Raw genomic sequence first — 55,054 nt, 5'->3', positions numbered from 1 at the left:
CCCCGGTTCCAGCATCGCCAGGCTTTGCCCCTGCGGGTCCAGGATCTCGACGCGGCCCTCTTCCAGCGTGACCAGCATGCAGCCGCCGCAATCGCGCACCTCGAAGCGGGTGCCATGCACGCGCACCTCGTTCCCGCCCAGCCGGACCGAGAAGGGGCGCCCGTCCCGCTGGACATCGAAGAAGGCGGCGCCGGAGCGCAGGGTCACGCGGCGGGTGGCGGCGTCCTCGGCATAGTCCAGCGCCGAGCCGCCGTCGAGCAGGGTCCGGCTGCCGTCCGGCAACGCCAGATCCTGCGCCGCACCGGGCCGGGCGACGTGATCGGCCAGCAGCCGCAGCCGCAGGTCGGGCCGCGCCAGGTCCAGCCACAGCGCGGCCATGGCGCAGGCGCCAAGCGCCAGCCCGGCGGCAAGGGGGCGAAACCAGCCCCGGCCCGTCCCTGCCGGACGCTGGCCCGCCGGCCGGATGGGCTGCGTCCCGGCCATGACCGTGCCGCCGACCTCGCCGGCGATTTGCCAGGCCAGGCGCGCGTCGGCAAAGGCGCGTGCCCGGTCCTTGCCGCCCCCGAGCCAGCGGCGAAAGGCCGGGTCGTGTTCCAGCGCGGGATCGGCCACGATCCGCACCACCCAATCCGCAGCCTCTGCCCGGAGTCGTTCCTGCGGATCGGGTCGTGGCAGCAAGGGGGTGGCCCTCATTCGTTGCGAAGATCTTCCAGGGCCTGCGCGCAGCGGGCCACGGCCTTGGCCATGTGTTTTGCCACGTTCCGTTCGGACATGCCACAGATCGCGGCGATTTCCTGGAAGCTCAGCCCCTGGGCGCGGTTCATCAGGAAAAGCCGGCGGGTGGTCTCGGGCAGGTCGGCGATGGCCCTGCGCACCGCATCGCCCGATTGCTGCGCCGAAAGCGCGTCGAAGGCCGGATCCTGCGCCGGCAAGGGGGCCTCGGCCCCGGCCGCATGGGTGCAGCGCACCTTTTCGCGGCGCAGGTGGTCGATGGCGACATTGCGGGCCGAGCGGGTCACGAAGGCGGCGGGATTGCCGCGCAGCTCGCCCGCCCGTTCCCAGAAGCGCAGGAAGACGTCATGCACCAGATCCCGCGCGATGCTGCGGTTGCCGATGCGCCGCGCGATCTGGCGTTCCAGCCGCGCGCCCTCGTCGCGGTAAAGCCGGCCAACCTTGTCACTGTCGCAGGAAGACATCGCAGCAGCCAAACATCCGCATCGGGGTCCGCATCGGGGCAGGAAGAGCGTTCTGGCGAAATGCGCGCGGCGCATCGGCTGACCGGGGCGAGATTAGGCCGTGGCGGGACGGGCTGTCCACCCCTCTGGCCGGCGCCCGGCGGGCCGTTGTTGCAGATCCGATACAGTCGCGCCGAGAAAGCCGACAAAAAAACTCTGCGATCGGGTTCAGTGTCCGCCGCCCTGGTGCGTGAAGCCCTCGTAACAAGGCCGAACGCCGAACAGGAAAGAGGGACCGAACCGATGAGAGGATTGAAGAACACCACGGCCGATATGCTGGGCCGGCTGCCGTTGTGGCTGGCGGTGACGGGGGCGGCGGCCCTGCCCGCCGCGCCGGCGCTGGCACAGGCGACGGCCGAGGACGAGCAGGCGGTGGTGCAGCTCGATACCGTGGTCGTGACCGCGACCGGCCAGGCCCAGGCCCTGCCGGACGCCCCCGCGACGGTGACGGTGATCGACGGCGAGGAAATCAACTCGAAACCCTATGCCACCGTGGCCGATGTGCTGAAGAACGTGCCGGGCGTGATCGTCAGCGCGCCCTCGGGGCGGTCCGGGGCCGAGACCATCTCGATCCGCGGCCTGGGCGAGAGCTATGTGCTGACCCTGGTCGACGGCAAGCCCATCGGCAACTCGCAGGAGGCGACCTACAACGGTTTCGGCTCGGGGCTGGCGATGTCCTATCTGCCGCCGCCTTCGGCCATCGAGCGCATCGAGGTGATCCGCGGCCCGATGTCCTCGCTTTACGGCTCGGCCGCCTCGGGCGGGGTGATCAACATCATCACCAAGCCGATCTCGGATGTCTGGTCGGGCTCGCTGACGCTGGGCAGCAGCCATTACAAGCACGGCGGCGCCGGCGATGCCAACGAGGGGCGGTTCTATCTCAGCGGGCCGCTGGTCCAGGACCGGCTGGGGCTGGCGCTGTTCGGCTCGCGCCATGACCGCAGCAAGGACGAGATGGCCGTCGCGGGCCGCGGCGGCAGCGTCAGCTACCAGTCCCAGGACATCGAGCGCAAGTCGCTGGGCACCCGCCTGACCTGGAAGATCGACGAGACGCAGAACCTGGATTTCGAGACGGTCTATAGCGCGCAGGACACCATCTCGACCCCGCAGGGCGGCGGAACGCCCGGCGGCGTCAGCGTCAAGCGCATGAACTACGGCCTGTCGCACGAGATCACCTGGGGCGACGACTATCGCACCGACAGCTTCCTGACGCTGGAGGATGTCGATTTCGAGAACGGCTCGAACGTCTCGGGCTACGAGATGCTGAACCTGAACACCCGGACCAGCATGAGCCTGGGCCGCCACGACCTGACCTTTGGCGCCGACTGGCGGGACGAGACCACCCGGCACGACCCCGACCGGGTCAGCGTCGATCCCGAGATGACCCGCTGGCAATGGGCGCTGTTCGCCGAGGACAACTTCCACCTGCGCGACGACCTGACCCTGACGCTGGGCCTGCGCTACGACCATAACGAACGCTACGGCTCGCAGGTCACGCCGCGGGTCTATGCGGTCTGGCACGCCAACCCCTCGCTGACGCTGAAGGGCGGGGTCAGCGGCGGCTACAAGACGCCGACGCTGAAACAGGCCGACAGCAACATCTTCGAGCCCTCGGGCGGCGACGGCCGGGCGCGCGACCAGGGCAACACCGCCCTGAAGCCCGAGGAAAGCACCAACTATGAAATCGGCGCGATCTGGGAGACGGCGGGCGGCGTGCAACTGGGGCTGACCGCCTATCACACCCGGTTCAAGAACAAGATCACCACCGAGCAAATCTGCGCCCATGACACGCCGGTTCCGGGCCTGCCGACGGATTGCGGCATGAACAGCCCGACCGATCCGATCAAGTGGATCAACCAATACGTCAACCGCGATGCCGCCGAGCTGAACGGGGTCGAGGCCACGGTGGACTTCACCCTGCGCAACGTCGATGTCTCGTTCAACTATACCTATGCCGACAGCAAGATCACCAAGGGCGACGCCGTCGGCACCGCCTTCAACAACAGCCCGCTGCATGTGGCGAACCTTGGCCTCGACTGGCAGGCCACGGATGCGCTGTCCTTGTGGAGCAACGTCCAGTATCGCAGCGCCACCACCGATACCGGCAGCGGTTATATCCGCGAGCATGCGATCGTCGACCTGGGCGCCGACTATCACTTCAACGACCACGTGATGGGCAGCCTGGCCATCTACAACGTCGATGACAAGACCTTCGACAATACCGGCTACAACGACGGCCGCCGGTTCTACATGGGCCTGACCAGCACCTTCTGAACCACCGGAACCCCCTCCGGCCGCCGCAGCGGCGGCCGGATCATGCCAATCGCAACTTCAGGAGCCGACATGGCTTTTCCCCTTCGCAATGCAGGCCGGGCGCTGACCCTGGCCGCGTTTTTCGCCTCGGCCTCGGGGCTGAGCGCGGAAACCGCTTTCGACACGCCCGCGGATTTCGCCGGCCGCGTCATGTTCTCGGGCCCCGAGCGCGGCGCGATCCATGCCGGCGGCAAGGTCGAGGTCAGCGGCTCGGGCTTTGCCCCGCAGCAGCAGGTCAGCCTGCAACGCGGCAAGACGCTGCTGTCGCCGCAGGACATGCAGGCCGATGCCGAGGGCGGCTTCAGGTTTGCCTTCGACCTGCCCCAGGACGCGGCGGTCGGCCTGCATCCGGTCGTGGTCCAGACCGAAGGCCCGGACACCGCCGGCGTGGCCGAGCTGAAGGTCTCGCCCCAGGTGCCGCTTGCCGGGGCCGAGGGCTATGATATCCGCTCGGCCAAGGTGGGGCCCGGCGTCTACCAGGTCGCCCATAGCGCGCAGAACGGCACGGTTTTCGTGGCCTCCGCCGTGGGCCGGCCGCCCGAGGGCACGTCAAGCATCGCCAAGCTGGACGCCGGCACGCTGGAGGTTCTGGCCGAGGTCAATCCCGGCGATTTCGGCGCCTTCGGCATCGCCGTGGACGATGCGAACGGCACCCTCTGGGTCACGAACACCCGCCAGGACGCGGTCGCGGTCTATGCCCAGGACGACCTGTCGCTGGTCAGGCAGTTCGAGGCGGGCTCGGTCGAAAAGCCGCGCGACGTGGTGATCGACGCCGCGCGCGGCCGCGCCTATGTCAGCACCCATCGCAGCCGGATCGAGGCCTTCGACACCAAGACGCTGGAAAAGCTCGACGGGTTCGAGCTGCAATCCGCAGAGCGCGGCGGGCAGTTCGCCACCATGAGCCTGGCGCTGGATGAAAAGGCCGGCCGGCTTTACACCGTTTCGCTGCGCACGCCGGAACTGGCGCGCATCGACCTGGTCTCGGGCGAGGTGAAGATCCTGGCGCTGCCGGGCGCCAAGACCCCCTCGGGCGTGGATTTCGATCCGGCGACCGGGCGGGTCTTCGTGGCCTCGCAGGGCAGCGACAACGTGATCGCGATCGACGGCGAAAGCGGCGCGGTGCTGTTCGACACGCCGGTCGGCGCGGGCACGCTGAACGTCGCCTTCGACGCCGCAAGCGGGCGGCTGTTCGTGGCCAACCGCGCCTCGGACACGATCACGGTCCTCGATGCCGCCACGGGCGAGATCAAGGCCAACCTGGATGGCGGCTCCTTCCCCAACCACCTGGTCGTCGCGCCGGAAGGCACGGTGTTCTCGGTCAACAAGGCGCGCGGCAAGGACGATCCCGAAGGCGACCGCCTGACCCGCATCGCGCCCAAGGCGTGACCGCAAGGCGCGGTATCCCTGCCGCGCGCGGTCCCCGGTCTCTGCCCCGTCCCTCTGGGGGCAGAGACCGCCCCGTCCCGTCACCCAGTATCCCGGACCCCATCCATGCCCGCCAACGCCCAGCCCTTCGCCCGTTGCCAGCCCCCGTCCCGGCAGGGGTGCCATGCCTGAGCCCGTTTCCCGGCAGCGGCTCTCGGTCGCCTCGCGCAGCCTTGCCGCCATCCTGGGCGGCTACCTGGCCGCCAATCTCTTCGTGCCGGCCTTTGCCAGGCTGGTGCCGATGCCGCCGCGCGACGCCGCGCAGCTGGCGTTGATGCTGTCCTTCGTCGTCTTCGCCGCGGCCTCGGTCTGGGCCTTCGCCTGCCGCAGCGCCGCACGGGCCTGGGCGGGGATCCTGGGCGCCGCGGCGCTGTTTGCGCTGGTCGTCGCGACCCTGCCGGGGGGTGGCGCATGAAGAACGGTTTTCGCCAGTCGATGGCCTGGCTGCATACCTGGACCGGGCTGCTGCTGGGCTGGCTGCTCTTTGCGATCTTCCTGACCGGCACCATCGCCTATTTCCGCAGCGAGGTGACCTATTGGATGCGCCCCGAACTGCACGGCTCGGTCCAGGGCGCCGACCCGGCCGGGCTTGCCCTGGCCCGCCTGGCCGAGGTCGCGCCGCAGGCGGCAAGCTGGAACATCACCCTGCCAGACGAGCGCAGCCCGGTGCTGGCGCTGTCCTGGGCCAAGCCGGGCGAGCAGGCGGGACGGCGCGGCGGCGAGACCATGGTGATCGACGCCGCCACGGGCGCGACGCTTTCGCCGCGCCCGACGGCGGGGGGCGAGTTCCTCTATCGCTTTCATTTCGAGCTTTACGGCCTGCCGCGCAGCTTCGCGCGCTGGATCGTCGGCATCGCGACCATGGCGATGTTCGTCGCCATCATCAGCGGCGTCATCACCCATAAGAAGATCTTCAAGGAGTTCTTCACCTTCCGCCCCGGCAAGGGCCAGCGCTCCTGGCTGGACATCCACAACATGACCGCGGTGCTGGCGCTGCCCTATCATGTCATGATCACCTTTTCGGGGCTGGTGCTGTTCGCGGCGACGCTGATGCCCTTGGTGGTGGACCGCCCCGCGCCGCGCGGCCCGGCCCCGCAGGCATCCGCCGTTGCCGCGCCACCCCCGCAGCGGGTGCTGCCGCAACTGGTCCCGCTGGCGCCGCTGCTGGCGCGGGCCGAGGCGGCCTGGGCCATGCCGGTCGGCCGGATCGGCATCGAAAAGCTCGACGGCCCCCGGCCCGAGATCGTCCTGGTCCCGCAACGCAACTCGGTGCTGACGGTGCAGAGCGGCTCGGGCGCGAACGGGGTCGAGCGGATGCGCTTCGACGGGCTGAGCGGGGCGCTGATCGAACAGACCGGCCGGCCGGAGGCCTCGGCCACGGCAAAGGTGAACCACGCGCTCGGCGCGCTGCATCGCGCCCGCTTTGCCGATACCGCGCTGCGCTGGCTGTTCTTCGTCGCCGGCCTGGCCGGGACCGTCATGGTGGGCAGCGGGCTGGTGCTGTGGGTGTCGAAACGCGCCGCCAGGCATTCCCGTACCGAGCGCCAGCCCCGCGGGCTGTGGCTGGTCGAGCGGCTGAACATCGGCGGCATCGCCGGGCTCACGCTGGCCACGGCGGGCTATTTCTGGGCCAACCGGCTGATCCCGGCCGATGCGCCGGAACGCGCGCTGCTGGAGATCCGCGCCTTCTTCCTGATCTGGCTCGCCGCGGCGATCTGGCCATTCCTGCGCCCGCCCGCGAAAGCCTGGAGCGAGCAGCTTGGCCTTGCCGCCTTGCTGCTTCTGGCCCTGCCGCTGCTGAACGCGGCGACCGGCCCGTCCAGCCTGTTGCAGGCGATGGGGCAAGGGAACTGGGTGCTGGCCTCGGTCGATCTGATGGCGATCCTGTGCGGCCTTGCCTGCGCTCATGCCGCCTGGAGGGCCCGGCCCGGACGGGTGAAGGCACCGAAGCCACGCGCCCGCGTCCAGGCCAGCCAGGTTCCGGGAGAGTAGGATGCTGGTCTGGCTGTCCCTTGTCCTTTGCTACCTGGCGTTCCTTGCGCTGGCCCTAGCCATGCCGCGGCACCACGAGCAGCTGCGCGGCCGCAAGCCCGGCCGAGGGTTGGTCTGGCTGCTACGGATCACCGGCGCGGTGCTGTTGGGCCTGTCGGCCTGGCCCGCGCTGATCTGGTGGGGAAACCCCGCTGTCGCGGTTTCGTCCTGGCTGGGCATCCTGTCCGTGGCGGCCTTCGCGGTCGCGATGATGCTGACCTATGCCTCCGGCTGGTGGCGAACGACCCTGGCCGGGGCGGGGACCGCGGCAATCCTGCTGCTGGTCCTGCCGGTATTTTTGCATCCGTGACCTGCGTATCGGCATTCATGACCCGCGCGGTCGCCCGCCGCTCGGACCGCCCGTTTTGCTGGTAAGGCGGGGATAGAGCCGGGTTTCCTTGGCATTTCCCTGGTGGCCCGGCGCGCCATCCGCGCGGCTGCCGGCCCCGGCTCCTGCCCAGGCATCTGTCATCATTTGCACGCGGGCCCCACCCCAATAGCGGCAGTTTACATTAGCAGCTGTCTAGCAGGCTGCTGAAAAAATCCGTGCGACAGGAGAGCTTGGGCCGGGAACCGGGAAATCCGCCTCAATTCTGCCGGAAATGCCCGGTTTTCAGGCTGATCTTCGCCGAATCCAGAACGAATTCCGCCACGACGCCCTGTCAGGGCCCTTTCTCCGCAGTCTGCTAGCGGTGTTGCTGGCGGCCGGGCGTGTCATGACCTGCCGCCGCTTCCGCGGGCTCACGCCCCCCGGCGTTTCGAGGCGACCCGGACGTGCAGTTGCCTGGAACGCGGGCCCCGGCCGGCCTGATGAGCCTGGCTCAAGCCTGCCAGCGGGGTTCGCGCCCTCCGTCCTGACGAGGTAGCCGGGCGGTCAGGCGGTCGTTGTCGTGGCAGGGGCGGCGACAAGACCTGATGCTGCTATGCCTTGATGCCGGCGCGCCCGTCGTCCTATAGCCGATATGGCGGAACCGTGCCGTGGCTTGTGTGCGGATGATGGCCCGCACTTCGGTTTGCTTTACCGGGCGCCATCAAGGCGATCGTGAAGCAAGCCTTTTGTCGTGTCCGACGGCAAATATGGAAATACTGCGTTCCCCCGACGGCTATAGAATTTCGTTACCTCCGTGGAATCTCCTCCAATACCAAGGCGAACTGTCAGAACGTGTAAGTTTAAAGCAGCCTCCGGTCTGGCTTTGCCGCCGTGAAACTGCCGGTTCACGTTACAAGAAGCGGAAGAATCCATGCGGGTCGAATTGGTCCCCACGCCACCCGGCGTGCCGTTTTGCACTGCAAATCCGGCGGCCGGAATTGCGAGTAAAAGGTCATTTTCCTCGTATCCGTGGCATTTTTTGCTCAAGTCGCATGACATGGGTTTCACCGCCTAGCAGTTGCTGAATATCGATCGCGCAACATGTCTCCGGGAAAAGTGGGTGGTCCAGATACTTCGCCGACCTTTGCTGCGAGACAGGGCGACTCCCTGCGATGAAACGCTGTTCTGTAAACCGGATAGCTGATCGAAGCAAATCATTCCCGCAGGCCGCTGACCTGATCGACTCTTGCAGATCCGCCGCCTTTCAGGACCAGTTCGGCGCCGTTTTGGGTCAATTCGATCCCGGTCACGCGACTATAGGATTCGACATCGCGCAGGGTCACGCTGCCGTTGCTGCTCTCTTCCTCGATGCGGAAGGTGTAAAATCCCGCAGGGAGTGAAGTGCCATCCGCATATCGACCATGCCATTCAGTCTCCCCAGACATTGATCCTATGGTTTGTCGTAGCACCTCTTTGCCCTGTTCATTCAGCGTAACGAGCGTAGCACTTTCGCCATTCGCGCTTCTGTCCGCCGCCAGTATCAAGGAGGATCCGTCGAACCATACAGGAGCATTCGTTCTCACCTCCCGGCCTATCCAGGTCGAAAGCTGACCGATCTCCCCTCCATCGATATTGCCCAGGAGTTGCGTCAGAAGCAGGTTGGTCTGAACCTGCTGTTCAACCCCGGAAAATGTCGCAAGCTGCACGGCAAATTCCGTGTTCTCCATTGGATTAAGCGGATCCTGGTTCTTGATCTGCGTCGTCAGCATCTTCAGGAACATTTCGAACTGGTTCGTGGAGCTGGTTTCGCTGGATCCTTTTGAAGATTGGAGGCTTCTTGCATCAATTCCGTCAACCGCAGAAGTTGTATTGATAGTCACCATCTCTTTCCCCTAGATCCTGATATCAATTCCGGTGTTCATCAAAGTTGCAGCGGTTTTAACTGGGTCTGCATTTTCCAGATATTGTTGCGGCACTGATTCTAGGTCATGTTGACAAATGGCGGATCCATAGCCTGATGCAGGCGACGTCGATGAAGCCGAGAAAGCTTTCGGCGGTTTTGTCGTAGCGGGTTGCAAGCCGACGGCTGTTCTTCAGCTTGTTGAAGCAACGCTCGACCATGTTGCGCAGCGTGTAGATCGTCAGGTCTACAGCCTTGCGCACCTTGCGGTTCTTTCGCATCGGTATCATCGGCAGAGCATTGCGGCTCTCGATGTCTTCTCGAATTTTGTCAGAGTCATAGCCCCTGTCCGCGACCAGAACGGCTGGCTGCGGCAGATTGTCGGCCATCACCAGATCATAGCCGGTGTAGTCGGAATCCTGCCCCGGCGTGATCTCGGTCCTCATCGGGAGACCTGCGCCGTTAACGCGGAGGTGGATCTTGGTCGAGAACCCACCTCTCGAACGGCCAAGAGCCTCTTTTGGAGTCCCCCTTTTGCGCCCGCCGCATGATGATGGGCGCGGATCACAGTACTGTCGACCATCTGCAGCTTGTCCGGCGCAATACCCGCGTGGTTCAACGCATCCAGGATATCCTCCCACAGCCCCGCAAGGGTCCAGCGGCGGAACTGGCGGTAGACAGACGACCACTTTCCGAACTCTTCGGGCAGGTCACGCCATGGCGCACCAGTCCTTGCGATCCAGAAAATACCATCCAGAACAATACGATGATCCGCAGGCTTCCGCCCATTCGGGCGTCTGACGGCGCGAATGAAGCCCTCGAAGAAGGCCCACTCGTCGTCGGATATCAAATTGCGCGCCAAGCTCACCTCCCACGTGGAGATGAGTTTGAATCACAGGGCGCAGCTCAAGAGAACCCCTTTTGTCAACACGGCCTAGCAGAGAATCAGGCTCTCTTGCCGGAAAATTGTTTTGCGAACTCCATTCCTCCTCGCCATCGGAGAATGAGATATCTGCGCCCGAAACCCCCGCGTCACGAAGCTCCTTTGAGAGTAGATCTATGTTTCTCCTCAGCAAATCGAACGTCTCTGGCCGTTCGGCAAGGATCGTTACAGCCGGATTGTCGCCCGGTGATATCAGCATCCGAACTTTCCCCAATTCTGCCGGATCAAGAATAACCTCGACCCGCGCAGCAACCTGCGTAGGTGTAACTTCTCGCCCTATTTGGCGTATAACTTGGCGTGGGTCAAAGCTCGAGGTCTTGAAGGCTCTTTCAGCATGGCCACCTTCATGAGAGGTTGGAGCCTTTATCTCATAATCCTTTAAAGGGATTGCATCTTGACCCTCGTTACTCATATGAAAATCCCTCATGGTTGTGCCGGCGAAGGGTTCGGATAAGCTCTCCCTTACGATCGGGTCGGATTTTGAAAATGCCGCAACATTCGGTAGAGGTGTAACCTTTATGAGATCGTGTTCCTTGTGGCCGTGTAGAGAGCCTTCATCGGCAGAATCTTCAAAAAAAATACCGCCAAATATATTTTTGAGAGTATGACCATTGCTCGACATGCCTGCGTAGGTGCTGAGGCCTCGTTCCGAGAGCTCATGATGCAGGATCTCTGCTCTCCCCGGTTTCTGATCGGCGTATTCGAAGAAATCCGATACCATTTCCACCCATTCGCTTTCCTCCACCAACGGCTCTGCTGTGATTTGTCTCTCTCCGGCGGCACCGATATGGTCCGAACTGCCGAGAGATAGCTGATCGGCTGCAACGGTCGGATCGGCGGCCAGATCAAGAACCGAACTGTCGGCCGTATCATCTGCATCGGCAAGGATATCTTCATCGTCGGATGCGGTGGAATGGACGGGCGATTCGATCGGCTCCGCCGTGGGGTCGTCTTGCAGCTGGACGCTGAAAAATCCTGAAAAATCAATTGTTTTGCAAGCGCTTAGCCGAACCACATTGTTGCACTGCACGCCAAGCGGCGCAGCTGCTGCTTGGTGACATGTAAAACCCACATCCACTTGGATCCCCTCTGTGCCGATCAAGTTGCTGCCAGATTGGCATAGCAAGATTACCAAATATTTACTTATGCCAGATAAAGTCACCCGTTGTTGAAACTTTTATTCAGAAAAGAGCCTGACATGGAGAGAGTTCTGGCAGCAGGAACCGCCCGCACGACAACCCGACCGAAACCGAGCGTCGTCGATGGACTCGAGCAGGCATTTCTTGCGGAAATGCTGAAGCACGCCGGACCCGGACAGCCGACCGGTGAGTTCGGCGGCGGCATCGGCGAATCGCAATTTGCAAGCCTGTTGAACGATACCTATGCGGAAGCCATCGCGGAACGAATTGATCTTGGATTTCAACGCCGTAGAGAGGGGATCAAATGACAAAAGCTCTATATTTTCTCCAACAGGCGAGAGAAGATCTTCTGGCATTCCAGGCCGATTCGGCCCTTGTGAAAATGCAGGAATTTGAAGTGCTTGTTCACTCTGGCGCGATGCCAAGGGACAGGGTTGCAGAAACTGCCGAACTGCTGCGCGACATTCTGTCCCTCGCCAGTGCTGCCTGCGACGGTGTGGCGGCCGCGCAGCGGCAGCTTGCCGAGATCGCAGCCTTGTCGCGCCACCTGAACACCTATGATCGCCAGGGCCGCAGGATCGGCAATCCTATTTCTTCACCGCATGATAGAAGATTTTGAGTAAACTTTTCTGTAGTCTTTGATTGCCTGGGTCGCCTGGTCAGGAGTTTATTCAGGAAGGGCGGATAGATCGAATGACGTGACATAGTCATCGGGTCCGTCCCGTAGGTCAGAAGGCCTCTTGCACTAGAAACGGGTAAACCACCCAGGAATGGAGATTGAAGATGTCCAGCATTCTGACCAATAATGGCGCGATGGTCGCGCTGCAAACCCTGAAAGGGATCAATGCGAATCTGACGAAAGCCCAGAATGAGATTTCGACCGGAAAAAAGGTCGCCAACGCACAGGACAATGCTGCGGTTTGGGCCATTTCGAAGGTCATGGAATCCGACCAAGCAGTCTTCAAGACGCTTCAGAGCAACCTGAATCTTGCTGCGGCGGTGGTGACGACTGCGCGGGACGGTGCTGAAGATATCCGTGATTTGCTTGATGAAATGAGAAGGCTGGCAAGCAGTGCCGGCAGTGATGCGAACGATTTTGCGACTGTGAACGAGCAGATCGTGGAGAAAAGGAACCAGATTATTTCGACGATTGACGGAACCCAGATGAATGGGGTCAATCTGCTCAAGACCAACCCGATCGGTACTGCGACATCCTTCAGCGTCTTGGCGTCCTTGGACCGGACAGCGGGTACAGCTGTAACCACTGCGCAGACGATTACGGTCAATTCTGTGGACTTCGAGGCGGATATTGAAGGCGCTACGATCACGACCATTACGGACAGCACCACGGCACGAACCGCGGTTGGTGAAATCGAGGCGTTGCTCGACATCGCGAAGACAGGGGCAGCAGAACTTGGTACGGCCGCCAAGCGGATCAACGATCAATCGAATTTCGTATCGAAGCTGGCCGATTCGCTGACTGCCGGCATCGGTGCGCTGGTGGATGCCGATATGGAGGAAGCGTCAGCCCGTCTGCAGGCGCTGCAGACCCAGCAGCAGCTTGGGGTGCAGGCGTTGTCGATCGCCAACCAGGCGCCGCAAACGATTCTGTCGCTATTCCGATAATCTAGCAAGGGCGCCCTGTGGGGCGCCCTTCGTTCCAATATAGGTCTAGAATGGGTCTCCTGACGTGAAGCTTGCAAATTTTCAAAGCACTGACACGAATTTTGGTTCGCGGCATGTTCGAACAGACAGGGATAATGAGTATTTTGCGTTTTCCCAGGTAACGCAAAAGCTCAAGAACGCAACTAAAATCGATGATCGTTATGCGATGATAGAGGCGGTAAACGCCAGTAGCCAGCTTTGGACTGTCATAGCTGCCGATCTTGCCCATGAGGAAAACAGTCTACCTCCAGAGGTAAAGGCGGGCCTGCTATCGCTTGCTTTTTTCTCTCTCAAGCAAGGCCGTCGTATCCTGTTGGAACGCGCCTCTGCTGAGCCGCTCATAGAAATAAACATCAGAATAATGAAGGGTTTGCGAGGGGACATGAATTCATGACAGGCCTTGTTCTCAAGCTGGCTCCTCGCGAAAGAATTCTGGTGAACGGTGCCGTAATAGAAAACGGCGATAAGCGTTCCAAGGTATCAATTCTTACGCCGAATACCAGTATCCTTAGATTAAGAGATGCCATACATCCAGATTCTGTCAACTCTCCGGTTTCGAGGATATGCTATATCTGCCAACTCGTTCTCACCGGAGATGCTCTTGAGGATGAGGGGCGAAGGCAGGTTCTCTACGGTATAGAGCAGTTGTCTCAAGTTTTTCGTGATCTGGACAGTGGCAGTTTGCTTGATTTCGCCTCCAATGCAGTAATTGAAGGGGATTACTACGGGGCCTTTAGGAAGCTCAGACTGCTTATTCCAAGGGAGTCAAGGTTAATGGCCATAGGTAAGCCATGAGTTATAATGTTCAGGTGGGATCGGGAGGGTATGTGGGCTGGAAGATTCTTGAGCGTACGATGGTGAAGCAGCGTAGCGCTTTTCTCAAGAGTCATGACATAAGGGTTTCCAAGGATTATTTTCAGCAGAACATCCAAAACATTAAGACTGCCGAAGAGCTGGTCAATGACAGAAAACTGTTGGTGGTCGTGCTGCGTGCCTTTGGGTTGGATTCTGACGTTAACAACAAGTTCTTTTTAAGAAAGGTTATTGAATCCGATCCTGCCGATAAGGGTAGTTTGGTAAATAGGCTTGCAGATAAGCGTTACCTTGCCCTGAATCAGGGTTTGGCGCTCCATTTTTCGTCGGAGGGGCAAGGTGCTAGGGTTGATGTCGGTGCAATTATTGAAAAATATGAGTCGAGATCATTCGAGAGGAATATCGGGGAAAGGCATGCAGAAATTGAGCTGGCGTTGAACGCGCAGCGAGAATTGCTAAATATTGCGACTTCAGATGCAAGTGAAAATACGAAATGGTATCAAATTCTCGCGTCTAAGCCTCTGCGCCAGGTGTTTGAAGGGGCTTATGGTATTGGAGCCGGATTTTCCTCTCTTTCCATTGATAGGCAGCTTTCGGAGCTGAAGGTGAGAACCGAGAGACTTACCGGAAGCAATAGCGTGAGCCAGTTCGAATCAGGCGATGGTCTTGATCTTGTTCTCAGGCATTTTCTTTTGCGTAGCCAGATGAGTGTGTCATCAGGGAGCTCTCGTTATGCCAATGCCCTTGCCTTGTTGAGAGCATAGGCAGCTATTCTGTAATATTTTACGTTAAGAAATGGGAAGACGTGCCTGTGGGAGTTGTCCTTGCTTGATCTCGACTGATACCCGAGAGCGCAAGCTTGAAGCCCAGAGGGCGCAGCTGCGGGTGGCCATCGCCATTGCGACAGAGCCACCTGTCCTGCGACGCCATCTCGGCCTCAGGGAGCTTACCGGGTCCAGATCACTAACTTCGTTACCGTTCTGTTCCCCTTGGGCATTAAGGTGGAAGCCATGGCCGCGCTGCGCAGCTTGATTTCGTTGGATCCACATGTGCGCGGACGGAGATGCGGGTCGAACTGGAAGGCGAATCCGCGGGTGTTCTTGCGGGGGGAGATGACCGCACCAGAACCTTACAAGCGGAAGGGGCTGGTCGCTTGCAGGTTGGAAAGAATGGTTGCGCACGCCCTCTGCCGGTCTTGCCGATCCCGCTCCGGCGGTACCGTTCGAATGCTCGGCGGTGTCGGTGCGAGAGAAGCAATCGGCCGCCGAGGATTATCGGAGTGTCGAAACCCGCTGCCCTCGGCGACAACGCCAATGGTCGCGACGTGGTGTACCCCTGGGATAAACGGCGCCAGGCTTCGGGAGGAGTTCCTTGATTCGTCCTGGCAAATGCTCGACCCGCATTTCGGTCTTGGCAGTCTTGGAGCAGGATCTGTTCTGCCTGCTGTGGGGAGCGCGGCGACATTAGGTGCGCCGATCAGGTATTCAGCCAGCATTTTCTTTCGGGATGGCTGCGACCGTGGCGCAGCGGAAAACCCGGCAGGTGCCTCCGCGCCTTGTGCAGCACCGGCATTGCGGTGGCACGGGTTCGAGCCAGGTCGCGCATCGCGTTCGGCACCTATGCGAAGTCAACCGGCGCCGCGCTTGGTCAGCATCACCTTGGCGATTGCTCTTTTCCAGGGGCAACGGAGGTGCGACCAGGGCGCGCTCCTGCCTCGGCTTGACAGGCGGGCGGTGTCGGAACGGCGCTGCCGGGGGCCGATGCGATGGGCGGGGGCGATCCCGGCCGATGGGACAGCCGCGAGGCATCAGGGGGTCCGGTGCCGGTTACAAGCCCGGCCATGGCGGGTTTTCATGCCTTCTGCGCGGTGCGGACCGGGCGTATCTTCAACCTGACCGGCACGGTGATCACCACCAGGCAGGAGACGACCAGCACCACGCCGATCCAGCCAAGCGCCGGCAGGCGCTCGCCCACCACCAGGATGGCCAGCATCGCCGCCACCACCGGCTCGATCAGGGTGATCGTCGTCGCCATGCTGGCGGAAATCCGCGCCAGGCCGATGCCGAAGCAGACATAGCCCAGGAACATCGGCACCAGCGCCATGTAGATGCCCACCGCGGCATTCCCCCACGAGGCCAGGAACGGCCCGCCGCTCGCGACCAGCACCGGCATCAGCAGCAGCCCGCCGATGCCGAAGGTCGCGCCCATCGCCACGCGCGAGTGGATGCCGCGCAGCATCAGCCGCCGCGCCGTCCAGGAGTAAAGCGCATAGGTCAGCCCGCCGACCAGGCCGAGCGCGATGCCGAGCAGGGTCGCGCCCTCGCCGGCCTGGTGTCCCGCATCCTCGGCCAGGCACAGCAGCACCATGCCCAGAAGCCCGATCGAGGCCCCGGCCAGCCAACGCCGCGACAGCCGCGCGCCGTCGAAAAGCCATTCGATCAGGGCCGACAGCAGCGGTGCCGAGCCGATGGTCACCACCGTGCCGATGGTCACCCCGGCCAGGCGCATCGAGGCGTAGAAGGCCAGCGGATAGATCGCCACCGCCAGCCCGCCAGGCAGCAGGTTGCGCCAATGCCGTGCCAGTTCCGGCAGGGCGCGGGCGATGCGCCCGCCGGCCAGCAGCGCCTGCAGCAGCCCGCCGACGCCCATCGCCGCCGCGCCGATGGCGGCCGGGCCGACCTCGGGCGCGAAGGTGGCGGCGGTGCCGGTGGTGCCCCAGACGACCGAGGAGAACAGGACCGCGGCGACGCCGATGCCGTGATCCCTGGACGGGCTGCTCACAGCGCCTCCAGCATGTCCGAGGCCATGGCGCGGGCCTCGTGCACCAGGGCGCTGGTGCCTTCCAGCCCGGCGCGGGCGATGGCCCCTTCCAGCAGGAAGGAGAGCTGCTGCGCCAGCCGGGCCGCGCGGTCGGGATCATCAGGCAGCAGTTTGGCCAGGGGCGCGGCCAGCAGGGCTTCGACCTCTTCCTTGTGGCGGCGGACGGCCTGGCGGCCGATGTCGCCGGCGGTCAGTTCGGCGGCGGCGTTCAGCAACCCGCAGCCGCGAAAGCCGCGCTCGTATTCATGCTCGGCATGGTCCTGATAGGCGTCGAACACTGCCAGCACACGCGCGCGGGGCGTTTCGGCATCCCGCGCCCGAGCTTCATGGAGGCCCAGCCATTCCTCGTGCCGCGCCTGCAGATACTGGTTCACCAGGTCGGCCTTGGAGGAGAAGTTGTTGTAGAGGCTTTTCTTCGCCACCCCGGCGCGCTCGACGATGGCGTCGATGCCGGTCCCGCCGATGCCGTTGTTGTAGAACAGCACGGCAGCCGCCTTGAGCAGCCGCTCGCGCGCGCTTTCCGGCGCTGGGGGCTGGGGAGCTTCCATCATCGCCTCCACGAAGTAGGTAGGTCGGTATACCTATGGCTGGCCCGGCGAGTCAAGCAGGGCTTGCGGCATCCGACGCGGAGAAGCGGTTGACAGGAGAGGGTCAGAATTATAAACGAACGACCGTATTGAAATCTTGGTGGTGGATATGGGACGCAAGCGCACGATTGACCGCGACGAGTTGATGGGCGCCATCGAACGGGTGGCGCGGCGCTCGGGCATTGCCGGGCTCAGCATCGACGCGGTGGCCAGGGAGGCCGGGATCAGCAAGTCCAGCGTGGTCTATGACTGCGAAAGCAAGGCCGGGCTGCTGGCCGCCTTCATCCGCCACAAGATGGCCCAGCACCGGGCGCGATTCGCCGAGGTGCGCGCCCGGCACGAGGGCGAGCCCAATGCCCGGCTGCGCGCGCTGATCGACGAATATCGCCGGGTTCCGACCGACGAGGAACTGGACATGGCGCTGCTGATCAGCGCCAGCATGGGCGAGCATGCCGAATGCCGCGAGATCATGCGCGAGGTGCTGGCCGGCGATGCCGAGGCGGTCGCGGCCGAGGCGGCCGACCGGCGCCGGATGCTGATGGCGCTGCTGACGCTGCACGGCATGGCCTTCCTGGAATATTTCGGCTTCCACCGCTTCGACCAGGAAACCCGCGATGAGATCCTTGATGAATTGATGGCGGTCGCGGAAAGCGACCCCGGCACAGCCGGAGACTGACCCCTCCCCCCAACCATTCAGCCCTCCCAGGAAAGAACCATGACCATGAGACTGTCTCCCGGCCTTTGCGCCGGGCTTGTGCTTTGCTGCCTGACGGCGGCCGCCCCGGTGGCGGCGCAGCAACTGCCGCCGCCCCAGGTCAGCGTGCAGGTGATGACGCCCGAGGCGTTGCCGGTGGTGAACGAACTGCCCGGCCGAGTCGCCGCGACCCGCATCGCCGAGGTGCGGCCCCGCGTCGGCGGCATCGTGATCGAGCGCGTCTTCGAACAGGGCGGCAAGGTCGAGGCGGGCGATGTGCTTTACCGCATCGACCCGGCGCCCTATGACGTGCGCGTCGCCAGCGCCCAGGGTGCGCTGGCCCGCGCCGAGGCCACCGCGCTGAACGCCGCCGACCAGGAAAAGCGCGCCCGTGCCCTGCGCGAGCGCAAGGTGACGGCGGGGGTCGACCTGGACAATGCCGCCACCGCGCTGGCCCAGGCCCAGGCGGATGTCGCCATTGCCCGCGCCTCGCTGCAAGAGGCGCAGCTGAACCGTTCCTATACCGAGGTGACTGCGCCCATCGCCGGCGTGGTCGGCCGCGCGCTGGTGACCGAGGGGGCGCTGGTCAACGCCCAGACCGACATCATGGCGACGATCCAGCAGCTCGACCCGGTCTATGTGGATTTCACCCAGTCCTCCTCGGAGCTTTTTGCGCTGCGCCGGGCCCTGGCGGCGGGGCAGCTGGCGATGATGTCGGCCGACGAGGCGGCGGTGCGGCTGATCTTCGACGACGGCAGCGAATATGCCCATCCCGGCAAGCTGCTGTTTTCCGAGGCGAGCGTGGACAGCTCGACCGGGCAGATCACCCTGCGCGCCGAGTTCCCGAACCCCGAGGGCGAGCTGCTGCCCGGCCTTTACGTCCGGGTGCGGATCGAGCAGGCCATGCGCGACAACGCCCTGACCGTGCCGCAGATGGCGGTGCAGCGCGACCAGTCGGGCCAGGCCTATGTCTATGCGCTGAAGGATGACGAGACGGTCGAGCGCCGCGACGTGACCCTGGGCCAGACCACCGACAACCGCTGGCTGGTGGAAAGCGGGCTGGAGCCGGGCGACCGCGTCGTGGTGCTGGGGGCGCAGAAGCTTTACCCCGACGCCAAGGTGGTGGCGCAGCCGGTCGAGGCCCCCAGGGTGCCGGCCGGCGCCGCCGCGGCCGCCGAAGCGCCCGCGCAGGAGTAGGGCGATGGCACGGTTCTTCATTCACCGGCCGGTGCTGGCCTGGGTGATTTCCATCTTCATCGTCATCGCCGGCGTGCTGGCGCTGCCGATGATGCCGGTCGCGCAATATCCGCAGGTGGCCTGGCCGCAGATCACCATCTCGACCGCCTATACCGGCGCCGCGCCGGGCGAGATCAACCAGGCGGTCGCCCAGCCCATCGAGGACGAGCTGAACGGCGTCGAGGGGCTGGCCTATTACGAATCGGTCTCGGACAGTTCCGGGGCCATGTCGATCACCGCCACCTTCGAGCCGGGCACCGACATCGCCCGCGCCCAGGTCGACGTGCAGAACGCCGTGGCGCGGGTCGAGCCGCTTTTGCCGCAAAGCGTGGTCGACCAGGGCGTGCTGATCGAAGAGGCGGGCACAGGCTTCCTGATGATGGTGGCGCTGACCTCGGACGACGGCTCGCTGGACGACATCGCGCTGGGCGATTACCTGAACCGCAACGTGGTGGGCGAGATTCGCCGCATCGAGGGCGTGGGCCGGGCGCAGGTCTTTGCCCCGGAACGCGCGCTGCGCATCTGGGTCGATCCGGCCAAGATGACCGGGCTGAACCTCAGCTCGGCCGAGATCGTGGCGGCGGTGCGGGCGCAGAACGCGCAGGTGGCGGCCGGCAAGGTCGGCGCCGACCCGAACCCCATCGGCCAGCAGCTGACTGCGACCGTGCTGATCAAGGGCCAGCTCGACGACGTGGACGAGTTCGGCAAGATCGTGCTGCGCGCCAATCCCGACGGCTCGACCGTGCTGCTTCGCGACGTGGCGCGGCTGGAAGTGGGGGCGGAAAGCTACAGCTTCGCCTCGCGCATCAACGGCAAGCCGGCGGCGGCGCTGGGTGTCCAGCTGTCGGCCACCGGCAATGCGCTGAACACCTCGGAAGCGGTGCACCAGAAGATGGAGGAGCTGTCGCAGTTCTTCCCCGAGGGGGTGAGCTATACCATCCCCTACGACACCACCCCCTTCGTCGAGGCTTCGATCGAGAAGGTGCTGCATACGCTGGTCGAGGCCATGGCGCTGGTCTTCGTGGTGATGTTCCTGTTCCTGCAGAATTTCCGCTATACCATCATCCCGACCATCGTCGTGCCCATCGCGCTGATGGGGACGGTGGCGGTCATGCTGGCGGCGGGGTTCTCGATCAACGTGCTGACCATGTTCGCCATGGTGCTGGCCATCGGCATCCTGGTCGACGACGCCATCGTGGTGATCGAGAACGTGGAACGCATCATGGCGACCGAGGGCCTGCCGCCGCGCGAGGCCACCGAAAAGGCCATGGGCCAGATCTCGGGCGCCATCGTCGGCATCACGCTGGTGCTGGCGGCGGTCTTCGTGCCGATGGCCTTCTTTCCCGGCTCTTCGGGCATCATCTATCGCCAGTTCGCGCTGACCATGGTGGTGTCGATCCTGTTCTCGGCCTTCCTGGCGCTGACGCTGACCCCGGCGCTTTGCGCGACCTTCCTCAAGCCGATCAGCGGCCATCACGAAAGGAAGGGCTTCTTCGGCTGGTTCAACCGCAATTTCGACCGGCTGACCGACCGCTATACCGGCGCGGTCGGGCTGGTCACGCGGCGGCGGCTGGTGATGATGGCTTTCTACCTGGTGCTGGTCGGGGCGACGGCCATGGGCTTCCTGCGCCTGCCCTCCAGCTTCCTGCCGAACGAGGACCAGGGCTTCATCATCGCCGACATCCAGACCCCGGCCACGGCCAGTTCCAACCGCACCGACGAGGTGCTGGCCCAGGCCACGCAGATGTTCCAGCAGAACGAGGCGGTCGAGAATACCGTGGCGATCCGCGGCTTCAGCTTTTCGGGGCAGGGGCCGAATGCGGGGCTGATGTTCGTCACCTTCAAGGACTGGGCCGAGCGCGAGCAATCGGCGCAGGACATCGCCAATGCCGCGAACATGCAGATGTTCGGCTATCAGGACGCGCAGGCCTTCGCACTGTCACCGCCGCCGATCCCCGGCTTCGGCGCCACCGGCGGCTTCAGCTTCCGCCTGCAGGACCGCGGCGGGCAGGGGCAGGAGGCGCTGCTGGCCGCCGCCCAGCAGATCATTGCCCAGGCCCAGGAAAACGGCATCGCCACCGGGCTGCGGATCGAGGGGCTGCCCTCGGCCGCGCAGGTCTTCGTCACCATCGACCGCGAAAAGGCCAATGCCTTCGGCGTGACCTTTGCCGACATCTCGGCGACGATCTCGCAATACCTCGGCTCGGCCTATATCAACGACTTCCCCAATGCCGGGAAGATGCAGCGCGTGGTCATGCAGGCCGAGGAGGACTCGCGCATGCAGGCCGAGGACATCCTGGCGCTGACCGTGCGCAACGCCAATGGCGGGATGGTGCCGTTTTCGTCCTTCGCCAGCGTGGCGTGGGAACAGGGGCCGTCGCAGGTCGTGGGCTATAACGGCTATCCGGCGGTCCGCATCGCCGGCGCCGCCGGGCCGGGCTACAGTTCCGGCGCCGCCATGGCCGAGATGGAGCGGCTGGCGGCCGAACTGCCGCAGGGCTTCGGCTACGAATGGACCGGGCAGTCGCTGGAGGAGATCCAGGCCGGCAGCCAGGCGACGCTGCTTTACGCCATGAGCATCCTGTTCGTCTTCCTGCTGCTGTCCGGGCTTTACGAAAGCTGGTCGATCCCGCTGTCGGTGATGCTGGTCGTGCCCCTGGGTGTCCTGGGCTGCGTCGTCGCGGTCATGCTGCGCGACATGCCCAACGACATCTATTTCAAGGTCGGGCTGATCGCGATCATCGGGCTTTCGGCCAAGAACGCCATCCTGATCGTCGAATTCGCCAAGGATCTGCGCGACGAGGGCCAAAGCCTGATCGAGGCGGCGGTGACGGCGGCGAAGCTGCGCTTCCGGCCGATCCTGATGACCTCGCTGGCCTTCACGCTGGGCGTGGTGCCCTTGGCCATCGCCACCGGACCGTCGGCGGCCAGCCAGAACGCCATCGGCACCGGGGTCATCGGCGGCATGGTCGCGGCCACGGTGCTGGCGGTGTTCTTCGTGCCGGTGTTCTTCGTCTTCGTGCTGGGCCTGTTCAGCCGGGCGACCGGCCGCCGCGAGTCCGCGCCCATCCGCGGCGATACGGCCGCTTGAGTCGCGCCGCAGCCCATGGCAGGGGCGGTTGACGACCGTCCCTGCCTGTTCCTTTCGCGCCCGCAATCCGGGCCACCCAACAGAGAGTTTCGGATGACCCAGACCTTGCCTTTCTCCCGCCGCGGCATCTTGGGCGGGCTCGTCTCCAGCCTGGCGCTGGCGGCCTGCAACCCGGTCCGCTATGCCGCGCCCCGCGCCGAGCTGGCGGCCGAGTTCGCCGCCGATTCGCCCGCCCGCCGCGCCGGGGCGAATGCCTGGTGGGCCGCGTTCCGCGACAAGCGGCTGGACGCGCTGATCGCCACCGGGCTGCGGCGCAACCTGGACGTGCAGACCGCCGTCGCCACCATCCGCGAGGCCCAGGCCAACGCCCAGCTGATCGGCGCCAGCGACCTGCCGCAGGTGGATGTGCAGGGCTCGGCCGCGCGCAGCCGCAGCGAGACCGGGATCGTCGAGACCAACTCCGCCACGCTGGGCGTGTCCTGGCTGGTCGACCTGTTCGGCTCGACCCGCGCGGCGCGGCAGGGCGCCTCGGCCCGGCTGGACGCGGCCTATCTGTCGGCCGAGGTGGCGCGGCTGACCGTGGCCAGCGCCATCGCCTCGGCCTATGTCGACGCGCGTTATTACCAGGAGGCGCTGGCGCTGACCCGGCAGAGCCTGGAAAGCCGCCGCCGCACGCTGGAGATGACCCGCACCCAGGACGCCTTCGGCAGCGTCTCGCGGCTGGAAGTCCTGCAGGCCGAACAGCTGGTGGCGCAGGCCGAGGCGGCGCTGCCGGGCCTCGAGGTCGGTTTCGACCAGTCGGTGAACCGGCTGGCCACGCTGACCGCCGGGCGCAGCGCCGAGCTTGCGGCGCAACTGCGCCAGGGTGGCGGCCAGCCGCGCGCACGCTACAGTGCCAGCGTCGGCGTGCCGGCGGATGTGGTCCGCGTCCGCCCCGACGTGCGCATGGCCGAGCGCAACCTCGCCGCCGCCGCCGCCGATGTCGGCGAGGCGCAGGCGGCCTTCTATCCGCGGCTGACGCTTTCGGGCTCGATCACGCCGACGAATGGCAAGACCTGGGGCTTCGGGCCGCAGATCTCGCTGCCGCTGTTCTCGGGCGGCGCCAACCAGGCCCGGCTTTCCGCGGCGCAGGCGCGGGCGGAACAGGCGCGGCTGGCTTGGCAGGCCGCGGTGCTGGGTGCGGTCGAGGAGGTCGAGAACGCGCTGGCCGGCTATAACCGCGACGCCCGCGCTGTCGCCGCGCAATCGCGGCTGGTCGAGAATGCGCGCGAGACGGTGAACCTGACTCGCAGCTCCTATGAGCTGGGCGAGGCGGATTTCTTCCCGGTCCTGGACGCCGAGCGCAGCCTGCTCTCGGCCCGCCAGGAACTGGCGGCGGCCATCCGCCAGCAGGCGCTGAACTTCGTCGCGCTGAGCGCGGCCTCGGCCGGCGGGGTGGGCCTGCCCGCGGTCTGAGCGCGGCAGGCGGCGCGCCGTCGCCTTCGGCACGGCACGCCGGTTCTGGCTGGCGGCTGCCCGCCTTGATCCCGGCGCCGCGCCGGGAAAGGCGGGGAATGCTGCCCGCGTCCTTCTTCGCCCCCGACGCTCAAGCCGTTCGGCGGCGAGCGAGCGAGCGGGCGGATTGATGCACCGCACCGCTACCCGCCTATTGGCTGCCGGGTGTTCCGTCGAACTTCTTCTCCAGCTGCTGCCAGACCTGGACATAATCGCGCTGCATCGGTGCCTCGCGGGCGGCGAATTCGGTCAGGTGCTGGGGAAAGCGGGTTTCGAACATGAAGGACATGGTGTTGTCCAGCTTCTCGGGCTTCAGCTCGGCGTTCGAGGCACCCTCGAAGGCGCCGCGGTCCGGCCCATGCGGCAGCATGCAATTGTGCAGGCTGATCCCGCCCGGCGCGAAGCCCTGCGGCTTGGCATCGTAGATGCCATAGATATTGCCCATCAGCTCGGACATGATGTTCTTGTGATACCAGGGCGGACGGAAGCTGTGTTCGGCCACCTGCCAGCGCTCGCGGAACAGCACGAAATCGATATTCGCCGTCCCCTCCTGCCCCGAGGGCGCGGTCAGCACGGTAAAGATCGACGGGTCGGGATGGTCGAACAGCACCGCGCCGACGGGCGAATAGGTGCGCAGGTCGTATTTATAGGCGCAGTAATTGCCATGCCAGGCCACCACGTCCAGCGGGCTGTGGTCGATCCAGGTCTCGTGGAACCGGCCGCACCACTTGATCACCACGCGGGAACGCGCCTCGCGGTTCTCGAAGGCCGCGACCGGGCATTTGAAGTCGCGCGGATTGGCCAGGCAATTGGCACCGATGGGGCCGCGGTTCGGCAGGTCGAACTTCTGCCCGTAATTCTCGCAGACGAAGCCGCGGCACGGGCCTTCCAGCACTTCGACGCGATGGACCAGGCCGCGCGGGATGATGGCGATTTCCCGCGGCTCCAGGTCGATCACCCCCAGCTCTGTGCAAAAGCGCAGCCGGCCCTCCTGCGGGACCACCAGCAATTCGCTGTCGGCCGAGAAGAAATATTCGTCCTGCATCGAACGCGTGACCAGGTAGACATGGCTGGCCATGCCGACCTGGATGTTCACGTCGCCGGCGGTGGTCATGGTGCGCAGGCCGGTGATCCAGGTCAGCGCCTCTTCCGGGACCGGGATCGGATCCCAGCGATACTGCCCCAGGCTGACGATGTCGTCGCGCACATTCGGCGCTGTCTTCCAATAGGGCAGGTCGATCGCGGCGAAATCGCCGGTATGCCGGACCGAGGGCCGGATGCGATAGCACCAGGTCCGCTCGTTCCGGCCGCGCGGCGCGGTGAAGGCGGTGCCGGAAAGCTGCTCGGCATAAAGCCCATAGGCGCATTTCTGCGGGCTGTTCTGGCCCTGCGGCAGGGCGCCGGGCAGGGCCTCGGTTTCGAAATCGTTGCCAAAGCCGGGCATGTAGCCCGGATGCGTGCCGGTGGTGACGGTCGCGCGGATCATGCCGCCGGGCAGAGCAGGGCTGGTCATCGGGCTCCTCCCTGCAAGATCATTGCAGTTGCAACGATTATGCCGCCTGGGCCGCAGGCCTGTCAAGCGCCGCCCATTCCTGTTGCCAAGGCGACGAATCCTTGCTGTTCTGGCCGGAAAAAAAGGGGTGCCCCATGACCTTTCGGCTGGACGCTTTCCTGCCCTATCGCCTGTCCGTGGCGGCGGCGCAGGTCAGCCGCCGATTCGCCGCGCTCTACGAGGCCGAGGCGGGGCTGACCATCCCCGAATGGCGGGTGCTGGCGCATCTGGACCATTCCGGCGCGGTCAGCATCCGCGACATCCATGCCCGCGTGAACCTGGACAAATCCGTGGTCAGCCGTGCCGCCTCGCGCCTGCAGGGGGCGGGGTTGGTTCGGAAATCGGGCAACGACGCCGACCGGCGGCTGATCGTGCTGGAACTGACGCCCCGGGGGCAGGCGCTGATGCTGCGGCTGGGCCGCATCGCCGAGGCGTTCCAGGCCGATCTGCTGGCCGAACTGGGGCCGGATGCCGCCGCGCTGGACCGTCTCCTGTCGCGGCTGGCCGGCAAGGAGACGGGCGCGGCCTAGCCCGCGACGGCCTGGACAGCCGGCCGGCCGCCTGGATCAGTAGGGCGCGGGCGCCACTTCCGGCGGCGTATAAGGGGCCGGTGCGGCTCCATAGGGGGCCGGCTGTCCCATCTGCACCTGGCTGTTTGCCGCCTGTTCGCTCAGCAACTGTCCCGCGGTCTGCATGTCCCGCCCCGCGCCCTGCATCGTCTCGCAGCCCGCGACCGCCATGCCGGCCAGGCAAAGGCCGACCGTAACCATCCGACGCATGCTCGTTCCTTTCTTTTTTTTCTGCTCGTTGTCGGCAAAGCCTAATCTCCTTGGCAAGCCGCTCAAGTCACAGCCGTGGCAGTGGGCGCCCGATCGGCAAGGATTGTCTTGAAAGGGACGCTCCCGCAGGCGGATCCCGGCCGATCCGGCTGGGCGGGGCCCGCCGCGCGGCCCCGTGACAACTTGACGCAAGTCAAGCGGGCCGCCGCGCAGCTGTGCCAGAACGCCGGGACCAAGAGAGGAAGTTCCATGGACCTGAATGCGCGCAAGACCATGCTGATCATGCGGCGCAGGGCGCTTCTTGCCGACCTGGCCTCTATCGGAAAGGCATTGCGCCCTGCCGGCCTGCAGGATGCGAAAGCCGCGCAAGAGAGGGTCTTTCACGCGCTCGGCAGGGTCCAGCAGATCGAGGTGGAGCGTATAGAGGCAGCCCTGCGCCGCATGGAAAGCGGCCAATACGGGGTTTGCACGGGTTGCGGGACCAGCATCCTGCCGGCACGGCTGGAACTGCTGCCGGACACCCCCGTTTGCGAGGACTGCAACCGGGCCGCCTGAGGCAGATCACATGCCGGCTTGGGCTTCCTGGCTTTCCCGGCTGATCGCCTGTCCGGCGCTTTGCAGGTCGCGCCCGGCGCCCTGCACCGTCTGGCAGGCGGCCAGGACCAGCAGTGCAAGCAGGGGCGAAACGTGAATAATTTTACGCATATTCAGTCTCCTGCGTGGATTTTCCTTTGGGATCAACGCCTGCCCCCGGCCGGGGTTCCCCGCCTGTTAAGGCTTTCTTAACCGTTGGTCGCTAGACAGGCGTCATGCGTGTGATTCTGTTTCTTGTGCTGTTCCTTTCCGCCTGCGCCTCGCCTGCGCCGCAGTTTTTCGGCGCCCAGCGGCATGACATCACGCTGGAGGGCATCCGCTTCGCCGTCTTTCACGACGGCAGCCAGGCAGAGGTGATCCGCCTGGGCTACCTTGGCCGGGATGCGCGGGCAGTGGTGCCGGAGCTGATGGTGATCGCCGCCGAGCGGACGACCGGATGCCAGGCGATTCCGAACAGCCTGCGCAGCCGCATCCCCGGCGATACCGGCGAGGCGCGGCTGTCGCTGCGCTGTCCCGACGGCTGAAGGGCCCGTGCCGCCGGCGGGATCAGTCCAGGAAGGCTGCCACCGCTTCGGCGACCTCGGCCGGGCGGTCGGCATGCAGCCAATGTCCCGCGCCGGGGATGACGCGGATCTCGGCCTGGGGGAAATATTCGCGGATCGCCTCGGCTTGCGGCGCGCGGCAGTAATCCGAATCCTCTCCGGCCAGGAACAGCGCGGGGCCGGTGAAACCGCCCTTGGGCGCTTCAGGCCAGCCGACCAGCCGGGGCATCTGGTCCCGCAACGCCGGCAGGTTGAACTTCCAGCGCGGCGGATCGGCCTTGAGGTCCAGCGATTGCAGCAGAAACGCCCGCACGCCCGGATCGGCGACGTGTTCGGCCAGCCGCGCATCCGCCTCGGAGCGCAGGCGAAGCCCGGCAAGGTCCACCGCCTCCATCGCGTCGATCAGGCCGCTCTGGCTGTGGCCATAGGCGAAGGGGGCGATGTCCATGACGACCAGCCGGCGCACCAGGTCGGGCTGCGTCAGCGCCAGCATCATCGCGGCCTTGCCGCCCATCGAATGCCCCAGAACATCCGCCCGGCCGCCCTGCGCCGCGATCACCTGGGCCAGGTCGCCGGCCAGCGCGGCATAGCCATGGTCGGGATCGTGGAAACTGTCGCCATGGTTGCGCATGTCGACCGAGATCACCCGCCGGCTTTCCCCCAGCCGCCGCGCAAGGCCGCCCAGGTTGCGCCCCGATCCGAACAGCCCATGTGCCAGCAGCACCGGCGGGCGATCCGAATCCATTCCTGTCATCGTCATGTTCAGCATCATGCGCGCAGCCTAGCGGCACTGGCGAAGCGGCGCCAGAGGCGCTAGCCTTGGCGAAAACGGGATGGGGGCGATGGGCATCGAAAGCATCCGGCCGATGGCGGACGAGGTCGCCAGCCTGATGGCGGCGCGGTTCGGCGGCCTCAGGCGCGGCCAGCAGGCCGATCTGGAAAGCATGCTGCGCAAGCGCGGCGGCGCGCTGCCGCGGCGGCTGCGGCGCGAGGCGCGCATCCTGGCCGAGGCCGACCGCAAGGCCGGCCAGCCCAAGCTGGCGCGCCAAGTGGATTTCACGCGACTGGAACATGCGCACAAGGCGCTGACGGCCTATCTGCGGCCGCTGGGGCAGGGGATGCGGCTGCGGGGCGGCGCGGCCAGCATCGCGGCCAGCGTGCTGTTCGGCCTGCTGCTGCTGGGGGCCGTCGCCCTCTGGATCATGACCCGCCGCGGGCTGATCTGAGGGTCGCTTGCCGGGCGCCGGCAAGGGTGTCGCGATTCGTGGAGAGGCCCTTCCACGTCCTCTCGGAAGGCCTGCTTTTCAGCCGGATCCACGGGTTACGTTGGATCGCGCTTCTTGCAAGACCAGGCCGTCGCCGGGGACGGAGTGGCCGCGCGGTTCAGTCATCTGCGCCGAACTGGGCGTCTTGCGCCGGAAAGGCCGCCGCGGGCTGATCGGAACGGCGCTTGCTCCCCGCCGATGAAGATGCCTCGATTCGTGAAGAGACTTGCCGTGCGCCTTGCTGGAAGAGCAGTCGCATACTTGTTTTTGATATAGATCAATTGTTTGCGATGGATTACCGCTTTTTCCAAAGATTGTCAGGGCCGTCGCCGCAGTATCTGTGCCAAGCCAGCACGCTAGCCGCAGTCGCCGTGAGCTGACTGAGCGTCGCTTGCTCCCTGCCGGCGAAGGTGTTCCGATTCGTGAAGGGGTTCCGCCGCACGCCTTGTCCGCATCGCCCGCTTTGAAGCCGGCTCGACTGGCTCTGGTGGACCTGATTCTTGCAGCACCGTCGCCGCTGGCGACAGGACAGCCGCGCGGTCGGCTCCGGGTTGCGCGCCTTGTGGTAGGTTCGGCGCTGCCGGGCGAAGCGAGGAACTGTGCCGGCTGGGCGGGACGGCAAAGGAGGGAGAGGCCCGGATACCGGCCCAAGTGCCGGGGGCGCCCTGCTGTCCGGCCGGGGCAACGGCTGGCGGGGCAATAAGGGGCGGCAAGGGGCGGCGCGGGTCCGAACGAACCCGCGCCGCGCCGGGATTACATGCCGTTATAAAGCGGGAAGCGGGCGCAAAGCGCCTCGACCTCGGCCTTGACGCGGGCTTCCACCTCGGCATTGCCTTCCTCGCCGTTCGCGGCAAGGCCATCGACGACCTCGACGATCCAGCGGGCGATCTGGCGGAACTCTTCTTCCTTGAAGCCGCGAGTGGTGCCGGCGGGGGCGCCCAGGCGGATGCCCGAGGTCACGAAGGGTTTTTCGGGGTCGAAGGGCACGCCGTTCTTGTTGCAGGTGATGTGGGCGCGACCCAGCGCCGCCTCGGTCGCCTTGCCGGTCACGCCTTTCGGACGCAGGTCGGCCAGGCACAGGTGGTTGTCGGTGCCGCCCGAGACGATGTCGATGCCGCCCTTCATCAGCTCGTCCGCCATGGCGCGCGCATTGGCCACGACCTGCGCGGCATAGTCCTTGAATTCGGGGCGCAGCGCCTCGCCGAAGGCCACGGCCTTGGCGGCGATGACATGCATCAGCGGGCCGCCCTGAAGGCCGGGGAAGACGGCCGAGTTGATCTTTTTCGCGATGTCGGCGTCGTTGGTCAGCACCATGCCCCCGCGGGGGCCGCGCAGCGACTTGTGGGTGGTGGTGGTCACGACATGGGCGTGCGGCAGCGGCGAGGGATGCTGGCCGCCGGCCACCAGGCCCGCGATATGGGCCATGTCCACCATCAGCCAGGCGCCGACCTCGTCCGCGATCTTGCGGAATTCGGCCCAGTCCCAGACGCGCGAATAGGCGGTGCCGCCGGCCAGGATCAGCTTGGGCTTGCTCTCATGCGCCTTCCTGCGGATCTCTTCCATGTCGAGCAGCTGGTCCTGCTGGCGCACGCCGTAGCTGACGACGTTGAACCACTTGCCGGACATGTTGACCGGCGAGCCATGCGTCAGGTGCCCGCCCGAGTTCAGGTCGAGGCCCATGAAGGTGTCGCCCGGCTGCAGAAGCGCCAGGAACACCGCCTGGTTCATCTGGCTGCCCGAGTTCGGCTGGACGTTGGCATATGCGCAGCCGAACAGTTCCTTGGCGCGCTCGATCGCCAGTTCCTCGACGATGTCGACATACTGGCAGCCGCCGTAATAGCGCTTGCCCGGATAGCCCTCGGCATATTTGTTCGTCAGCACCGAGCCCTGCGCTTCCAGCACGGCCTTGGAGACGATGTTTTCCGAGGCGATCAGCTCGATCTCGTCGCGCTGGCGGCCAAGTTCCTTGCGGATGGCGCCGAAGATGTCGGGGTCGCGGCTGTCCAGCGTCTCGGTGAAGAATCCGGTGTCGGTCATCTGGTCCTCATGCAAAAAGCGGCTTGCCGGCCTTCTAGCGCCTTTCGCCGCGCCCCGCTAGGACGGATGCGACGCCTTGGTGGTAGATATTCCATGCGTCGCCGGGACTTGCTTCCGCCCGGCGGCTGGCCATGATGGCCGCATGAAGATGCATTTCATCGCCTCCAGCACCGAAACCGCCGTGACCGCCGCCGAGACGCTGTCCGCGCGCTACGGCCATGTGCCGATCCGCGAGGCCGAGGTGATCGTGGCGCTGGGCGGCGACGGGCTGATGCTGTCGGTCATGCACCAGAATCGCGGCCTGCCGGTCTATGGCATGAACAGGGGCACCGTGGGCTTTCTGATGAACGCCTATTCCGAGGACGACCTGCCCGGCCGCATCCGCGCCGCCGAGGAAACCGTGGTCAATCCCCTGGCCATGACCGCCGGCACCACCGACGGGCACGAGCATTGCGCGCTGGCGATCAACGAGGTCAGCATGCTGCGCGCCGGACCGCAGGCGGCGCGGCTGCGCATCAGCGTGAACGGCCGGGTGCGGCTGGAGGAACTGATCTGCGACGGTATGTTGCTGTCGACCCCGGCGGGCTCGACCGCATACAACTATTCGGCGAACGGGCCGATCCTGCCCTTGGGCTCGGACGTGCTGGCGCTGACCGCGATCGCGCCCTTCCGGCCGCGGCGCTGGCGCGGTGCGATCCTGCCCAAGTCGGCGACGGTGCGCATCGACGTGCTGGACCCCGACAAGCGCCCGGTGATGGCCGATGCCGATTCGCGCGGCGTCGATTCGGTGCTGTGGGTCGAGATCCGTTCGGAAAACACCATCCGCCATCACCTGCTTTTCGACCCCGGCCACGGGCTGGAGGAACGGCTGATCCGCGAACAATTCGTCTGAGCCGCGATTCCGTTCGAGCCCGATTCCCTTTGAGCCGCGATTCCATTTGAGACTGTGCGCGGCGCGCGCTAAACGGCCGGGCATGATGAACCGTCCCGAACTTCCGCCCGAAATCGCCCGCCGCCGCACCTTTGCGATCATCTCGCACCCGGACGCGGGCAAGACCACGCTGACCGAAAAGTTCCTGCTGTTCGGCGGCGCGATCCAGATGGCCGGCCAGGTCCGCGCCAAGGGCGAGGCGCGGCGCACGCGCTCGGACTTCATGAAGATGGAGCAGGACCGGGGGATTTCGGTCTCCGCCTCGGCCATGAGCTTCGATTTCGGGCCCTATCGCTTCAACCTGGTGGACACGCCCGGCCACAGCGATTTCTCCGAGGACACCTATCGCACGCTGACCGCGGTGGATGCGGCGATCATGGTGATCGACGGCGCCAAGGGCGTCGAAAGCCAGACCCGCAAGCTCTTCGAGGTCTGCCGGCTGCGCGACCTGCCGATCCTGACCTTCTGCAACAAGATGGACCGCGAAAGCCGCGACACCTTCGAGATCATCGACGAGATCCAGGAAAACCTGGCCATCGACGTGGCGCCGGTCAGCTGGCCCATCGGCATGGGCCGCGACTTCATCGGCGCCTACGACCTGCTCAACGACCGGCTGGAGATCATGGACCGCGCCGACCGCAACAAGGTGGCCGAGTCGATCCAGATCAGCGGGCTCGACGATCCGAGGCTGGCCGAGCATGTCCCTGCCGACCTGCTGGAAAAGCTGCGCGAAGAACTGGAGATGGCGCGCGAACTGCTGCCCGCCTTCGACCGCAAGTCCTTCCTGGAAGGGCACATGACGCCGATCTGGTTCGGTTCCGCCATCAACAGCTTCGGCGTCAAGGAGCTGATGACCGGCATCGGCGAGTTCGGCCCCCAGCCGCAGCCGCAGAACGCCGCCGAGCGCCAGATCGCCCCCGAGGAAAAGCCGGTGACGGGCTTCGTCTTCAAGGTGCAGGCCAACATGGACCCCAAGCATCGCGACCGGGTGGCCTTCGTCCGCCTGGCCTCGGGGCATTTCGAGCGCGGGATGAAGCTGTTGCACGTCCGGTCCAAGAAGCCGATGGCAGTCAGCAACCCGGTCCTGTTCCTGGCCGCCGACCGCGAGCTGGCCGAGGAGGCCTGGGCCGGCGACATCATCGGCATCCCGAACCACGGCCAGCTGCGCATCGGCGACGCGCTGACCGAGGGCGAGGCGCTGCGCTTCACCGGCATCCCCTCCTTTGCGCCCGAGCTTTTGCAGACCGTGCGCGCGGGCGATCCGATGAAGGCCAAGCACCTGGAAAAGGCGCTGATGCAATTCGCCGAGGAGGGCGCGGCCAAGGTGTTCAAGCCGATGATCGGCTCGGGCTTCATCGTCGGCGTGGTGGGGGCGCTGCAATTCGAGGTGCTGGCCAGCCGCATCGAGCTGGAATACGGCCTGCCGGTGCGCTTCGAATCCTCGCAATTCACCAGCGCGCGCTGGGTGTCCGGGTCCAAGGACAAGGTCGAGGCTTTCGCCAATACGAACAAGGGCCATATGGCGCAGGACCATGACGGCGACCTGGTTTACCTGACGCGGCTGCAATGGGACATCGACCGCGTAGAGCGCGACCATCCCGATCTGAAGCTGACGGCGACCAAGGAGATGATGGTGTAAGCGCGCCGATCTCGGCAAAAGCCCGGCTTGTCTGACGGGCTATGGTGCGCGCATGTCGCCCCGCGGTTCCTGAACGGCGTGGAGGAGACCACAAAGCCGACCTTCGCCAAAGGAGTTATCGTAGGCTGACCTTCATCTTTGCTGATATCGCGGTTTTACGCAACACACCGGGGGGGTAGCAGTGTACGACCAATTAGTTCGTGAAATAGGCGGGCGATGGAGCCGACCTTTTGTGACCGAGGGGGACCCATTTGCTGTCGAGATAGCGATTGTCGGACTCAATCCTGCTACGCCCATAACGCCGGCCGAATGCCCTATAGAGACTTATAGTGAGCTTTTAACCGACAGATCTGCTTTCGAAGAAGTTTATCAGCGGCTCAGGGTCGCGAGAGGTAAGTCCAGTACTTCACCTACACGCAAGCGGCTGTCTCAGCTCGTAGAGGCCTATTCTCAGTTCCGAGTAGCAGAAACTAATTCGAATGCGCTCCCCACGAAGGACTCGTCGGAGTTGCAGCGGTCTCCAGTTCGGTCCATCGGCGCACAGATCGCAACGGACTATTTGTCCTCTCTACGGCCGCTGATGGTTATCGTTCATGGCGATGAAGCAAAGCAGGCCGTACTGGGTCGTCGCATCTTGGAATGTGGCCCCGCCAATCTCTCTTCCGGGCCGTTTCACCAATTTGGGGATGCCAAATGGATGGGCCGACCAACTAGGTGTCTCCTGATCCCGCATCTCGTCAGCAGAGCCAAGGGCTGGGACAGAATGGAAATTGCGCAAATAGTTTCGCGATGTCGGCCATGATCGGGCTGTTGAGGCTACCGGCGTGACGGCAGTGTGAGGCGATGCATTCCGCCAGCGAGGATAGTTGCCGCTAAGCGGGATTACCGAATGTCCGCTCCGTCCCGCATAACCGCCACCTCGACCGCATGCGGCACGGCGCAAGGCCGCACCGCATGGCCGATCTCATGCCACCGTCACGTCCATCGTCACCTCGGCGTTCAGCACCTTGCTGACCGGGCAGCCCTTTTCGGCCTTGCGCGCGCAATCCTCGATCACCGCCTTGTCGCCGTCGCCCCAGATCTTGGTGTTCAGATGCGCGGTCTTGATGGCGAAGCCGTCGCCTTCCTTGGCCAGCCCGATCTCGGACGTCGTCTCGATCCGCACATTGCCGATCCCCACCTCTTGCAGGATCATCGACAGCGCCATGCTGAAACAGGCGGCATGGGCCGCGCCGATCAGCTCCTCGGGGTTGGTGCCGGGCAGCCCCTCGAAGCGGGTGTTGAAGCCATAGGGCTGGCTGCTCAGCGCCCCGGACTTGGTCGAAAGCGACCCCTTGCCGTCCTTGAGCCCGCCCTCCCATTTCGCCGAACCGGAATTCACGATCATCGCCGTTCTCCTTTTCTGCCGTGACCTGGGGGGCGAACGCGCGATCCCTTGCGCGAGTTCAATCGCCCGTCCCCGGCGCGCAGGGGAAGGGCTTCCACCTGCGCAACCAGATCGTCGGGAACGCCCCGTCCTCGGCGCGCACAGGGAAAGCGTAGCACAGCCGGCGTGCCCGCCACGGCAAAAAGCCCCGTCCCCCGGCGCGTAGGGAAAGCGCATGCCGGCCATCCCGTCGCCAGCGGCGCCCGTCCTCAGCCCAGCAGGCGCTGCGCCTCCTGGATGGCGAAGCGGTCGGTCATGCCGGCGACGTAGTCCAGCACCACCCGCGCGCGCCCGGTCTCGTCCCCGGTGGCCTCGGCGGCCTCGAACCAGGTCGGGGGCATCTTCGAGGGGTCGGCCAGGAACAGCGGGAACAGCCCGTTCAGCATCTCGGTCACGCGCTGCCTTTCGACCACCACCGAGGGGGCGCGATACATGCGCTGGAACAGGAACAGCTTGATCGCCTTGAGATTCTGGTAAAGCGGCTTGGAAAAGCGGATGATCGGCCCCTCCATGTCGCGGATGTCCTGCGCGCTTTGCGGCTGCAGGCCGGTCAGGCGGTTCTGCGCCACCGCGATCACATCCTCGACCATCACGCCGAAGACGCGGCGCAGCGCCTCGTGCCGGCGCCGCATCGGCGCCAGGCCGGGATGCAGGGCATCGACCTCGGCAAAGGCCTCGCCGACGACGGGCAATTGTGCCAGATCGGCCTCGGTGAACAGCCCCGCGCGCAGCCCGTCATGCAGGTCGTGGTGGTTATAGGCCACGTCGTCGGCCACCGCCGCCACCTGCGCCTCGGCGCTGGCATTGCTGTGCAGCTCCAGATCCCATTCCGCATTCACCTCGGCCAGGGCATAGGGCAATTCGCCGGTCACGGGACCATTATGCTTGGCGATGCCCTCCAGGCTTTCCCAGGTCAGGTTCAGCCCGTCGAAATCGGCGTAATGCCGTTCCAGCCGGGTCACGATGCGCAGCGCCTGGGCATTGTGGTCGAAGCCGCCATAGGGCGCCATCAGCGCGGCCAGCGCATCCTCGCCGGTATGGCCGAAGGGCGGGTGGCCCAGGTCATGCGCCAGCGCCACCGTCTCGGCCAGGTCGGTGTTCAGCCCCAGCGCGCCGGCGATGGTGCGGGCGACCTGCGCCACCTCGATCGTATGGGTCAGGCGGGTGCGGTAGTAATCCCCCTCGTGCTCGACAAAGACCTGGGTCTTGTGCTTCAGCCGGCGGAAGGCGCTGGAATGGATGATGCGGTCGCGGTCGCGCTGCCAGGGGCTGCGAAAGGTGGACATGCGCTCGGGCCAGCGGCGGCCGCGGCTGTCTTGGGGCTGGCAGGCATAGGGTGCCGTCATCTGGTCCTGCGTTCCTTGCGAGGGTTCGGGCCAGAGCCTATATTCCAGACCGGAAGTCGGAAACGGGAACGCCCCATGAACACAGGTCTGAACCTGCCCCCCAAGGTCACCGAACGCGCCTTTGCGCGCCTGGCCGAGATCAACGAAGGCGGCCCCGCCCGGCCCCTGCGGGTCGCGGTCGCGGGTGGCGGCTGCTCGGGGTTCCAGTATGACATCCGCCTGGACGAGGCGGCCGAGGACGACCTGGTCCTCAGCGGCGCCGGGCAAACCGTCGTGGTCGACCCGGTCTCGCTGCCCTTCCTGGCCGGCGCCACCATCGACTTTGCCGACGAATTGATCGGGGCCCGCTTCACCATCGACAACCCCAATGCCAGCGCCTCCTGCGGCTGCGGCACCTCGTTTTCGATCTGACCGCGGGTTTTCGATCCGGTCTGGCGCGGGCGCGCCGGGCCGGCTAGTCTCGCGCGCATGAAGATCGCGACATTCAACATCAACGGCATCCGTGCCCGTATCGAGACCCTGACCGGCTGGCTTGCCGAAGCCCGGCCCGATGTCGTGGTCCTGCAAGAGATCAAGACCCAGGACGAGGGCTTCCCGCGCGAGCCGATCGCCGATCTGGGCTACAATATCGAAACCCACGGGCAAAAGGGCTTCAATGGCGTGGCCATCCTGTCGAAGCTGCCGCTCGAGGATGTCAGCCGCGGCCTGCCGGGCGACGACGGCGACGAACAGGCCCGCTATATCGAGGCGACGGTGGTCGGCCATCGCGCGGTGCGCATCTGCGGGCTTTACCTGCCGAACGGCAATCCGCAGCCGGGGCCGAAATTCGACTACAAGCTGGCCTGGATGGAGCGGCTGCACGCGCGGGCCAGGGCGCTGCTGGCGACCGAGACGCCGGTGGCGATGCTGGGCGACTACAACGTCATCCCCGAGCCCCGCGACGCCGCCTTCCCGGAAAAATGGCTGGACGATGCGCTGTTCCAGCCCGAAAGCCGCGCCGCGCTGCGCCGCATCCTGTTCGACGGCTGGGCCGATGCGGTGCGCCTGCGCCATCCGGGCAGCACGCGCGGCCCCTTCACCTTCTGGGACTACCAGGCGGGCGCCTGGCAAAGGGACAACGGCATCCGCATCGACCACGTGCTGCTGTCGCCGCAGGCCGCCGACCTGCTGATCGACGTCGGCATCGACCGCGACGAACGCGCCAAGGACAAGCCCAGCGACCACGTCCCGGTCTGGATCGACCTCGACGCCTGATGCGCTTCTCCGTTGGACAAATACCCAGGAAACGGCCGAGCGTTCCGGCGTCCGAAGGGTGGTCCCGACGGACAAGGAAACCCGTCAGGGGCCGATCACGAGCCGTCCCCGACCAGCCGCGAGCTGTCGCCTTCGCGTGCGACCGCCAGGGATTGCGCCCGGCCGCTCAGCGCCGCGAACAGCTCCGGGCCGGTGCCGGTCAGCCAGGCCTGCGCCCTGAGTGCGCAGATCTCGTCGTAAAGCGCGGCGCGGCGATCGGCATCCAGATGCGCCGCCACCTCGTCCAGCAGCAGCACCGGGCTTTCGTCGGCCAGCGCACGGGCATTGGCCAGGATCAGCGACAGAAGCAGCGCCTTTTGCTCGCCGGTCGAGGACAGGGCGGCGGGCATCGCCTGCGGCCCCCAATGCGCGCCCAGATCGGCGCGGTGCGGGCCGGTCAGCGTGCGCCCGGCGGCCATGTCGCGGCCGCGCCCCTCGGCCAGCCGGGCGGCGATGCTGTCCGGGTCGGGATCGTCGGCCGCGCCCTCGCCGGGCAGCAGCACCAGGCTGGCCCAGGGAAACGCGGTCTCGGCCCCCTGCTGCGCCGCCATGATCCGGGCGATGGCGTCCAGCCGGTTGCGCGTCAGGGCCGCGCCCGCCTCGGCCATCTGCGCCTCCAGCGCGCGATACCAGCCGGCGTCGCGCACCTCGTCGCGCAGCAGCCGGTTGCGCTCGCGCATGGCCTTGTCGTAAGCCAGCGTATCCTCGGCATGGCCCGGCGTGAAGCTCAGCGTCACCCGGTCGAGGAAGCGCCGCCGCTGTTCGGGCGCATCCGTCCACAGCCGGTCCATGGCGGGGGTCAGCCAGATCACCCGCATCAGCCGGCCAAGCGCCAGCTGGGTCGAGGGCTTGTCGTCGATCACCACCTCGCGCGGCTGGCCGGGCAGGGCGCGGGTCAGCACCTGATGCTGGCCGATCTCGGCCCGGATCTGCCAGCCGACATCAGGCCCCTTGCGGGCCTGGTCGCCGGGCGCCGCGCCGCGCATGCCGCGGCCGGGCGACAGCATCGAGACGGCTTCCAGGATATTGGTCTTGCCCGCCCCGTTCGGGCCATGGATGGCGATGGGGCGGTGGTCGGCCTCGATCTCCAGCCTGGCCCAGCTGCGGAACTGGGTCAGGTGCAGGCGGCTCAGCGTCACACGCGCATCGGCATGACGACATAGACCGCGCTGGTGTCGCCGCCCTCGCGGATCAGCGCCGCGTCGCCCGAGCCGTTGAACAGGAAGACCGCGTTCTCGCGCTCGATCTGGCTGGCGATCTCGTGCAGGTATTTGGCGTTGAAGCCGATCTCCAGCGGCTCGTCGGCATAGGCGACCGGCAGCTCTTCGTCCGCCGCGCCGGCGTCGGGTGCGTTCACCGACAGCACCAGCCGGTCCTCGTCGAGCGACAGCTTGACGGCGCGCGAACGCTCGCTGCTGACCGTTGCGACCCGGTCCACCGCCTTGGCGAAATCGCCGGCATCGACTTCCAGCTTGCGGGTATTGCCCGAGGGGATCACGCGGGAATAATCCGGGAAGGTGCCGTCGATCACCTTCGAGGTCAGGGTGATCGTCGGCGTCGCGAAACGCACCTTGGTCTCGCTGACCGAGACGGCGATCTCGGCCTCGTCATCGTCCAGAAGCTTGCGCAGCTCGGCCACGGTCTTGCGCGGCACGATCACGCCGGGCATGTCCTCGGCCCCGGCGGGCAGCGGCGCGTCGATCCGCGCCAGCCTGTGGCCGTCGGTCGCGACGCAGCGCAGGCTGGGCCCGTCCTCGGCCTGCGCGACATGCATGTAGACGCCGTTCAGGTAATAGCGGGTCTCTTCGTTCGAGATGGCGAATTTCGACTTGTCGAACAGCCGCCGCAGCACCGCCGCGGGGGCCGAGAAATTCGCGCTGTATTCCGACGAGGACATGACCGGGAAATCCTCGCGCGGCAGGGTCGCCAGGCTGAAGTTCGACCGCCCCGCCTGCACCGAAAGCCGCCCCGAGGCGGCATCCAGGCTAAGCTGCACCAGCGCGCCGTCGGGCAGCTTGCGGGCGATGTCGTTCAGCATCCCGGCCGAGACGGTGGTGGCGCCGGGCCGTTCGACCTGCGCCGTGGCGCGGTCCACGATCTCGGTATCCAGGTCGGTTGCGCGGAAGCTGACGCCGTCCGGCGCGGCCTCGATCAGCACGTTGGCAAGGATCGGGATGGTGTTGCGGCGTTCGACCACGGACTGGGCCTGGGAAACGGCTTTCACCAGATCGGCACGTTCGATCGAAAATTTCATGGTCAACCCTTATGTCGTTCTGGCCTCGTCCCGCACCCGGCGACGCGGGGCGCCAATGTGGCACAATCCCGCGCAAGGTCAAGCAGATGCGTTCACGCCTCCAGCAGGCGACGCAGCAGGTCGATGTCCTCGGCCAGGCTGCGGTCCGAGCCGCGCAGCTCCTCGATCTTCCTCACGCCATGCATGATGGTGGTGTGGTCGCGCCCGCCGAAGCGGCGCCCGATCTCGGGCAGGCTGCGCGAGGTCATCTGCTTGGACAGATACATGGCGATCTGCCGCGGCCGGGCGACGGTGCGCACCCGCTTGGGGCCGATCATGTCGGCCAGGCGGATGTTGTAATGCTCGGCTACCTTGCGCTGGATCTCCTCGATGGAAACCTTGCGGTCGTTGGCGCGCAGGATGTCGGCCAGGCATTCCTGGGTCATGTCCAGCGTGATCTCGCGTCCCATCAGGCTGGCAAAGGCGAACAGCCGTTGCAGCGCGCCCTCCAGCACCCGGACATTCGAGGTGATGCGATGGGCCAGGAACTCCAGCACCCCCGGCGCGATCTGCAAGCCGGGATATTGCGCGCGGAAACTGTCGGTCTTGCTTTGCAGGATGCCCAGGCGCAGCTCGTAATCGGTCGGGTGCAGGTCCACGACCAGGCCGCATTGCAGGCGCGACTTGATGCGCTCTTCCATGTCCTTGATCTCGCCCGGCGCGCGGTCGGCCGAGATGACGATCTGCTTGCCCTGGTCGACCAGGGTGTTGAAGGTGTGGAAGAATTCCTCCTGCGTGGAATCCTTGCCGGCGATGAATTGCACGTCATCGACCATCAGCACGGAAACGGTGCGGAACAGTTCCTTGAAATCCATCACCGTGCGGTCGCGCAGCGCCTGGACAAAGCGATACATGAACTGCTCGGCCGACAGGTAAAGCACCCGCGCCTCGGGCTGGCGGATCTGGATCTCGCGGGCGATGGCATGCATCAGGTGGGTCTTGCCCAGGCCGACGCCGCCGTAAAGGAACAGCGGGTTGAAGGTGACGGGGCCGCCCTCGGCCACCCGGCGGGCGGCGGCATGGGCCAGCTCGTTGGGCTTGCCGACCACGAAATTCTCGAAGGTGAAGCGACTGTCCAGCGGCGCGGCCAGCTCCTCCTCGCCCGCGGGGCGCGGGGCGGGGCGCTTGACGGCGGGCGCCGCGGCCTGGCGCGCGGTCTGGCTGCGGGTCTGGAAGCTCAGGCGTTGCACGGGGCCGCCCATGCGGTCCAGCACCTTCAGGATGTCGTCGCTGTAATGGCGCGAGACCCAGTCGGACAGGAAACGGGTCGGGCAGGCGATGGTGGCGGTGCCGTCCTCGACGCCGGTCAGGCGCAGGGGCTCGATCCAGGTCGAGAAACTGTCGGCTCCGACGATCTTCTGAAGTTCTTCACGCGCCTGCCCCCAAAGTCTGTCCATCTCGCCCAGTTCCGTCTCTTGTCCCCACATGCCGCCGGCATTTTCCGGCGTGAGGCGATTCGGTGCCGCGGCCTGAACGCAATACGTTTCGGCAACAAGAAGACCCCGCCGCCAAGGCGACGCATGGGCCATCTTGCGGCCGAAACTTGCAGACACGCAGCGCAGTCCGGTGGCAGCCGGCTTACGCTTCATCGGTAGCGGATCTTGTCCGATCCTGCTGCCACCCTGCCTGTCGGCGGCACGGCCGACGGTTCAGGGCATGTCCCCCAGGCGCGACGGTGAATCGCAGGGAACAAGCTAGCAAGAACCGCGCCCGGCCAGCAACCGATCTTCGCGCTTGACAGTCACTTTGCCTGATCGAATCTCGCGGCCCGGCCGTAAGGGGGGGGCAGGGACGAAAATGCTGAAAAGCCAAGGAAAAACCATGGCTTCCTTATGCGAAAGGGCGCGCCTGGATAGAGCGCGCCCCTGGTGGATTCCACCGATAGTTGCGAAAATGCCGCAGCGGCTCAGGCGGTGCCCAGGGCCTTAACACGGGCCGCGAGGCGCGACATCTTGCGCGAGGCGGTGTTCTTGTGGATGACGCCCTTGGTCACGCCGCGCATCAGTTCGGGCTGGGCATTCTTCAGCGCTTCGCGGGCGATTTCGGCATTGCCGCCGGCGATGGCTTCCTCGACCTTGCGCAGGAAGGTGCGGATGCGCGAGCGGCGGGCCTTGTTGACGGCGGTGCGGCGCTCGATCTGGCGGGCGCGCTTTTTCGACTGGGGCGTATTGGCCATGGGTGCGGTCCTATCTGTTCTTCATGTCTCGGTTGCGCAAAGCCCATGGCGCCGTCCGCAGAAACGGACGGTCATGATTCTTGCCTTAAGCGGGCCCACGCGCATGTAGCCCGGCCCTATACAGTGGACCGGCCCCGATGCCAAGCGCCAAATCAACGGTCGCGGAACTGCGGCTCGCGCTTTTCCAGAAAGGCGGCCATGCCCTCCTTCTGGTCCTCGGTGGCAAACAGCGCCTGGAAGCTGCGGCGCTCGAACAGGATGCCCTCGCGCAGGGTGGTCTCATAGGCGCGGTTCACCGCCTCCTTGGCGGCCATGACGGCGATCTGGCCCTTCTCGGCGATCTTGCGGGCCGCGGCCAGCGCCTCGGGGATCAGCTTCGCGGCCGGCACGACGCGGCTCACCAGCCCCGAGCGCTCGGCCTCGGCCGCATCCATGAAGCGGCCGGTCAGGTGCATCTCCATCGATTTCGACTTGCCGACGAAACGGGTCAGCCGCTGGGTGCCGCCGATGCCGGCGATCACGCCCAGGTTGATCTCGGGCTGGCCGAACTTGGCGTTGTCGGCGCAGATGATGAAGTCGCAGGCCATGGCCAGCTCGCACCCGCCCCCCAGCGCATAGCCCGAGACCGCGGCGATGATCGGCTTGCGCGTCGCGGTGATGCGGTCGATCTCGGGGCCGAACAGCTCTTCGGCATAGACGTCGACAAAGCTCTTGCTGGACATTTCCTTGATGTCGGCGCCGGCGGCAAAGGCCTTTTCGCTGCCGGTCAGGACGACGCAGCGCACCTTCTCGTTCCGGTCGGCCTCGGCCAGCGCATCGCCCAACTCGCCCAGAAGCTGCGCGTTCAGTGCATTCAGCGCCTCGGGCCGGTTCAGCCGGATCAGCGCCACATAATCGTCGATCTCGACGGTGAGGGTCTGGTAAGCCATCGACTCTTCGCCTTTCGCAAGCAAGTTGACCGCGACTCGTAACAAATGCGCGAGGCCAAGGCCAGCGCGCTTCTCTGTTGTCCAAATACCCCCGCCGGAGGCAGCGGCCGGCGGCCGCTTCACCTCTGGCAGAGCGGGCAGAAAAAGCTGGACCGGCCGGATTGGACGATGCGCTGCACCGCGCCCGCGCAGCCCGGCGTCGGGCAGGGCGCGCCCTCGCGGCCATAGACGCGGAAGGAGTGCTGGAAATAGCCCAGCTCGCCCGTGGCCTGCCGGTGGTCGCGCAGGGACGATCCCCCGGCGGCGATCGCCTCTTCCAGCACGGCGCGGACATGGCCGACCAGCGCCGCCAGTTCGGGGGCGGCGACCGCTCCGGCCAGCCGGCGCGGGTCGATGCCGGCGCGATGCAGCGCCTCCGAGACATAGATATTGCCCAGCCCCGCCACGATTCGCTGGTCGAGCAGCGCCGCCTTGACCGGCGTGCGCCGCCCGGCCAGGGCCCGCCCCAGTGCCTCGGGGGTGAAGGCGTCGGACAGGGGCTCGGGCCCCAGATGCGCCAGCAGCGGATGGGTCGCGCCCGGCGCCACCAGGTCCACCATGCCGAATCGCCGCGCGTCGTTGAAGGTGATGCGCGTGCCCTGGTCGGTCCAGATCACCACATGGTCGTGGCGCGGCAGGATCGCCGGGTCGCGGTGGAACTCGCCCTGGCTTTCCCCCTCGATCAGCATCCGCCCCGACATGCCCAGGTGCAAAAGCAGGCTGCCGCGATCCTCCAGCTCGGCCAGGATGTATTTCGAGCGCCGCCGCAGCCGCGTCACCCGCGCCCCGGTCAGCACCTGCACCAGGTCCGGCGGCAGCGGCCAGCGCAGGTCGGGGCGGCGGGCCTCGGCGCGGGCGATCACGCGGCCTTCAAGATGCGGCTCAAGGCCGCGCCGGACGGTTTCGACCTCTGGCAGTTCTGGCATTTTCTTCCCGTTCGTCGCATGGTGCGGCCGCGGCCTTGCTATGGCGCGCGGCGCGCTTTCGGACTATCTGGGCGCGAAACGACGGATGGACAAGCGACATGACCCCTGACGAGCCAAAGCAGACCCATTTCGGCTTCCGCACCGTGGCCGAGACGGACAAGGCCGGGCTGGTCCATGGCGTCTTCTCGCGCGTGGCCTCGCGCTATGACGTGATGAACGACCTGATGAGCGGGGGCATCCATCGCATCTGGAAGACCGCGATGATGGACTGGCTGGCGCCGCGCGACGGCCAGCACCTCCTGGACGTGGCCGGCGGCACCGGCGACATCGCCTTCCGCTTCCTGGAGCGCGCGCCGGGCGCCCGCGTCACCGTCTGCGACATGACCGAGTCGATGCTGGTCGAGGGCCGCAAGCGTGCCGAGGCCGGCCAGCTCGCCTCGCGCCTCGCCTGGGTGACGGGCGACGCGATGCAGCTGCCCTTCGCCGACGACAGCTTCGACCGCTACACGATCAGCTTCGGCATCCGCAACGTCACCCGCATCCCCGACGCCCTGGCCGAGGCGCGCCGCGTGCTGCGCCCCGGCGGGCGGCTGATGGTGCTGGAGTTCAGCCAGATGCCGGTGCCGATGCTGCAATGGCTCTATGACCGCTACAGCTTCAACGTGATCCCGGTCATGGGCCAGATCGTCGCCAACGACCGCGACAGCTACCAGTATCTGGTCGAATCCATCCGCAACTTCCCCGACCAGGAAACCTTTGCCGCGATGATCCGCGAGGCGGGCTTCGGCCGCGTGCAATGGCGCAACCTGTCCATGGGCATCGCCGCGCTGCATTCGGGCTGGAAGCTGTAACGATGCGCGGCCCGCACAACATCTGGCGCCTGATCCGCACCGGCGCCACCTTCGAGCGCACGGGCGCGATGAAGGTCGCGCTGGACGCGGCGAACGCGCCCGCCGGCATCCGCTTCGCCGCCCGCATCCTGGGCTGGCCCTTCGCCTGGCTCGGCTACAAGGGCGACCCGGCGCTGCCGCCCGTCACCCGCGCCATCACCGCGCTGGGGCCGGCCTATGTGAAATTCGGCCAGATCCTGTCGACCCGGCCGGACGTGGTGGGCGTGGAGCTGGCCAACCAGCTTTCCATGCTCCAGGACCGGCTGGCGCCCTTTGCGCAGGAACAGGCGCGCCGCACCGTCGCCGCCGAGCTGGGCCGCCCGGTCGAGGCGCTGTTCAGCGAGTTCTCCGAGCCGGTGGCCGCCGCCTCGATCGCGCAGGTCCATCGCGCGCGGCGGCTGGACAATGGCCGCGAGGTGGCGGTCAAGGTGCTGCGGCCCGGCATCGAATCGGCCTTTCGCCGCGACATCGACGCCTTCCATTTCGCCGCCGGCATGATGGAGCGGCTGTCGCCCTCGACCCGCCGGCTGCGGCCGCGCGACGTGGTCGCCCATTTCGAATCGGTGGTGACCGGAGAGCTGGACCTGCGGCTCGAGGCTGCCTCGGCCTCGGAATTTGCCGAGAACACGTCGGGGGACGAGGGGATGGCGGTGCCCGCCCCCTATTGGCACCTCAGCGCGCGGCGCGTGCTGACCACCGACTGGGCCGAGGGCGTGCCGATGGGCGATGTCGCGGCGCTGCGGGCGGCCGGGCACGACCTGCCGACGATCGGCGCGCGGGTGCTGCAGCTTTTCCTGCGCCACGCGCTGCGCGACGGCTATTTCCACGCCGACATGCACCAGGGCAACCTGAAGGTGGCCAGGAACGGCGACATCGTCATCTATGACTTCGGCATCATGGGCGAGATCGACGAATACACCCGCCGCGTCTATGCCGAGATCCTGATGGGCTTCATCCGCCGCGACTACGAACGCGTCGCGCGGGTGCATTTCGAGGCGGGCTACGTGCCGCGCGACCGCGACATCAAGGAATTCGCCCGTGCCCTGCGCGCCGTGGGCGAGCCGATCTTCGGCGCCGATGCCAGCCGCATCTCGATGGCCAACCTGCTGGCCTATCTGTTCGAAGTGACCGAGCGCTTCGGCATGGCCACGCGGACCGAACTGATCCTGCTGCAACGCACCATGGTCGTGGTCGAGGGTGTGGCGCGCTCGCTCGATCCGCAGATCAACATGTGGGAAGTCGCCAAGCCGGTGGTGGAAAGCTACATCCGCGACAACCTGGGCCCCCATGCGGCAGTGCGCGACTTGACGCGGGCGGCGCAGGTTCTGGGGCGCTTCGCGCCGCTTCTGCCGGAATACCTGGAGCGCCGCATGCCCGAGTTGCTGCGCGAACCGCCGCCCCCGCCCGAGCCGCGCCGGCGTCCGGGCCTTGTCGCCGGCATGGCGCTGGGCGCCGTCGTTGCCCTGGCGGGCGCGGCCTTCGGCGCATGGCTGGGGTAAGATGCCGCCCGGCCTCCGCCGGGGCTTGAGCGTGCCCCGGCTTTCGCCTAACGCTGTCGCATGCGGATTCTCTATCTTGGCGATGTGATGGGCCGCGCCGGCCGGCGCGCGATTGCGGAAGGGCTCGGCCCGCTCAAGGAACGGCTGGGCGTCGATTTCACCGTGGTGAACGGCGAAAACGCCTCGGGCGGCATGGGGCTGACCGGCGGCCATTCCAAGCTGATCCTCGAGGCCGGCGCCGATTGCATCACCCTGGGCGACCATGCCTTCGACCAGAAGGAGATGCTGTCCTATATCGAGACCGAGCCGCGCGTCATCCGGCCGCTGAACTATTCCAAGGTGGCGCCCGGCCATGGCGCGCGGGTCTTCGAGGCGACGCGCGGCCGCAAGGTGCTGGTGGCGCAGGTGCTGGGCCAGGTCTTCATGAAGCGGCCCTTCGACGATCCCTTCTCGGCTATCGACGCGGTCCTGCGCACGCATCCGCTGGGCGGGCTGGTGCAGGCATCGGTCGTGGACATCCATGCCGAGGCCACCAGCGAAAAGATGGCCATGGGCCATTGGTGCGACGGCCGCGCCAGCCTGGTCGTCGGCACCCATACCCATGTGCCGACCGCCGATACGATGATCCTGAACCGCGGCACCGCATACCAGACCGACGCCGGCATGTGCGGCGACTACGACAGCGTGATCGGCATGGAAAAGGCCGAGCCGCTGCGCCGCTTCCTGACCGGCATGGCCTCGGAACGCTTCACCCCGGCCGAGGGCGAGGCGACGCTTTCGGGCGTGCTGGTCACAACCGATGACCGCACCGGCAAGGCGGTCGCGGTCCAGGCGGTGCGCCAGGGCGGCAGGCTGGATGCCACGCAGCTTCCTGCCTGAAGGCGACGGTGCCTCGTGCTTTTGCTTGCGGCGGCGGAGAAAATAATTCTATTACCCATCGAAAGGGCCGTGATTTAACGGCGCACGGGACAGGATTGCATGCTGGGCTTTGAACTGACCGGAACCAATGCGGCGGTGGCGATGCTGATCGTCGTGACCATCATGTTCATCGAGTTCATTCGCGAAAAGCACCCGCCCGAAGTCGTGGCCATCGGCACTGCCGCGGTGATGCTGCTGCTGGGCCTTCTGCCGATCAAGGACGCGGCCGGGGTGCTGTCGAACTCGGCGCCCTGGACCATCGCCTTCATGTTCCTGATCATGGGCGGACTTCTGCGAACCGGAGCTTTGGAAATCATGTCCCGCCTCGTGACCGCACGGGCGACCAGCCATCCGCGCTTCACCATCGGCGCGCTGTTCCTGTTCGTGATCCTGGCCTCGGCGATCATGAACAACACGCCAGTGGTGGCGGTCATGATCCCGATCTTCATCCAGCTGGCGCTGCGACTGGGTTTCTCGCCCTCGAAGCTGCTGATGCCGCTGAGCTATTTCACCATCCTGGGCGGGATGATGACGCTGATCGGCACCTCGACCAACCTGCTGGTCGACGGCGTGGCCCGCGAACAGGGCATGGTGCCCTTCACCATCTTCGAGATCGCCCCGGTCGGCATCGCCATCACGCTTGCGGGCATCGCCTATTTCGCCGCCATCGGCTGGCGGCTTCTGCCCGACCGCACCTCGCTGGCCGGCTTCCTCGGCACCCGACGCGAGATGAAATATTTCACCGAGGTCGCCATCCCCGAGGATTCCAGCCTGGTCGGCCAGCCGGTGCTGGCCGCGCCGATCTTCAAGCGCGAGGCGGTGCGGGTGATCGACGTGCTGCGCGGCGACGCCTCGCTGCGCCGCAACCTGGCCGAGGTGGTGCTGGAACCGGGCGACCGCGTGGTGCTGCGCTCGGAAATGGCCGACCTGCTGGAGATGCAGGCCAACAAGAATTTCCAGATGGTGGACAAGCTCAGCTCGGTCGCGACCAACACGGTCGAGGTGCTGATCTCGCCCGGCGCGCGGCTGGTCGGGCGGCGGCTGGGCGACATGCGCCTGCGGCGGCGCTATGGCGTCTATGTTCTGGCCGCGCATCGCCGCAGCCAGAACATCGGCCGCCAGCTCGACGACCTGGTGGTGCAGGTCGGCGACACGCTGCTGCTGGAAGGCGCGCCCGAGGACATCGCCCGGCTGGCCGCGGACATGGAACTGGTCGATGTCTCGCGCCCCTCGGCCCGGCCCTATCGCCGCGCCAAGGCGCCGATCGCTATCGTATGCCTGCTGTCGGTGGTCACGCTGGCGGCGCTGGACGTGGCGCCGATCATGGCGCTGGCCTTCATGGCCTCGGCGATCATCCTGATCACCCGCTGCGTCGATGCCGAAGAGGCGTTCTCCTTTGTCGATGCCCGGCTGCTGGCGATGATCTTTGCCATGCTGGCGGTGGGCGAGGCGCTGGAACATACCGGCACTGTCAACCTGGTGGTGGATGTGGTCGCGCCCTATCTTTCCGGCCTGCCGCCCTTTGCCACGCTGATCGCGGTCTATTTCCTGGGCCTGGTGATGACCGAGGTGCTGTCGAACAATGCCGTCGCGGTGCTGCTGACGCCGGTCGCCATCGCGCTGGCGAAATCGCTGGGCCATGACCCGCGCGCCTATGTGGTGGCGGTGATGTTCTCGGCCACGGTCGCCTTCGCCACGCCCATCGGCTACCAGACCCATCTGATGGTCTATGGCCCCGGCGGCTACAGATTCAGCGATTTCGTCAAGGTCGGCGTGCCGCTGGACATCATCTGCGGCATCGTCGCCTGCCTGACCATCCCGCTGTTCTGGCCGCTCTAGGCGGCGGCGCGGTCTCGGCGTCACGGCTGCCGGGGTATTTTAACAACAGAGAAGGCGAACCTCTGGAGCTCCCCGGCCTGCTTGGGCGTGCCTTGCGGCTTTCTCTGTTGCACAAATACCCATGCGACAGCGCCGTCGGCGCGGCGCGTCAGCCCTGGTCGAAGCCCTGACGCACCGCCGTTTCCGCCTTGGCGGAAAGCGTCTTGCGGGTCTCTGCCGCGACCGGGATCGGCGACAGCAGCCGCACCGCGACCGAGCCCTGGCGCGGCTCTGCCAGCACCGCGAGCAGATGCGGCCCCAGGTCCATGTCGCCCCACCAGCCGTAGAAGCGGGGATCGCGGCCCTCGGGCGCATGATAGGTCGCGCTCATCGGCTGGATCGCCAGCCCCTCGGGCAGGGCGGGATCCAGGAAGCCCTGGAACAGCGTCGGCTTGAAGGGCAGCACGCGGCGCCCGTCGCTGCTGGTCCCTTCGGGGAAGAACAGCAGCCGGTGGCCGGCGCGGGTGCGGGCGGCAAATTCCTCGGCCTGGGCGCGGGCGAGCCTGGGGTCGCGGGCGACGAAATGCGTGTCGGTGACGCGGGTCAGGATATTGATCCCTGGCCAGCCCGCCACCTCGGATTTCGAGACGAAGAACACCGGCATCGCTGCGTTCAGCACGAAGATGTCGAGCCAGCTGGAATGGTTTGCCACCACCGCGCCGGGGCCGCGCATCGGCCGGCCGATGCAGCGCCAGCGCAGGCCCATGATCCCCAGGCAGATGCGGCAGACGCCCTGCACCCAGGGGCCGGTCAGCGGGCGGCGCGGGCCGGTGAACAGCCGCTCGGCCAGGCGCAGCGGCAGGATCAGCAGCACGCCGAGCGCCAGCACCAGGACGATGCCGCTGCCGCGCAGCAGCACCAGCAGCCAGCCGAGCGCGCCGGGCCGTGGAATGGCCGGCGGCGCGACCGCGTCCCGCCAGGTGGCGCGGTTGCCCTCGCTCATTGTCCCTGCCGGGCTTCGTAGAACCTGCGGTGCTTGGCCGACATCGCCTGGGTATCGACCATCAGGAACACATCGGTGGTGTTGAAGGCGCGGTCGAGCCAGGCGCCTTCGCCGACCATGCCGCCCAGCCGCAGATAGGCCTTGATCAGTGCCGGCATCCCGGTCATGGCGGCGCGGCGATCCAGCTGTTCGGGCGCAACCAGGTCCATGCGGCGATAGCCGTCGGGCCGGGCGCGGGGCCGGATCGCCTCGGGCGCCAGGTGGTGGTGGTAAAGCCAGGACAGCGGCTGGGCCAGCGCCTGCACGTCCGTGCCATGGAACGAGGCGACGCCGAACAGGATCTCGATCCCGCGCGCCAGCACGTAATCGGCCAGCGCATTCCACATCAGGAACATGCCCGAGCCGCCGCGATAAGCCGGATCGACGCAGGACCGGCCCAGCTCCAGCAGCGACCGCCCCGAGGCGCGCAGCGGCGCGAGGTCGTATTCGCTGTCGCAATAGAAGCGGCCAAAGGCCTCGGCCCGGTCGCCCGGCAACAGGCGATAGACGCCGACCACATGGTCCAGCGCCTCGCGCGAGCGGCGGTCGTCCACCAGCACCAGATGATCCACCACCGGGTCGAACTCGTCGCGCTCGAACCGGTTCACGTGGTCGACCAGAGGGCCGTCGCCGCCCAGTTCCTCGACGAAGACGCGATAGCGCAGGCGCTGCGCGGCCAGAAGATCGGCTTCCTCGGTGGCGAGACGGGTCGCGAAATAGGAGGTTTCCGGCGTCATCTTACGGCCTGCTATCCCCGGCTTATGGCATCTTGCGCCCGTGTCTAGGCGGGGGAACGCGACATTGCAACCGCCAGCAGGCCCGGCGTTTCAACAGCGGTTGACTCGCGCAAAAGTTGAATTACTCTGCAATGGTCGCCTAAAAAGGGTCGGTTGTGACCAGTTCAAGATTGATATGTCTGCCGTTCACCACCTGCTTGCCGGCATTGGTGAAATTGATGGTGATGCGGTCACCGATGCGCGACTGGACCTGCCCGGTGCCCCATTCCGGCGCGCCGGGATGGCGCACGATCATGCCGGGTTCCAGGATTTCATTCATCTCACGCCCTTTCCCGAGACAGCATGCAGGCTAGCCTTCCATGGACGATCTGACAATCCATTGCCCGCCCGACACCCCCGGCGCGGTGTCGCCCGAGCGGCTGGCCGCGCTGGTCGGCTCGCGGCTGTGCCACGACATCGTCTCGCCTTTGGGCGCCATCGGCAACGGGCTGGAGCTGCTGCAGCTTTCGGGTGACTGGCCGGGCATCGACGACAGCCCCGAGATGCAGCTGATCGCCGAAAGCGTCGAGGCGGCGCGGGCGCGGATACGCTGGTTTCGCGTGGCCTTCGGCCATGCCGTGCCGGACCAGCGCCTTGGCCTGGCCGAACTGGCCGCGCTGCTGGCCGAAGTCGAGAAGGGCGGCCGCATCCGCCTGCGGCTGGAGGCCGAGGGCGACCTGCCGCGCGTCGAGGCCCGCCTGATCCTGCTGGCGCTGATGTGCCTTGAGACGGCGATGCCCTGGGGCGGCAGCGTGCTGGTCTGCCGCGGCGCCCAGGGCTGGCGGCTGGTCGCCGAATGCAGCCGCATCCGGTCCGATCCGGCGCTGTGGTCCTGGCTCGGCCTCGACAGGGACCGGGCGCGGCCAGAACCGGGCGCCTCCGAGGTGCATTTCCCGCTGCTGGCCGGTTTTGCCTGCGCCGCCAACCGGCCGCTGGCCTGGGAACTGGACGAGACCGGCGGCGAGATCTCGTTCTGAGGCTCTCTGCCGGGCTTTTGGGGCCGGACCCGCCGTGGTTTGGGTGGGGCTCTGCCGACCATGGATGCGGCCTGTCCTTGGAAAGCCTCCTCGCGCCGAGATCGGCCGCCCGCAATTCATGCAAGGGGCGCGCTGCCGTCGCTACCCCGCCCGGCGCGGCAAACCGGCCTTCGCCGAGAGCCGGTCGCCGCGATCTGGATCGGCGGCGGCAGCGGCGCTTCGGCCGGCGTCATGCTGCGGCCCTGGACGAACGGTCGCGCCGTGCGGCCTGCATCATCTGCGCGCCAATCCAAGCCTTTCGGCAAGGCACGGGGCCTTGCGCGACACCGACCACGGCGCATCCGTGGTCGCTGCCGTCAAACGGGGCGATGCGGCGGCCCCGGCGCAGCTTTTCGGGCGAGGATCAGGGGCGGATGGTGCCGTCGCCGGTGACCAGATACTTGAAGCTGGTCAGCTGCTCGGCGCCGACCGGGCCGCGCGCATGCATCTTGCCGGTGGCGATGCCGATCTCGGCGCCCATGCCGAACTCGCCGCCATCGGCGAATTGCGTCGAGGCGTTGCGCATCAGGATCGCGCTGTCGAGCCCCTTGAAGAAGCGCTCGGCGGTGGCGTCATTCTCGGTCAGGATCGATTCGGTATGGCCCGAGCCATAGCGGCGGATATGGGCGATCGCCTCCTCGACGCCATCGACCAGTTTCACCGCGATGATCCTGTCCAGGAACTCCTGCCCGAAATCCGAGGGCTCGGCGCGGGTGGTGCCCGGCACCTTGGCAAGCTCGCTCTCGGCGCGCACCTCGACGCCCGCGTCCAGCAGATCCTGCACCAGCACGGCGCCGTGTTTCGTATAGAACTGCCAGTCGATCAGCAGGCATTCGGCGGCGCCGCAGATGCCGGTGCGCCGGGTCTTGGCGTTCAGCACCACGCGCCGCGCCTTGTCCAGGTCGGCGTCGCGGTCGGCATAGACGTGGCAGATGCCCTCCAGATGGGCAAAGACCGGCACGCGGGCTTCCTTCTGCACCAGCCCGACCAGCCCCTTGCCGCCGCGGGGCACGATCACGTCGATGAATTCCTGCGCGCGCAGCATGGCGGCGACGGCCTCGCGGTCGCGGGTCGGCACCATCTGCACCGATGCCTCGGGCAGCCCGGCCTGCCCCAGGCCCGTCACCAGCGCCCGGTGGATCGCGGCCGAGCTGTTCAGGCTTTCCGAGCCGCCGCGCAGGATCACCGCATTGCCGGCCTTCAGCGCCAGCGCCGCGGCATCGGCGGTGACATTGGGGCGGCTTTCATAGATCACGCCGATGACGCCCAGGGGGGTGGCGACGCGCTGGATATGCAGCCCGTTCGGCCGGTCCCATTCGGCCAGCACCTTGCCGACCGGGTCCGCCTGCGCCGCGACCGAGCGCAGGCCCTCGGCCATGGCGCGGATGCGCGCGGGATCGAGCTTCAGCCGGTCGAGCATGGCGGGGGAGAGGCCCTTTGCCTCGGCGTAATGCATGTCCTCGGCATTGGCGTCGAGGATGGCGTCCTCGGCCTTCAGGATCGCATCGGCGGCGCCGACCAGGGCGGCGTGCTTGCGCTCGGCGCTGGCCTCGGCCAGGACGGCGGCGGCGGCGCGCGCCTTTGCGCCCAGATCCGCGATCAGCGCATCGGCATCGGAAGAGGTCAGGTCTTTCATGGCGGCATTCCCTTGCATGACGCCTGAAATAGGGGCCGGCGCGCTGAAAAGCCAGATGCAAAGCGGGCAGATGGAAAGGGGCCAGATGGAAAGGGGAAGGTGCAGGATTCTGTTGCCAGGCTCCTGCGGGCCCCGCCTTACGCTGCTAGGCGGAAGGGCTTAAGTTTCGGTTACCCGAGCTGCTTACGCAGCCAGGGCCACCGGAGCACGGTTGTCGTTGGCAACTGTACATTTTGCACCGATAACGGTGGTAGCTCACCGAGACAAAGCAAACAGCTTTAGACGTTCGTCGATCCTGTTTCGGCCCCCTGTGCCCCCAACGAGGGATCTTGGTGGAGCCGCCGGGTACCGCCCCCGGGTCCGATCCGCTTATTACCTGCGCGTTTATGTCCATAGTCCGGGCGAGCCCGGACAAGCGGAATATAGGCGCCACCATCCCGTCGCGCAAGAGAGGGGAACGCTGTTCCCCTCTTGTCCCGCTGCGCGGGCCAATTCACCCCTTGGGGTATTTGGAAAACGGAGAAGAAGCGGGCGCGGCGTCCCGCCTTCTTCGTTCCCAAAATACTCATGCGGCCGTGCCGCCGGCGGACCGCCCCGCCTTCGGGCGGGGCGCTGCAAGGGCCGATCAGAAGCCCGCCTTGATCTTTTCGAACTCCTGCAACTGCTTTTCGCGCTGCTGCGGGTCGTTCGGGGTCTGGGCCAGGATCGGGGCGTCCACGGGCGAGAGACCCTCCTGCACCGCGGGCTCGTCCTTGATCGTCTCCATGGCGACGGTCGAGGTATGGCCGTAGCCGATCGTGTCCAGCAGGCCCTTGGCCGCTTCCGGCGCGAGCCAGGCGTTGATGAAATCGTAGGCCTTGTCTTCCTTGCCCGGTCCGTTCTTGAGATTGATGAAGCCGCAGAAGAAGGTCGAGCTGCCCTCCTTGGCCGCGCGCTGGAAGCCGACCGGGAAGCCGTCGTTTTCCAGCAACACCACGCCGTCGTTCCAGGACCAGGCCACGTCCACCGCGCCCGAGGCCATCAGCTGCGCCTGTTCGGCCGGGTCGGCCCAATAGGCGGCGACGTTCTGGTGCGCCTGGCGCAACCAGTCCGCGGCGGCCGCGAACTGCTCGTCGGTGACTTCGGTCCAGTCGGTGGTGCCGGTGGCCAGGTAGGCCAGCGCCCAGACGTCGTCGGCCGAATCGGGCAGCGAGGTGCGGCCCTGGTATTTCGGGTCGATGAAGATGTTCAGGCTGGCCACGTCCTCGGCCGGCACGGTCTCGGTATTGTAGGCCACCGCGGTCGCGCCCCAATCGGTCGGGATATACCAGACGCCCTCGTCGTCCTTGAAGATTTCCGAATCGAGGAATTTCGCATCGAGGCTTTCGAAGGCCGGGATCTTCGACACGTCCCAGGGCTCGATCAGCCCGGCGTCGCGGTATTTGGACACCATCTGCGAGCAGGGATGCGCGACATCCGCCTTGAAGCCCGAGGCGAGCTTTTGATAGGCCTCGTCGTCGTCGCCGTAGAAGACGAAGGTGGGGCTGGCGCCATGCTGGTCGATATAGCCCTGGAAGATCACCGGCTCCTCGAACCCGGCCCAGTCGAAGACCGTCAGTTCGGGGTCGGCGGCCCAGGCGGCCGTGAGGCTGGTGCTGGCGAGCGCGAGCGCCAGGGCGGGGAAGCGGAGAGGTTTCATGTCGGAGCTTTCCTTGAAGGCAGTCTGGCACGACGCTAGCGGTCCCGCCGCGCCCTCGCAAGCGCGGCCGTGCCCTACCAGCGCCCCGAGGCGCCGCCGCCCCGCGACGAGCCGCCGCCGAAGCCCGAGGAGCCGCGCGCGGCGCTGCGATAGCCCGGCGTCGGCTCGCTGCGCAGCACCGTGCCGGTCGGTCCATACCACACCGTCTGCGGCCGCAGGCGCTGGCGGGTTTCGGACCAGCCGCAGGCCGGGCAGCGCCGCGTGACACTGTCCTGCGAGATCATATGGCCACCCTCGGGCAGCGGGGTTTCCAGCGGC

53 protein-coding genes, 1 other RNA gene and 1 pseudogene (2 of these 55 running past the window's edge) are annotated in these 55,054 nt (G+C 66.2%); 28 read left to right on the top strand and 27 right to left on the bottom strand.

Going from position 1 to position 55,054, the window contains the following annotated elements:
* Both E3U25_RS09655 and E3U25_RS09650 read right to left on the bottom strand, forming a co-directional pair.
* On the bottom strand, positions 1-621 hold the 5' portion of the coding sequence (locus tag E3U25_RS09655) for a FecR family protein (protein WP_281029250.1). 300 nt of this gene lie to the left of the window's left edge; the window shows 621 of its 921 coding nt (coding positions 1-621); it begins with the start codon at positions 619-621; its stop codon lies beyond the left edge, outside the window.
* Positions 622-689: 68 nt separating this feature from the next.
* Positions 690-1,196 (bottom strand): RNA polymerase sigma factor, encoded by a 507-nt coding sequence (locus tag E3U25_RS09650; protein WP_036754846.1) that lies wholly within the window; start codon positions 1,194-1,196, stop codon positions 690-692.
* A gap of 282 nt (positions 1,197-1,478) precedes the next feature.
* Between E3U25_RS09650 and E3U25_RS09645 the strand changes: the two genes are divergently transcribed.
* The 5 genes from E3U25_RS09645 (at position 1,479) to E3U25_RS09625 (ending at position 7,314) form a co-directional block, all read left to right on the top strand.
* Complete coding sequence (locus E3U25_RS09645; protein ID WP_116220533.1) at positions 1,479-3,509, top strand: TonB-dependent receptor domain-containing protein; 2,031 nt, start codon at positions 1,479-1,481, stop codon at positions 3,507-3,509.
* Between the two features lie 69 nt (positions 3,510-3,578).
* Positions 3,579-4,934 carry a Vgb family protein gene (locus tag E3U25_RS09640; protein WP_166435375.1) on the top strand — a complete coding sequence of 452 codons (1,356 nt, stop codon included), beginning with the start codon at positions 3,579-3,581 and terminating at the stop codon, positions 4,932-4,934.
* Positions 4,935-5,097: 163 nt separating this feature from the next.
* Entirely contained in the window at positions 5,098-5,388 is a 291-nt protein-coding gene (locus tag E3U25_RS09635) for a DUF3649 domain-containing protein (protein WP_116220534.1), read from the top strand.
* Positions 5,385-6,965 carry a PepSY-associated TM helix domain-containing protein gene (locus E3U25_RS09630; protein WP_116220535.1) on the top strand — a complete coding sequence of 527 codons (1,581 nt, stop codon included), beginning with the start codon at positions 5,385-5,387 and terminating at the stop codon, positions 6,963-6,965. Before E3U25_RS09635 ends, E3U25_RS09630 begins: the two co-directional genes overlap by 4 nt.
* Position 6,966: 1 nt before the next feature.
* Complete coding sequence (locus tag E3U25_RS09625; protein WP_052095872.1) at positions 6,967-7,314, top strand: DUF3325 domain-containing protein; 348 nt, start codon at positions 6,967-6,969, stop codon at positions 7,312-7,314.
* 1,214 nt (positions 7,315-8,528) lie between these two features.
* On the opposite strand, the gene E3U25_RS09620 is transcribed toward E3U25_RS09625, so the two are convergent.
* From E3U25_RS09620 to fliK, 3 genes and pseudogenes are all read right to left on the bottom strand, one after another.
* Positions 8,529-9,197 (bottom strand): flagellar hook capping FlgD N-terminal domain-containing protein, encoded by a 669-nt coding sequence (locus E3U25_RS09620; RefSeq protein WP_116220536.1) that lies wholly within the window; start codon positions 9,195-9,197, stop codon positions 8,529-8,531.
* A 103-nt stretch (positions 9,198-9,300) separates the two neighbouring features.
* Positions 9,301-10,025, bottom strand: a pseudogene (locus E3U25_RS09615) (IS5 family transposase).
* On the bottom strand, positions 9,925-11,235 hold the full coding sequence (gene fliK, locus E3U25_RS09610; RefSeq protein ID WP_244294844.1) for a flagellar hook-length control protein FliK: 1,311 nt from the start codon (positions 11,233-11,235) through the stop codon (positions 9,925-9,927). The pseudogene E3U25_RS09615 and the gene fliK overlap by 101 nt, the downstream one beginning before the upstream one ends.
* Before the next feature lie 120 nt (positions 11,236-11,355).
* On the opposite strand from fliK, the gene E3U25_RS09605 reads away from it, so the two are divergent.
* The 6 genes from E3U25_RS09605 to E3U25_RS09580 all read left to right on the top strand — a co-directional run bounded on the left by E3U25_RS09605 (position 11,356) and on the right by E3U25_RS09580 (position 14,538).
* On the top strand, positions 11,356-11,604 hold the full coding sequence (locus E3U25_RS09605) for a hypothetical protein (RefSeq protein ID WP_116220539.1): 249 nt from the start codon (positions 11,356-11,358) through the stop codon (positions 11,602-11,604).
* A complete protein-coding gene (locus E3U25_RS09600) occupies positions 11,601-11,915 on the top strand; it encodes a hypothetical protein (RefSeq protein ID WP_116220540.1) in 315 nt (104 codons plus the stop codon). Before E3U25_RS09605 ends, E3U25_RS09600 begins: the two co-directional genes overlap by 4 nt.
* Positions 11,916-12,079: 164 nt before the next feature.
* Positions 12,080-12,922: a flagellin N-terminal helical domain-containing protein gene (locus E3U25_RS09595; protein WP_036754856.1), complete on the top strand. Its 843-nt coding sequence runs from the start codon at positions 12,080-12,082 to the stop codon at positions 12,920-12,922.
* Positions 12,923-12,986: 64 nt separating this feature from the next.
* Positions 12,987-13,355, top strand: coding sequence for a flagellar biosynthesis regulator FlaF (locus E3U25_RS09590; protein ID WP_084197054.1), 369 nt, complete (start codon positions 12,987-12,989; stop codon positions 13,353-13,355).
* The gene (gene flbT / locus E3U25_RS09585) at positions 13,352-13,756 is read left to right on the top strand and encodes a flagellar biosynthesis repressor FlbT (RefSeq protein ID WP_084197056.1); all 405 of its coding nucleotides are present in this window, start codon (positions 13,352-13,354) and stop codon (positions 13,754-13,756) included. Before E3U25_RS09590 ends, flbT begins: the two co-directional genes overlap by 4 nt.
* On the top strand, positions 13,753-14,538 hold the full coding sequence (locus E3U25_RS09580) for a DUF1217 domain-containing protein (protein ID WP_116220541.1): 786 nt from the start codon (positions 13,753-13,755) through the stop codon (positions 14,536-14,538). The genes flbT and E3U25_RS09580 overlap by 4 nt, the downstream gene beginning before the upstream one ends.
* 1,087 nt (positions 14,539-15,625) lie before the next feature.
* Here E3U25_RS09580 and E3U25_RS09575 read toward each other — a convergent pair.
* Entirely contained in the window at positions 15,626-16,555 is a 930-nt protein-coding gene (locus E3U25_RS09575) for a DMT family transporter (protein WP_116220542.1), read from the bottom strand.
* Positions 16,552-17,142: a TetR/AcrR family transcriptional regulator gene (locus tag E3U25_RS09570; RefSeq protein ID WP_116221648.1), complete on the bottom strand. Its 591-nt coding sequence runs from the start codon at positions 17,140-17,142 to the stop codon at positions 16,552-16,554. Before E3U25_RS09570 ends, E3U25_RS09575 begins: the two co-directional genes overlap by 4 nt.
* A 148-nt stretch (positions 17,143-17,290) precedes the next feature.
* Between E3U25_RS09570 and E3U25_RS09565 the strand changes: the two genes are divergently transcribed.
* The 4 genes from E3U25_RS09565 to E3U25_RS09550 all read left to right on the top strand — a co-directional run bounded on the left by E3U25_RS09565 (position 17,291) and on the right by E3U25_RS09550 (position 23,657).
* Positions 17,291-17,857 (top strand): TetR/AcrR family transcriptional regulator, encoded by a 567-nt coding sequence (locus E3U25_RS09565; protein WP_036754860.1) that lies wholly within the window; start codon positions 17,291-17,293, stop codon positions 17,855-17,857.
* A 39-nt stretch (positions 17,858-17,896) separates the two neighbouring features.
* Positions 17,897-19,072: an efflux RND transporter periplasmic adaptor subunit gene (locus E3U25_RS09560; protein ID WP_116220543.1), complete on the top strand. Its 1,176-nt coding sequence runs from the start codon at positions 17,897-17,899 to the stop codon at positions 19,070-19,072.
* Positions 19,073-19,076: 4 nt separating this feature from the next.
* The gene (locus tag E3U25_RS09555; protein ID WP_036754862.1) at positions 19,077-22,202 is read left to right on the top strand and encodes an efflux RND transporter permease subunit; all 3,126 of its coding nucleotides are present in this window, start codon (positions 19,077-19,079) and stop codon (positions 22,200-22,202) included.
* A gap of 93 nt (positions 22,203-22,295) precedes the next feature.
* Entirely contained in the window at positions 22,296-23,657 is a 1,362-nt protein-coding gene (locus E3U25_RS09550) for an efflux transporter outer membrane subunit (RefSeq protein ID WP_116220544.1), read from the top strand.
* 190 nt (positions 23,658-23,847) lie between these two features.
* On the opposite strand, the gene hmgA is transcribed toward E3U25_RS09550, so the two are convergent.
* Positions 23,848-25,209 carry a homogentisate 1,2-dioxygenase gene (gene hmgA, locus E3U25_RS09545; RefSeq protein ID WP_116220545.1) on the bottom strand — a complete coding sequence of 454 codons (1,362 nt, stop codon included), beginning with the start codon at positions 25,207-25,209 and terminating at the stop codon, positions 23,848-23,850.
* A gap of 134 nt (positions 25,210-25,343) precedes the next feature.
* Between hmgA and E3U25_RS09540 the strand changes: the two genes are divergently transcribed.
* Positions 25,344-25,778: a MarR family winged helix-turn-helix transcriptional regulator gene (locus E3U25_RS09540; RefSeq protein ID WP_116220546.1), complete on the top strand. Its 435-nt coding sequence runs from the start codon at positions 25,344-25,346 to the stop codon at positions 25,776-25,778.
* A gap of 36 nt (positions 25,779-25,814) precedes the next feature.
* Here E3U25_RS09540 and E3U25_RS09535 read toward each other — a convergent pair whose 3' ends face one another.
* The gene (locus tag E3U25_RS09535) at positions 25,815-26,027 is read right to left on the bottom strand and encodes an entericidin A/B family lipoprotein (protein ID WP_072462523.1); all 213 of its coding nucleotides are present in this window, start codon (positions 26,025-26,027) and stop codon (positions 25,815-25,817) included.
* Positions 26,028-26,276: 249 nt separating this feature from the next.
* Between E3U25_RS09535 and E3U25_RS09530 the strand changes: the two genes are divergently transcribed.
* Positions 26,277-26,582 (top strand): TraR/DksA family transcriptional regulator, encoded by a 306-nt coding sequence (locus E3U25_RS09530; protein WP_116221649.1) that lies wholly within the window; start codon positions 26,277-26,279, stop codon positions 26,580-26,582.
* 6 nt (positions 26,583-26,588) lie between these two features.
* On the opposite strand, the gene E3U25_RS09525 is transcribed toward E3U25_RS09530, so the two are convergent.
* Positions 26,589-26,732: an entericidin A/B family lipoprotein gene (locus E3U25_RS09525; protein WP_036754874.1), complete on the bottom strand. Its 144-nt coding sequence runs from the start codon at positions 26,730-26,732 to the stop codon at positions 26,589-26,591.
* Positions 26,733-26,836: 104 nt separating this feature from the next.
* Here E3U25_RS09525 and E3U25_RS09520 point away from each other — a divergent pair, with 104 nt between their 5' ends.
* A complete protein-coding gene (locus E3U25_RS09520; protein WP_072462525.1) occupies positions 26,837-27,145 on the top strand; it encodes a hypothetical protein in 309 nt (102 codons plus the stop codon).
* Between the two features lie 22 nt (positions 27,146-27,167).
* Here E3U25_RS09520 and E3U25_RS09515 read toward each other — a convergent pair whose 3' ends face one another.
* Positions 27,168-27,932, bottom strand: a complete 765-nt coding sequence (locus E3U25_RS09515; protein ID WP_166435477.1) for an alpha/beta fold hydrolase — start codon at positions 27,930-27,932, stop codon at positions 27,168-27,170.
* Between the two features lie 73 nt (positions 27,933-28,005).
* Between E3U25_RS09515 and E3U25_RS09510 the strand changes: the two genes are divergently transcribed.
* On the top strand, positions 28,006-28,389 hold the full coding sequence (locus E3U25_RS09510) for a hypothetical protein (RefSeq protein WP_036754880.1): 384 nt from the start codon (positions 28,006-28,008) through the stop codon (positions 28,387-28,389).
* Positions 28,390-29,181: 792 nt separating this feature from the next.
* On the opposite strand, the gene glyA is transcribed toward E3U25_RS09510, so the two are convergent.
* Positions 29,182-30,465 carry a serine hydroxymethyltransferase gene (gene glyA / locus E3U25_RS09505; protein ID WP_116220548.1) on the bottom strand — a complete coding sequence of 428 codons (1,284 nt, stop codon included), beginning with the start codon at positions 30,463-30,465 and terminating at the stop codon, positions 29,182-29,184.
* 142 nt (positions 30,466-30,607) lie between these two features.
* Between glyA and E3U25_RS09500 the strand changes: the two genes are divergently transcribed.
* Both E3U25_RS09500 and E3U25_RS09495 read left to right on the top strand, forming a co-directional pair.
* A complete protein-coding gene (locus E3U25_RS09500; RefSeq protein WP_072462526.1) occupies positions 30,608-31,357 on the top strand; it encodes an NAD kinase in 750 nt (249 codons plus the stop codon).
* Positions 31,358-31,439: 82 nt separating this feature from the next.
* A complete protein-coding gene (locus E3U25_RS09495; protein WP_116220549.1) occupies positions 31,440-33,035 on the top strand; it encodes a peptide chain release factor 3 in 1,596 nt (531 codons plus the stop codon).
* Between the two features lie 964 nt (positions 33,036-33,999).
* On the opposite strand, the gene E3U25_RS09490 is transcribed toward E3U25_RS09495, so the two are convergent.
* Both E3U25_RS09490 and E3U25_RS09485 read right to left on the bottom strand, forming a co-directional pair.
* Positions 34,000-34,422, bottom strand: coding sequence for an OsmC family protein (locus E3U25_RS09490; protein ID WP_116220550.1), 423 nt, complete (start codon positions 34,420-34,422; stop codon positions 34,000-34,002).
* A 248-nt stretch (positions 34,423-34,670) separates the two neighbouring features.
* The gene (locus E3U25_RS09485) at positions 34,671-35,807 is read right to left on the bottom strand and encodes a deoxyguanosinetriphosphate triphosphohydrolase (protein WP_116220551.1); all 1,137 of its coding nucleotides are present in this window, start codon (positions 35,805-35,807) and stop codon (positions 34,671-34,673) included.
* A gap of 75 nt (positions 35,808-35,882) precedes the next feature.
* Between E3U25_RS09485 and E3U25_RS09480 the strand changes: the two genes are divergently transcribed.
* Both E3U25_RS09480 and xth read left to right on the top strand, forming a co-directional pair.
* Complete coding sequence (locus E3U25_RS09480; protein ID WP_072463508.1) at positions 35,883-36,218, top strand: HesB/IscA family protein; 336 nt, start codon at positions 35,883-35,885, stop codon at positions 36,216-36,218.
* 57 nt (positions 36,219-36,275) lie between these two features.
* Complete coding sequence (gene xth, locus E3U25_RS09475) at positions 36,276-37,061, top strand: exodeoxyribonuclease III (RefSeq protein ID WP_036754905.1); 786 nt, start codon at positions 36,276-36,278, stop codon at positions 37,059-37,061.
* 95 nt (positions 37,062-37,156) lie between these two features.
* Here xth and recF read toward each other — a convergent pair whose 3' ends face one another.
* The 6 genes from recF to mutM form a co-directional block, all read right to left on the bottom strand.
* Positions 37,157-38,239 carry a DNA replication/repair protein RecF gene (recF, locus tag E3U25_RS09470; RefSeq protein WP_116220552.1) on the bottom strand — a complete coding sequence of 361 codons (1,083 nt, stop codon included), beginning with the start codon at positions 38,237-38,239 and terminating at the stop codon, positions 37,157-37,159.
* Positions 38,236-39,354, bottom strand: a complete 1,119-nt coding sequence (gene dnaN / locus E3U25_RS09465; RefSeq protein ID WP_036754911.1) for a DNA polymerase III subunit beta — start codon at positions 39,352-39,354, stop codon at positions 38,236-38,238. Before dnaN ends, recF begins: the two co-directional genes overlap by 4 nt.
* Before the next feature lie 92 nt (positions 39,355-39,446).
* Positions 39,447-40,790 carry a chromosomal replication initiator protein DnaA gene (gene dnaA / locus E3U25_RS09460; protein ID WP_114537622.1) on the bottom strand — a complete coding sequence of 448 codons (1,344 nt, stop codon included), beginning with the start codon at positions 40,788-40,790 and terminating at the stop codon, positions 39,447-39,449.
* Positions 40,791-41,299: 509 nt separating this feature from the next.
* Positions 41,300-41,569 (bottom strand): 30S ribosomal protein S20, encoded by a 270-nt coding sequence (gene rpsT / locus E3U25_RS09455; RefSeq protein WP_036754914.1) that lies wholly within the window; start codon positions 41,567-41,569, stop codon positions 41,300-41,302.
* 152 nt (positions 41,570-41,721) lie between these two features.
* Entirely contained in the window at positions 41,722-42,498 is a 777-nt protein-coding gene (locus tag E3U25_RS09450) for an enoyl-CoA hydratase (protein WP_072463505.1), read from the bottom strand.
* 119 nt (positions 42,499-42,617) lie between these two features.
* Positions 42,618-43,463, bottom strand: a complete 846-nt coding sequence (mutM, locus tag E3U25_RS09445; protein WP_072463504.1) for a bifunctional DNA-formamidopyrimidine glycosylase/DNA-(apurinic or apyrimidinic site) lyase — start codon at positions 43,461-43,463, stop codon at positions 42,618-42,620.
* A gap of 98 nt (positions 43,464-43,561) precedes the next feature.
* Between mutM and ubiE the strand changes: the two genes are divergently transcribed.
* The 4 genes from ubiE to E3U25_RS09425 all read left to right on the top strand — a co-directional run bounded on the left by ubiE (position 43,562) and on the right by E3U25_RS09425 (position 48,609).
* Positions 43,562-44,314, top strand: coding sequence for a bifunctional demethylmenaquinone methyltransferase/2-methoxy-6-polyprenyl-1,4-benzoquinol methylase UbiE (ubiE, locus tag E3U25_RS09440; protein ID WP_116220553.1), 753 nt, complete (start codon positions 43,562-43,564; stop codon positions 44,312-44,314).
* Positions 44,315-44,316: 2 nt separating this feature from the next.
* Positions 44,317-45,852, top strand: coding sequence for a 2-polyprenylphenol 6-hydroxylase (gene ubiB, locus E3U25_RS09435; protein WP_116220554.1), 1,536 nt, complete (start codon positions 44,317-44,319; stop codon positions 45,850-45,852).
* A gap of 60 nt (positions 45,853-45,912) precedes the next feature.
* The gene (locus E3U25_RS09430) at positions 45,913-46,731 is read left to right on the top strand and encodes a TIGR00282 family metallophosphoesterase (RefSeq protein WP_116220555.1); all 819 of its coding nucleotides are present in this window, start codon (positions 45,913-45,915) and stop codon (positions 46,729-46,731) included.
* Positions 46,732-46,830: 99 nt separating this feature from the next.
* A complete protein-coding gene (locus E3U25_RS09425) occupies positions 46,831-48,609 on the top strand; it encodes an SLC13 family permease (RefSeq protein ID WP_116220556.1) in 1,779 nt (592 codons plus the stop codon).
* Positions 48,610-48,757: 148 nt separating this feature from the next.
* On the opposite strand, the gene olsA is transcribed toward E3U25_RS09425, so the two are convergent.
* The 3 genes from olsA to E3U25_RS09410 all read right to left on the bottom strand — a co-directional run bounded on the left by olsA (position 48,758) and on the right by E3U25_RS09410 (position 50,686).
* Positions 48,758-49,591 carry a lyso-ornithine lipid O-acyltransferase gene (gene olsA / locus E3U25_RS09420; protein WP_116220557.1) on the bottom strand — a complete coding sequence of 278 codons (834 nt, stop codon included), beginning with the start codon at positions 49,589-49,591 and terminating at the stop codon, positions 48,758-48,760.
* Positions 49,588-50,367 (bottom strand): L-ornithine N(alpha)-acyltransferase, encoded by a 780-nt coding sequence (gene olsB, locus E3U25_RS09415; protein WP_072463499.1) that lies wholly within the window; start codon positions 50,365-50,367, stop codon positions 49,588-49,590. The genes olsA and olsB overlap by 4 nt, the downstream gene beginning before the upstream one ends.
* Before the next feature lie 139 nt (positions 50,368-50,506).
* A complete protein-coding gene (locus E3U25_RS09410) occupies positions 50,507-50,686 on the bottom strand; it encodes a DUF3553 domain-containing protein (RefSeq protein WP_036754938.1) in 180 nt (59 codons plus the stop codon).
* A gap of 40 nt (positions 50,687-50,726) precedes the next feature.
* Between E3U25_RS09410 and E3U25_RS09405 the strand changes: the two genes are divergently transcribed.
* Positions 50,727-51,383 (top strand): histidine phosphotransferase family protein, encoded by a 657-nt coding sequence (locus tag E3U25_RS09405; protein ID WP_116220558.1) that lies wholly within the window; start codon positions 50,727-50,729, stop codon positions 51,381-51,383.
* Positions 51,384-51,786: 403 nt separating this feature from the next.
* On the opposite strand, the gene E3U25_RS09400 is transcribed toward E3U25_RS09405, so the two are convergent.
* The 4 genes from E3U25_RS09400 to E3U25_RS09385 form a co-directional block, all read right to left on the bottom strand.
* Entirely contained in the window at positions 51,787-53,058 is a 1,272-nt protein-coding gene (locus tag E3U25_RS09400; protein WP_116221650.1) for a glutamate-5-semialdehyde dehydrogenase, read from the bottom strand.
* Positions 53,059-53,156: 98 nt separating this feature from the next.
* Positions 53,157-53,510: a transfer-messenger RNA gene (ssrA, locus tag E3U25_RS09395) on the bottom strand.
* A 173-nt stretch (positions 53,511-53,683) separates the two neighbouring features.
* Positions 53,684-54,736, bottom strand: coding sequence for an ABC transporter substrate-binding protein (locus E3U25_RS09390; protein ID WP_036754941.1), 1,053 nt, complete (start codon positions 54,734-54,736; stop codon positions 53,684-53,686).
* Between the two features lie 74 nt (positions 54,737-54,810).
* Positions 54,811-55,054: the end of a TPM domain-containing protein gene (locus tag E3U25_RS09385; RefSeq protein ID WP_116220559.1), read on the bottom strand. Its footprint extends 698 nt past the window's final position; only the last 244 of its 942 coding nucleotides appear in the window; its start codon lies off the right edge, out of view; the stop codon is at positions 54,811-54,813.

Source organism: Paracoccus versutus (genome assembly GCF_029909795.1).
Lineage (GTDB): Bacteria > Pseudomonadota > Alphaproteobacteria > Rhodobacterales > Rhodobacteraceae > Paracoccus > Paracoccus versutus.
Note: the sequence above shows the minus strand (reverse complement) of the source record. Positions and strands in the feature narration are given on the sequence as shown.

Bases quoted from the DNA above. Each gene is read 5' to 3' on its own strand.
- E3U25_RS09565 (WP_036754860.1), top strand. From the start codon at position 17,291: ATGGGACGCAAGCGCACGATTGACCGCGACGAGTTGATGGGCGCCATC.
- E3U25_RS09525 (WP_036754874.1), bottom strand. From the start codon at position 26,732: ATGCGTAAAATTATTCACGTTTCGCCCCTGCTTGCACTGCTGGTCCTG.
- ubiB (WP_116220554.1), top strand. From the start codon at position 44,317: ATGCGCGGCCCGCACAACATCTGGCGCCTGATCCGCACCGGCGCCACC.
- E3U25_RS09605 (WP_116220539.1), top strand. From the start codon at position 11,356: ATGGAGAGAGTTCTGGCAGCAGGAACCGCCCGCACGACAACCCGACCG.
- E3U25_RS09510 (WP_036754880.1), top strand. From the start codon at position 28,006: ATGGGCATCGAAAGCATCCGGCCGATGGCGGACGAGGTCGCCAGCCTG.
- E3U25_RS09595 (WP_036754856.1), top strand. From the start codon at position 12,080: ATGTCCAGCATTCTGACCAATAATGGCGCGATGGTCGCGCTGCAAACC.
- E3U25_RS09480 (WP_072463508.1), top strand. From the start codon at position 35,883: ATGAACACAGGTCTGAACCTGCCCCCCAAGGTCACCGAACGCGCCTTT.
- xth (WP_036754905.1), top strand. From the start codon at position 36,276: ATGAAGATCGCGACATTCAACATCAACGGCATCCGTGCCCGTATCGAG.
- E3U25_RS09400 (WP_116221650.1), bottom strand. From the start codon at position 53,058: ATGAAAGACCTGACCTCTTCCGATGCCGATGCGCTGATCGCGGATCTG.
- ubiE (WP_116220553.1), top strand. From the start codon at position 43,562: ATGACCCCTGACGAGCCAAAGCAGACCCATTTCGGCTTCCGCACCGTG.
- E3U25_RS09625 (WP_052095872.1), top strand. From the start codon at position 6,967: ATGCTGGTCTGGCTGTCCCTTGTCCTTTGCTACCTGGCGTTCCTTGCG.
- E3U25_RS09550 (WP_116220544.1), top strand. From the start codon at position 22,296: ATGACCCAGACCTTGCCTTTCTCCCGCCGCGGCATCTTGGGCGGGCTC.
- E3U25_RS09490 (WP_116220550.1), bottom strand. From the start codon at position 34,422: ATGATCGTGAATTCCGGTTCGGCGAAATGGGAGGGCGGGCTCAAGGAC.
- E3U25_RS09635 (WP_116220534.1), top strand. From the start codon at position 5,098: ATGCCTGAGCCCGTTTCCCGGCAGCGGCTCTCGGTCGCCTCGCGCAGC.
- dnaN (WP_036754911.1), bottom strand. From the start codon at position 39,354: ATGAAATTTTCGATCGAACGTGCCGATCTGGTGAAAGCCGTTTCCCAG.
- E3U25_RS09645 (WP_116220533.1), top strand. From the start codon at position 1,479: ATGAGAGGATTGAAGAACACCACGGCCGATATGCTGGGCCGGCTGCCG.
- hmgA (WP_116220545.1), bottom strand. From the start codon at position 25,209: ATGACCAGCCCTGCTCTGCCCGGCGGCATGATCCGCGCGACCGTCACC.
- E3U25_RS09650 (WP_036754846.1), bottom strand. From the start codon at position 1,196: ATGTCTTCCTGCGACAGTGACAAGGTTGGCCGGCTTTACCGCGACGAG.
- mutM (WP_072463504.1), bottom strand. From the start codon at position 43,463: ATGCCAGAACTGCCAGAGGTCGAAACCGTCCGGCGCGGCCTTGAGCCG.
- E3U25_RS09560 (WP_116220543.1), top strand. From the start codon at position 17,897: ATGACCATGAGACTGTCTCCCGGCCTTTGCGCCGGGCTTGTGCTTTGC.
- E3U25_RS09485 (WP_116220551.1), bottom strand. From the start codon at position 35,807: ATGACGGCACCCTATGCCTGCCAGCCCCAAGACAGCCGCGGCCGCCGC.
- E3U25_RS09430 (WP_116220555.1), top strand. From the start codon at position 45,913: ATGCGGATTCTCTATCTTGGCGATGTGATGGGCCGCGCCGGCCGGCGC.
- E3U25_RS09600 (WP_116220540.1), top strand. From the start codon at position 11,601: ATGACAAAAGCTCTATATTTTCTCCAACAGGCGAGAGAAGATCTTCTG.
- E3U25_RS09540 (WP_116220546.1), top strand. From the start codon at position 25,344: ATGACCTTTCGGCTGGACGCTTTCCTGCCCTATCGCCTGTCCGTGGCG.
- E3U25_RS09530 (WP_116221649.1), top strand. From the start codon at position 26,277: ATGGACCTGAATGCGCGCAAGACCATGCTGATCATGCGGCGCAGGGCG.
- E3U25_RS09640 (WP_166435375.1), top strand. From the start codon at position 3,579: ATGGCTTTTCCCCTTCGCAATGCAGGCCGGGCGCTGACCCTGGCCGCG.
- E3U25_RS09390 (WP_036754941.1), bottom strand. From the start codon at position 54,736: ATGAAACCTCTCCGCTTCCCCGCCCTGGCGCTCGCGCTCGCCAGCACC.
- dnaA (WP_114537622.1), bottom strand. From the start codon at position 40,790: ATGGACAGACTTTGGGGGCAGGCGCGTGAAGAACTTCAGAAGATCGTC.
- E3U25_RS09520 (WP_072462525.1), top strand. From the start codon at position 26,837: ATGCGTGTGATTCTGTTTCTTGTGCTGTTCCTTTCCGCCTGCGCCTCG.
- E3U25_RS09410 (WP_036754938.1), bottom strand. From the start codon at position 50,686: ATGAATGAAATCCTGGAACCCGGCATGATCGTGCGCCATCCCGGCGCG.
- E3U25_RS09495 (WP_116220549.1), top strand. From the start codon at position 31,440: ATGATGAACCGTCCCGAACTTCCGCCCGAAATCGCCCGCCGCCGCACC.
- olsA (WP_116220557.1), bottom strand. From the start codon at position 49,591: ATGAGCGAGGGCAACCGCGCCACCTGGCGGGACGCGGTCGCGCCGCCG.
- flbT (WP_084197056.1), top strand. From the start codon at position 13,352: ATGACAGGCCTTGTTCTCAAGCTGGCTCCTCGCGAAAGAATTCTGGTG.
- E3U25_RS09425 (WP_116220556.1), top strand. From the start codon at position 46,831: ATGCTGGGCTTTGAACTGACCGGAACCAATGCGGCGGTGGCGATGCTG.
- E3U25_RS09535 (WP_072462523.1), bottom strand. From the start codon at position 26,027: ATGCGTCGGATGGTTACGGTCGGCCTTTGCCTGGCCGGCATGGCGGTC.
- E3U25_RS09580 (WP_116220541.1), top strand. From the start codon at position 13,753: ATGAGTTATAATGTTCAGGTGGGATCGGGAGGGTATGTGGGCTGGAAG.
- E3U25_RS09630 (WP_116220535.1), top strand. From the start codon at position 5,385: ATGAAGAACGGTTTTCGCCAGTCGATGGCCTGGCTGCATACCTGGACC.
- E3U25_RS09405 (WP_116220558.1), top strand. From the start codon at position 50,727: ATGGACGATCTGACAATCCATTGCCCGCCCGACACCCCCGGCGCGGTG.
- E3U25_RS09500 (WP_072462526.1), top strand. From the start codon at position 30,608: ATGAAGATGCATTTCATCGCCTCCAGCACCGAAACCGCCGTGACCGCC.
- rpsT (WP_036754914.1), bottom strand. From the start codon at position 41,569: ATGGCCAATACGCCCCAGTCGAAAAAGCGCGCCCGCCAGATCGAGCGC.
- E3U25_RS09555 (WP_036754862.1), top strand. From the start codon at position 19,077: ATGGCACGGTTCTTCATTCACCGGCCGGTGCTGGCCTGGGTGATTTCC.
- E3U25_RS09570 (WP_116221648.1), bottom strand. From the start codon at position 17,142: ATGGAAGCTCCCCAGCCCCCAGCGCCGGAAAGCGCGCGCGAGCGGCTG.
- glyA (WP_116220548.1), bottom strand. From the start codon at position 30,465: ATGACCGACACCGGATTCTTCACCGAGACGCTGGACAGCCGCGACCCC.
- olsB (WP_072463499.1), bottom strand. From the start codon at position 50,367: ATGACGCCGGAAACCTCCTATTTCGCGACCCGTCTCGCCACCGAGGAA.
- E3U25_RS09620 (WP_116220536.1), bottom strand. From the start codon at position 9,197: ATGGTGACTATCAATACAACTTCTGCGGTTGACGGAATTGATGCAAGA.
- E3U25_RS09450 (WP_072463505.1), bottom strand. From the start codon at position 42,498: ATGGCTTACCAGACCCTCACCGTCGAGATCGACGATTATGTGGCGCTG.
- E3U25_RS09515 (WP_166435477.1), bottom strand. From the start codon at position 27,932: ATGCTGAACATGACGATGACAGGAATGGATTCGGATCGCCCGCCGGTG.